Here is a 54,431-nt window from a genome sequence, read left to right as displayed (position 1 = left end):
GCGGTGTGGCGTAGCAGAGAGAGTCTCCGGCAAGGTTGGTGACTCGGCCGCCGGCCTGCTCGACCACGGCTTGGGCTGCACCGGTGTCCCACAGGCAGGTCGGGCCGAAGCGCGGGTAAGCATCGGCGGCGCCTTCGGCCACCAGGCAGGACTTGAGCGAGCTGCCGACGGGCTGAAGGGTGTGGGGGCCGAGCGTTTCCAGCCAGCCGGCGAGGGCCGGGCTGGCATGGGAGCGGCTGCCCACCACCCGCCAAGTGCTACCGGGCGCGGGCTTGCCGGCTACCCGGATGGGCAGGCGCTCGCCACTCCTGCCTTTTCCCCACTCGACCTTGAAGGCGCCCACGCCTTCGGCGGCCAGATACGACACCTCCAGCGCCGGTGCCACCACCACGCCCAGCACGGGTCTGCCGTTCTCGATCAGTGCGATATTGACGGTGAACTCGCCGTTGCGCTTGATGAACTCCTTGGTCCCGTCCAGGGGGTCCACCAGCCAGTAGCGGCCTTCGGCATCGGGGCCGGCAAAGCCCGCCACGTCCTCCTCGGAGAGGATGGGGAGGCGCTGGGGCAGGGCGGCAAGGCCGGCCATGATCAGCCGATGGGCGGCCTGGTCGGCTTCCGTCAGGGGGCTCTTGTCCGCCTTCTCCTCCACCGAGAAGCCGCGGGCATAGATGGCCATGATGGCTGCGGCAGCCTCCTGGGCGATGCGTTCGGCGGCAGTGAGCAGGTCGGTAAGGTTTGGTGTCATCGTGGGTGCCTGAAGGTCGGAGAGTTCTTGTACCCGATATTCGCCTGCGTATCGAACTGCTCGACACCGACCCGCTGGTCTGGCGCCTGGTGGTGGTGCCTGAGCAGATCAATCTGCACCGTTTCCATCCAGAATCCGCAGGGTACCCACACCGAACAAGGTGTGAGGGGGAATGCGGTGTGAGCCGCTTGCAAGCCTCTTTGCCACTGCTAGTATGTGGATATATACAGTCATGGAGCGGTCTTGATGAAGCGCCAGCTCGGTTTGAAGTATCGCCTTGACCCGACGCCCCAGCAGGCGGCGCGGCTGCGCGTACTGGCCGGACATGCACGCTTCGTCTGGAATCACGCCTTGGCCGAATGCCTCGCCGCCCGGGAGCGGGGCGAACGGGTGCCGCGCTATGCCACCATGGCCGGCTGGGTCACCACCTGGAAACGCCAGGAGGCCACGGCCTTTCTCACCGAGGCCTATACCGACAACCTCGTACTCGCCGATATCGAGCTCAGGCGTCGTGCCCGCGTACAGCAGAAGCTCCGTGACCTCGACACGGCCTGGCAGCGGCATTTCACGCCGGGCTTGGCCGCCGACGCGCCCCGTTTCAAGAAGAAAGGCAAGTCGCGGGACGCCATCCGCTTCGTCAATTTCCCCAAATACTGCCGGCTCGATCATCGCCGCGTGAAGCTGACCGCCGGCCTGGGCTGGGTGCGTTTTCGCCAGTCGCGTCCGGTGGAAGGTAGGATCACCAGCTGCACCGTGGGCCTCGATGGCGGCCACTGGCACATCAGCTTCCAGGTCGAGGTGGAACTGGCGACGCCGCCCCGCCATCCGGCCACCGCCGCGGTGGGCCTGGACATGGGCGTGGCGCACTTCGCCGTGGATTCCCACGGCACGCCCCATGCCGGGCGCAACAGCTTCCGGCAACTGGAACCGCGTATCGCCACGACGCAGCGCCGACTCACGCACAAGACCCGGTTCTCCCGGAACTGGAAGAAGCAGAAAGCGCGCATCGCCCGACTACACCAGAAAGCCGCCAACGTCCGTCGCGACACCCTCCACAAGCTCTCGACCACCCTTTGCCAAAACCACGCCATGGTGGCCATCGAGGATCTGCGGGTGCGCAATATGACGACCTCTGCCAAGGGGTCCCTGGCGGCACCGGGCAATCGGGTGAAACAGAAGTCTGGATTGAACAAGGCCATTCTCGACCAGGGCTGGTTCGAGTTCCGGCGCCAGCTCACCTACAAGCAGGCGTGGCGGGGCGGCCTGCTGGTCGCCGTGCCGCCTCACCACACCAGCCAGACGTGCCCCGAGTGCGGGCATGTTGAGCCAGCCAACCGCCTCAGCCGAGCGCGCTTTCATTGCCAGGCCTGTGGGCATGCCGACCATGCCGATGTCGTCGGCGCCCGGAACATCCTGGCGAAAGCGCATGAGCACCTTTCAGGGCAGGTCCTGCCCGTAGCGCCTGTGAAGTGACCGGTGCGGTAAGGCCGTCAGCAGCAGGAACCGGCCACCCGAGCGATCGGGTTGGCACCCGACAGGGAATCCTCTTCCTGCGTCGCGTCAGCGCGAAGGGAGGGGAGGAGGTCAAGAGATCAGCTTCCAGATAGGTCACACCGGAGTGCCGGAAGAGATCGAGATCCAGGGCGAAGGTCTCGTCATCGGCATCCAGGTGCAGCTCGAAAGGCTGGCCGTCAATCTGGCCGGAGATGTGGCCTGTTTCTGCATATGCTGCAGCAGGGGAGATGGCCGCGAGTCCGAGAGCGCTGAAGGTGAAAGGAAGGAATCTGCGCATGAGGACGTTTTCAAGGTTGGAGGTAATAGCAGGCCGAGTAGAGGGGAACCATCAAAAAAGCTCACCCGTGCAGTGGAAGTCGTCACATTAACACTATGTTTGTTGTCCATTCTCATGGCGGGACGCGCTTCTGCTGTGTGCATGGTACTTCTCGATCACGATAGTGTTTACCATAGCAGGTAAATGTTTCTTCGCCCCCTCCTGCCCGGCACCTATACAGTGAACTCGGTCTGGATAGTCGTGCAGGGTCAGGAACAGCGTACAGCGTGTAAGATATTTGCCATTGCCCATAGCGCCCGCCTGGATAAGAATACGGTGCTTTTTTGCTCGACACAGGGAAGTGGCGGCCATGCTGAGGCGTGTATTCGGAAAGAAAACTGTGCGCTGCTGGGTCATCAAGCAGCTGGATACCCAGATGCTTCATCTCTGCTTGCTGGGACGTCCCGACTCACGGCTGAAGCCTGAGCCACTCAAGGAGGCATTGCGACAGCAGCGGTTCAGTGGTGGTATTTCCATGGGGGAGAGTGGACTGCTGCTGAACGCCAGGCTGTTTGACGCCCTGGTGCCGGAAGAGGATCTCGAACTTGCCCATGATGGGTTGGCGCATTGGCGAGGACGATTCTGGGTGGTGTCTCAGGTGCCACAGAAGTGCTGGACCTGGGAGGGAAGGCTGGTTGCCGAGCGTAACCATCTGAATGATCAGCCTCTCTTGGTCAGCCGAGAAGATGTGAGCGCAATAAGTCGGCGAGCAGAGCGCGCCTCTGGCCTGACCGACAAGGCGGTCTTTCGCTCGCAAGATGCACTGGAGGATCCCGACAAGGATATCCGGTACGCCATTGAGCGGGGCCTGAAATCTCGCGCTGAGTTTGCTCACCGCTACGAGCAGGACCTGGCCTTCGCGATGAGACGTTCGAATGAGCGCGATGAACCGGTTAGCGACGGCCATCTTGAATGCGAAACCTCTTCGCGGGTGGAGTCTCCATAGGAAGTCGTTGTCTCCGAAGGCGGAGATGGTTGTCGGTGCGACTCCACTGTCTTACCCGGGTGGGCGCTGACCACTGGCCAGACGCGCAATGGTGTCGGCAATTTTCCTGGAATCCCTTTCCCCTCGCCGAAAACTGCATATGACCGGTGTGGAAATCGCTCTGTCGGCCAGCGGGGCATACAGGATGCCCGAGCGCTGAATATTCTTGACCTGCTCCGGCACCAGGGTGATGCCTAGTCCCGATGCAACCAGGCCAAGTGCCGTCTGGAGTTCATTGGTCTCCTGTACAACGCTGATGGTCAACCCTCTTTGGTAGAACAGGCCCTGGATCATATCCGCCAGGCTGGGACGGGGGTGAGAGGGGAAGAGAATCAGTGGATAAGCTGCAAGCGCCTCCAGCGTTGGGGTAGTGCCGGCCAGGGGGTGATGTTCCGGTAGTGCGGCCAGCAGCGGCTCATCGAACAGCACCTCCTGTTCCACCTCCGGGTCATCGATCCGGAGCCTTCCGAACCCGATGTCGATGCGCCCCGTCTTGAGGGCGTGGACCTGCTGCACCGTGGTCAGCTCGATCAGGGTGAGCTCAATGTCATCTTTTTCGCGCAGCTCCCTTGCCAGCAACGGCAGCTGGTCGTGAAAGACCGAAGGGACGAAGCCTATCCCCAGCCTGGCGCGCTGGCGTTGCTCCATGCGCCGGATGGCCGTTGCCGTGGTCTCCACCTTATCCAGAAGCTGGCGAGCCTGCTCGTGAAGGAAGCGGCCGGTGGCGGTCAGGGCAAGCCCTTGGGGGCTCCTGACGAACAGACGAGAGCCGAGCTCCTCCTCCAGGGCCTTGATCTTGCGGGAGAGCGGCGGCTGGGTCATATGCAGCCGCTCAGCCGCCCGGGTCAGGTTGAGTTCCTCGGCGACGATACAGAAAGTGCGTAGCTGACGCAGCTCCATTATACCCTCCAGGGTATGGCAAGGTGCTCAAACAATATTGGTTTCGTCATCGCGGGGCAATCACACTGCTCGTCATTCCCGATATTTCCCTGGACCGAGCCTTTCCTATGACGACCGTGATTGACGCCATCGAGACGCTGCTGGTCGACCTGCCGACCATCCGTCCCCACAAGCTCTCCATGACCACTATGGCCTGCCAGACCCTGGTGATCGTGCGGATGCGCCACAGCGATGGCATCGAGGGCCTGGGGGAGGGCACCACCATCGGTGGATTGGCCTACGGCCCCGAGAGCCCCGAGAGCATCAAGTGCAACATCGACGCCTACCTGGCGCCGCTGCTGATCGGCCAGCCCTCCGGCAACGTCAACGCCCTGCGCGCCCTGCTCAACCGCCACGCCCGCGGCAACATGATCGCCAAGTCGGCGCTGGAGACCGCGCTGCTCGACGCCCAGGGCAAGCGCCTGGGCCTCTCCGTGGCCGAGCTCTTGGGCGGCGCCCGCCAGACCCACCTGCCGGTGCTCTGGACCCTGGCCAGCGGTGATACCGCCAAGGATATCGAGGAGGCGCAGCTGCGTCTCGAGCAGCGCCGCCACTGCGACTTCAAGCTGAAGATCGGCGCCAACCCGGTGAAGCACGACGTGCGCCACGTGGCCGCCATCAAGGAGGCCCTGGGCGATCGCGCCAGCGTGCGCGTCGACGTCAACCAGGCCTGGGACGAGTCCACCGCCGTCTACGGCATCCAGGCCCTGCAGGACGCCGGCATCGAGCTGATCGAGCAGGCGATTCCGGCCCGTGAGCATGCCGGCCTGATCCGCCTGGCCGACCGCTTCAACGTGCCGATGCTGGCCGACGAGGCGGTGCAGGACGCCCGCGACGGCCTCGACCTGGTGCGTGGCGGCTTCAGCGGCGCCTTCGCCCTCAAGATCGCCAAGTCCGGCGGCCTGCAGGGGGTGCTGGAGCTGGCCCACGTGGCCCAGGCCGCGGGCATCGGCCTCTACGGCGGCACCCTGCTGGAGGGCACCATCGGCACTGCCGCCTCCCTGCACGCCTGGGCGACCCTGCCCGAGATGGCCTGGGGCACCGAGATGTTCGGCCCGCTGCTGCTCAAGGACGACATCGTCGTCGAGCCGCTTCGCTACCGCGAGTTCGGCGTCGACCTGCCGGCCGGCCCGGGCCTCGGCATCACCCTCGACGAAGACAAGCTGGCGCACTACGCGCGCAAGTAAGAAACGATACGCAAACCGGAGAATCGAGCCATGCTGTTTCAGGTGGAAATGACCGTCAAGCTGCCCCCGTCCATGCCGGCCGAGCAGGCCGCCGAGATCAAGGCCACCGAGAAGGCCTACGCCCAGGAGCTGCAGCGCTCCGGCAAGTGGCGCCACCTGTGGCGGGTGGCCGGCAGCTACGCCAACGTCAGCATCTTCGACGTCGAGGACAACGCCGAGCTGCAGGAGATCATCTCCAACCTGCCCCTCTTCCCCTACATGGAGATCAGCGTCAAGCCGCTGTGCCGGCATCCCTCCTCGATTCGCGACGACGACAGCTGATCGCCGCCGCTGTCTGATAGCCGATATTCAGACGACTAGGCCCGCCAGTTGGCGGGCCTTGTCATGTCGGCGAGCGGCGCCTTCAGGCGCTGCTACATCATTCCCCGCTTCTTCAGCCGGTAGTCCAAGGCGGCCCGGCTCATGCCCAGGCGCCTGGCCGCTGCCGAGACGTTATGTCCAGCCTCCCTGTAGGCCTTCTCCAGCAAGGCCTGCTCCAGGGCGTCCAGCGACACCTCCGCCTCGAGTACCTGATCGCACAGTGAGTTCAGAAGGTCGTCGCTGCCTGTCTCGCTGGCCTGGCCGATATGACCGCTCTCGCTCAGCGTCTGGCCCGCCTTATGGCCAGGGTGCTGACCAAACAGGGCCTGTTCGCTGACGGAGTTGCCGTCACCGGCGAGGATCACGCCCCGTTCGATCAGGTTCTGCAGTTCGCGGATATTGCCCGGCCAGCGATGAGTGCGCAGCAGGGCCATGGCCTGATCGCTGAAGCCCAGCGTCTTGACGTGGTAGTGGCACTCGAAGCGTTCCAGGAAGTGCTCGGCCAGTAGAGGAATATCGTCGCGGCGATCGCGAAGGGGAGGGATCACCACCGGGTAGGCGTTGAGTCGATAGAAGAGGTCGGCCCGGAAGCGACCGTCCTGTACGCGCTCCATCAGATCGCCATGGGTAGCGGCGACAATACGTACATCAATGGTGTAGCTCCGCTGGCCGCCAACCCTTTCTATCTGCTTTTCCTGGAGGGCTCTGAGCAGCGCGGCTTGGGCACGCGGTGAGAGCTCGGCCAGCTCGTCCAGAAAGAGGGTACCGCCGTCCGCCCGTTCGAAGCGCCCGGCCCGCGACTGCACCGCACCGGTGTAGGCGCCCTTCTCGACGCCGAACAGCTCCGACTCGATCAGATCCGGAGGGATGGCCGCGCAGTTGACCGCAACGAAGGGCCCCTCGGCCCGGTCGCTCTGCTGATGAGCCCGGTGAGCGAGGATCTCCTTGCCGGTACCGGTCTCGCCCAGCAGCAGGATCGGTACCTCCGAGCGGGCGGCGCGGTCGATCAGGTCCAGCGCCCCCAGGAAGGCGGGCGACTGGCCGATGGGGCGGTAGTGCTCATCGCCCTTGTGGCGGGCGATATCGTCTTCCAGGTAGGCGATGCGCGACTGCAATTCATAGAGCTCGTCGATCAGCGGGTCTTCGCGGAAATGCTCGGCGAAGGTCGCATGATCCTCCCACTCATGGGCTGGCTTGCCGATGATTCTGCATCGTTCGTCGCCTCGCCCCCGGCACTCCACTTCCCGATACTGAATCTCCTGGCCAAGGAACTGGCTCGAGTAGGCGCAGGCGTAACCCAGCTGCATCCAGCATACGGGTTCGCCCAGAGAGGACTCCAGCTGCTCGCTGATCGCCACCTCATAGGAGTCTTGCCACTCGAATTCGCCGTAGAAGTGCCCTCGGCTCGGATCGATCTCCAGGGCCAGGGGAATCACCTTGACCAGGCCTCTCAAGGAGTGAAGCTGGGGGCCGGTCAGGAAGCCATCTTCCACCGACATCTCCTGGCCGCGTACGGCACGGGCCAGTTCTGCGTCCTTCAGGCCCGAATGGTAGCCCAGCCGCAGGAAGAAGCTCTTGGCACGCTTCAGGCCCAGAGTGCGAATGATTTCATGGCGGAAGGTAGCCATGGTCTGCAGCTGCATCAGCAGCATGCGCTGCTCTCCCAGCCATATCTGGCCCTCCCCGGGTAGAAAACGAAGTTTGTTGAGGATGTCGCGGCTGTCAGGGTAGCGCGGGGTCACCTCATGGCTAGGCATGCTCATGGTCATGGCGTCACAGGGTAGTTGTTAGTGTTGTGTATTATACTTTTGTCGGATTTTTTCGTGTGATTTGGGCTTTCCGACCCGAACAGCATAAGGCGCCATTGCCTCAGGTTTCCAGTCCATGTTCTCGAAGGGTTTCTCGCCTCCTGCGGTTTTCATGAAATGGCCAAGCTGCTGCGCAGCAATTCATGGTTTCCTTGATTCGAAGAGAGTGTCATGAAGCCTTTTTTCACCGGGCATTCCTTTTAGGTTATTGTTTCTTTTGTGTTTTTTTGGGTTTTTCGCCGGCCTGGCACAGGCCTTGTAACGGTAGTGGGGAACTCAACTGGAGTGGAAACCATGTCCCAGTCGGCTATCCCCCATGCTCTGAAGCGCTACGTAAGAGTGCGTGAGCGTGGCGAGCGATTCATCGAATTCGACTTCGCCATCGAGAACCCGGAGCTGTTCGTTGAGCTGATCATGCCGCCCATGGCCTTCGAAGAGTTCTGTGACAGAAACAACGTGACATTTATGAGCGATGAGCAGGCCAAGGCCGTCGATATTCAGATGGAGAAGTGGCGCTATAGCGTCAGCCACTGACGCCTGTATTAGACGGTAGACATCGCACAACAATAAATGAGGAATCCCCTATGAGTGTCGAGATCAAAACAGCGGAGATCACGCCGGTTCGCCAGACCTATGGTCATACCAAGCGCCGCTTCGGTGACAAGCCGGCGACGCGCTACCAGGAAGCCAGCTTCGATATCCAGCCGACTGCCAACTTCCATTACCGGCCGATGTTTGATGAGCACCATGAGCTCTATGACACCGGCTATACCGTGCTGAAGATGGAAGACTGGTACGCCTTCAGCGACCCCCGCCAGTTCTATTATGGCGCCTGGGTGGCGGCCCGCGCCAAGCTCCAGGAGAACACCGAGTCCAGCTTCGCCTTCTTCGAGAAGCGCGGCATGGGCGGCCGCCTGAGCGACGACGTTCGCCGCCTGGTGACCCGCTGCCTGCTGCCCCTGCGTCACGCCGAGATGGGCGCCAACATGAATAACGTAGGCATCGCTGCCAATGCCTACGGCACTACGTTGAGCCAGGCCCATATGTACCACGGCATGGATCGCCTGGCCGTTGCCCAGTACCTCTCTCGCATCGGTCTGCTGATCGACGACACGCCCGGGCTGCTGCTGGCCGAGGCCAAGACGCTGTGGATGGACGACCCCGCCTGGCAGGAAGTGCGCCGCTATGTGGAGGACTCCCTGGTGGTGGAGGACTGGGCGGAACTCTCCCTGGCCCAGAACCTGATCTTCGACGGCCTGCTCTATCCCTTCCTGCTGGAGTCCCTGGATGCGCGGCTGCTCGACATGGGGGGCGGCGATATCGCCATCCTTACCGACTTCATGGGTGACTGGTTCAAGGATGGCAGCCGCTTCATCGATGCCCTGTTCAAGACGCTGGCCGGCGAGAGCGAGGCCAACCGGGCACAGCTGGCCCGCTGGGTCGCCCACTGGCGCTGCCGTGCCATCGCGGCGCTGACCCCGGTGGCCATCGACGCCGATATCGAGCTCGACGACGCCCTGGCGGTACTGGACAAGCGTCTCATCAAGCTCGGCCTGCTCGAGACCCACTGAGCCCCTTACCCAGAATTCGGAGTCTGCCCCATGTCACGCGTCTTTATCGCCCTGCAGGACAACGAGAATGCCCGCTTTATCGTCGAGGCCATCAGCGAGGACAACCCTGCGGCCGAGGTCAAGCACAGCCCGGCCATGATCCGGGTCGAGGCCGACGACCGCCTGACCATTCGCCGCGAGACGGTGGAGGAGAAGCTGGGCCGCGACTGGGATACCCAGGAGCTCCAGGTGGACATGATCAGCATCGGCGGCAACGTCGACGAGGATGACGAGAGCTTCACCCTCTACTGGAACACCTGAGTCCCGACGACGCCATCACACGCCAGCCAACAATAATGGCGCAGGAGAGTTAGCCATGAATGCCAAGACCAGCAAGCGACTCAATATGAAGGAGCGCTACCGGATCATGACCCGGGACCTGGGCTGGGAGCCCAGCTACCAGCGCTACGAGGATATCTTCCCCCAGGAGAGCTTCGAGGGCATCAAGATCGTCGACTGGGATCAGTGGGAGGACCCCTTCCGGCTGACCATGGACAACTACTGGAAATTCCAGGCGGAGAAAGAGCGCAAGCTGTATGCGATCTTCGACGCGGTATCCCAGAACAACGGCCAGATGAAGATCTCCGATCCGCGCTACCTGAACGCGGTCAAGCTGTTCATCACCGCGGTGACGCCGCTGGAGTACAACGCCTACAAGGGGTATGCCCGGGTGGGCCGCCAGTTCGGCGGGGTGGGCGCGCGCATCGCCTGTCAGATGCAGTCCATCGACGAGCTGCGCCACACCCAGACCCAGATTCATGCCATGAGCCACTACAACAAGTACTTCGGTGGCATGCATGACTTCCCGCACATGTTCGATCGGGTCTGGTACCTGTCGGTGCCCAAGTCCTTCTTCGAGGATGCCTCGACCGCCGGTCCCTTCGAGTTCCTGACCGCGATCTCCTTCTCCTTCGAGTATGTGCTGACCAACCTGCTGTTCCTGCCCTTCATGTCCGGGGCCGCCTACAACGGCGATATGAACACCGTGACCTTCGGCTTCTCGGCCCAGTCCGACGAGGCGCGGCACATGACCCTGGGACTCGAGATCATCAAGTTCATCCTCGAGCAGCACGAGGACAACGTGCCCATCGTCCAGCAGTGGCTCGACAAGTGGCTGTGGCGCGGTTACCGGCTGCTGTCGATCGTCGGCATGATGATGGACTACATGCTGCCCAACAAGGTGATGTCCTGGTCCGAGGCCTGGACCCTGTACTACGAGGAGGCCGGCGGCGCCCTGTTCAAGGAGCTGGAGCGTTACGGCATTCGCCCGCCCAAGTATGCCGACCAGACCGTGATCGGCAAGGATCACGTCAGCCACCAGGCGTGGTTCATCTTCTACCAGTACGGTCACGCCACCGCCTTCAACACCTGGGTGCCCACCGCCAAGGAGATGGACTGGCTCTCCGAGAAGTACCCGGACACCTTCGACCGCCTCTACCGGCCGCGCTTCGAGCTGCTGGCCGAGAAGGCGGCCAAGGGCGAGCGCTTCTACAACAACACCCTGCCGCAGCTCTGCCAGGTGTGCCAGATCCCGCTGGCGATCACCGAGCCGGACGATGACACCCTGATCAGCCACCGCGACACCGTGCACGACGGCGAGCGCTACCACTTCTGCTCCGACGGCTGTCGCGACATCTTCCATCACGAGCCGGAGAAGTACGTCCAGGCCTGGCTGCCGGTGCACCAGATCCTGCAGGGCAACTGCGGCGGCGCCGACATGGAGAAGGTGATCGGCGACTACTACCGCATCGAAATGGGCGAAGACAACCTCGACTTCGAGGGCTCCGCCGAACAGCGCCGCTGGGCGGCGTGGAAACAGGCCGTTTAAGGAGGGGAGACCATGAGCGTTAGAGCCAACTATGCCAACTACCAGGGCCCGGTGCGCGACCGCGTCGAGAACTTCCACGGCAGCCAGCTGGTGTATGTGATGTGGGAGCGTCATCTGCTGTTCTGCGCGCCGCTCACCTTCCTCGCCGACCCGGCGATGTCCTTCGACGCCTTCCTGACCGAGGTGCTGACGCCGGCCCTGGCCCCCCATCCGGAGAGCGAGCTGCTCGACTTCGCCGAGGCCGAGTGGCGCCTCGACGGCGAGGCCTTCGAGCCCAGGGTTGACGCCACACTGGCCGACAACGGCATCGGTCACAAGTCACAGCTGCGGCTGATCACCCCGCGGCTGTCTGACCTCGCCGACGCCGCCATCTGAGGGGAGGGCAGCCACATGAGTTATGCAGTGACCATCGAACCCACCGGCGAGATCGTCGAGGTGGAGGAGGGCCAGACCCTGCTGGATGCGGCCCTGCGCCAGGGCGTCTGGCTGCCCTTTGCCTGCGGTCACGGCACCTGTGGCACCTGCAAGGTGCAGGTGCTGGAGGGCGAGACCGAGGTGGGCGACGCCTCGCCCTTCGCGCTGCTCGATATGGAGCGCGATGAGGGCTACCGGCTGGCCTGCTGTTGCCACCCGGAGAGCGACCTGGTGATCGAGGCGGACGTGGATGAGGACCCCGACTTCGCCGGTCATCCGGTGCAGGACTGGCAGGCCACCGTCAGCGCCATTACCGAGCTGACCCCGACCATCCGCGAGATTCGCCTGAGACTCGATGGCGAGGGCATGGCCTTCCAGGCAGGCCAGTATATCAACCTGCAGGTGCCCGGCGTGGAGGGCACCCGGGCCTTCTCCATCGCCTCGCCCCCGGCCGAGTCCGGCGAGCTGGCCCTGCATGTCCGCAAGGTCGAGGGCGGAGCGGCCACCACCTGGCTTCATGAGCAGCTCGAGGTGGGGCAACGCCTGGCGCTGAGCGGCCCTTACGGTCAGTTCTTCGTGCGCAGGTCCGATCCCAAGGACGTGATCTTTATCGCCGGAGGCTCAGGGCTCTCCAGCCCCGAGTCGATGATCCTCGACCTGCTGGCCGACCCCGAGGATAGCCGGCGCATCACCCTCTTCCAGGGGGCGCGCAACCTGGCAGAGCTCTACCACCGGGAGCGCTTCGAGCGTCTCGCCGCCGAGCATGAGCGCTTCACCTATGTGCCGGCGCTCAATGCGCCCCTGGACGACGACGCCTGGGACGGCTTCGTGGGCTTCGTGCACGACGCCGCCATCGCCCACTTCAAGGGCCGCTTCAGCGAGCACAAGGCCTACCTGTGCGGACCGCCGCCGATGATCGATGCGGCCATCACCGCCCTGATGCAGGGGCGACTCTTCGAGCGCGACATCCATATGGAGCGCTTCCTGACCGCCGCCGATGGCGCCGAGGGCGGCCAGCGCTCGGCGCTCTTCAAGCGGATCTAATGCCACCCATTGGCCGTTTCACCACAAGAATCACAAGGAGCAAGACGCCATGACCGTGAAGATTTTCGATACCCCCGAGGTGCAGGACTTCCTCAAGACCGTTGCCGGCTTCGATCAGGAGGGCGGCAGTGACCGCGCCAAGCAGATCGTCCATCGCCTGCTCTCCGACCTCTATAGGCTGATCGATGACTTCGACGTCACCCCGGAGGAGTTCTGGGCCACGGTGAGTCTGATGAACGAGCTCGGCAAAGCCTCCCAGTTCGGCCTGCTCTCTCCCGGGCTTGGCTTTGACCACTACCTGGACATGCGCATGGATGCGGTCGACGCCGAGGCCGAGCGCACCGGCGGCACGCCGCGTACCATCGAGGGGCCTCTCTACGTGGCCGGCGCCCCTGAGGCCGAGGGCTTTGCCCGCATGGACGACGGCAGCGATGCCGACAGCGAGGTGATGTGGCTGACCGGCCAGGTGCGCAACCTGGATGGCGAGCCGGTGCCCGGCGCCAGGGTGGAAATCTGGCACGCCAACGCCAAGGGCGGCTACTCCCACTTCGACCCGTCCCAGTCCGAGTACAACCTGCGTCGTACCATCATCGCCGATGACGAGGGGCGTTACCGGGCCCGCAGCATCATCCCCTCCGGCTACGGGGTGCCGGCAGGCAGCCCCACCGATCAGGTGCTCAAGGCCCTGGGGCGCCATGGCCAGCGTCCGGCACACATCCACTACTTCATCTCGGCCCCGGGTCACCAGCACCTGACCACTCAGATCAATCTAGCCGGCGATCCCTACACCTGGGACGACTTCGCCTTCGCCACCCGCGAGGAGCTGCTGGTAGATGGTCGGGCCGTCAACGATTCTGCCGAGGCCGAAGCGCGCGGCCTGGAGGGCCCCTTCACCGAGGTGGTCTTCGATATCACCCTGGCCAGGACCGCGGCCCCGGAGCTGCAGACGCGGCACAAGCGCCCCCGCGCCCTGGAAGAGGCCGCCGGTTAAGGCGTCCCTGCGAAAGATAGCCGGCGCCCCTGAGGCGCCGGTTCTCCCTCCAATGACGACAACAAGGAATTTCCCATGCGATACCACACCGGCTGACCCTGGGCGGCCGATTGTCCTTGCTGCGTGGGGCGTAGTCTGCTGCTTTTGTTGTAAGCCCTGGCTTACGCCTAGTGTCGGCGATTTGCCTGCTTCGCGGCAGTGAAGCCTGACTTTCTTGCTGATACAATTTGCTCTTAATTATTCTGATACTTCTCCTTCCTCAAGGATGAGAGGCCTCGCCCTGTGCTGATGAAATTTCTCCACCCCCTGTTCCGACTGCCGAGGCCCCACAAGCGAGCGATCCAGCTGCTGGCCGATGCCGGGCTGATCACGCTGAGCTTCCTGCTGGCCATGCTGCTGCGCCTTGACAGCTGGGCCTTCGTTGCCGAGTCGAGGGTCTGGTGGGTGCTGCCGGTGGTGATCCCGGTGAGCCTGGCCATCTTCATGCGCCTGGGCTTCTACCGCGCGGTGATTCGCTATATGAGCATGAAGGCGGTCCAGGCGGTGGCGGCCGGGGTAGGGGCGTCGGCGCTGGCGCTGCTGGTGGTCAACTACCTGTTCCAGCTGCCGGTACCGCGCTCGGTGCCCTTCATCTATGCCATGTTGGCGCTGCTGACCATCGGCGGAGTGCGCTTCGCGCTGCGCGCCCTCTACCTGCGCAACCAGCTGCGCTACAAGACGCGGGTGGTGATCTACGGTGCCGGCGCGGCGGGCCGCCAGCTGGTGGTGTCGCTGCGCCACGGCCAGGAGTACGAGCCGGTAGGCTTCGTGGACGACGCGGCTAACCTCGAGGGGGCCTTCATCCAGGGGCTGAAGGTCTATTCACCAGCGGAGCTCGGTCGCCTGATCAGGGATTATGGCGTCGAGAAGGTGCTGCTGGCGATCCCCAGCGCCTCACGGGCTCGGCGGCGGGCGATCCTCGAGCGACTGGAGACTCTGGACGTGCCGGTACAGACCATTCCCGGCATGGCCGATGTGGTGGCCGGCCGGGCGGAGATCAACGACCTGCGCGATGTGGCGGTGGAGGACCTGCTCGGTCGCGACCCCGTACCGCCGGAGTCCGGGCTGATGGGGGCCAATATCACCGGCAAGGTGGTCATGGTGACCGGGGCGGGGGGCTCCATCGGCAGCGAGCTGTGCCGCCAGATCCTGCGCCAGGCCCCGTCCCAGCTGCTGCTGCTGGAGCTCTCCGAATACAGCCTCTACCGCGTCGAGCAGGAGCTCCTGCAGATCGCCCGGGAAGAGGGCATCGACTGCCCGGTCAAGGCGCTGCTGGGCTCGGTACAGCACCGCAACCGAGTTCAGAAAATTCTCTCGACCTTCCAGGTCCAGACGATCTATCACGCCGCCGCCTACAAGCATGTGCCGATGGTGGAGCACAACGTGGTGGAGGGGCTGCGTAATAACGTGATGGGCACCCTGGAAACCGCACGGGCAGCGGTTGAGGCCGGGGTGGAGAGCTTTGTGCTCGTCTCAACCGACAAGGCGGTAAGACCCACCAATGTGATGGGGGCGAGCAAGCGTCTCGCCGAGCTGGTGTGCCAGGCGATGGCGCGGGCCCAGAACGGTACGCGCTTCAGCATGGTGCGCTTCGGCAATGTTCTCGGCTCCAGCGGCTCCGTGGTGCCGCTGTTCCGCCGCCAGATTGCCGCCGGCGGGCCGGTAACCGTGACCCACCCCGAGATCACTCGCTACTTCATGACCATTCCCGAGGCGGCCCAGCTGGTGATCCAGGCCGGCGCCATGGCCCGCGGCGGTGATGTCTTCGTTCTCGACATGGGCGAGCCGGTGAAGATCGCCGAGCTGGCCGGGCACCTGATCCGCCTCTCGGGCCTCGAGCCCTGCTACCCGGGAACCGACGACGGCGATCAGAGCCGTGGCGACATCGAGATCCGCTACTCAGGCCTGCGCCCTGGCGAGAAGCTCTACGAGGAGCTCCTGATCGGCGAAAACGTCAGCGAGACGCGCCACCCGCGGATCATGACCGCCAGTGAGATCTCCCTGGAGTGGGGCGAGATGGAGGGGCTGCTCGAGACGCTGTTCGACGCCTGCCTGATGTTCGATGCCCCGCGCATCCGTGAGCTGCTGGTCCAGGCGCCGCTGGGCTATCAGCCCCAGAGCGAGCTCGCTGACCTGGTGTGGGAGGAGCAGTTCCCGCGGCAGGCGGAGGAGCGCCCGCGGCAGGAGAAGGAGAGTGGCCCGGCTAGCCGTAGGCAGAAGATCGTGGCGCTGAGACCCAAGTCGACCTCGGAGGCGAGCTGAGCCGCGCCTCGCGTGTGACAACCGGCGCTGAACATCAAGTGCCAGGGTCCCGGATAATTCACTCTTTGGCGAGGTTGGGGGCAACCCGAACAAAGTACCAGTTAAGGCCGTCCTGAAGGTGGTAGACCGGGCTGTTGGTGCAGCCTCCATGGTCGTTGAGGAATCTGTCCAGGTCCTGATAGGCATAGCGCCTGACCATGTCGAGATCATTGACCTCCTGTAGCCAGGCCATGTTGGACTGGCTGTTGTCAAGGGCCACCTCTATGGTTTTCAGGGTGACGGCAATGATCATGAGGGCGTCTAGCGTGCCTTTTGCCAAGCCTGCGAACGCCGATGGCTCCCAGCCACAACGGTTGATCATCCTGTTGGATAAGTGTGAGGCGTAAAGGGCATTGATCAACCGGCTATCCCGGCTTTGTTGGTAGGCTCTGTCTTGACGATTATAGATATCCTCCATGATAAAGGGGTTTCGGAACCGATTGTTATTGAAGTAGCTAGGCGGTTCGGGCTCAGGTTCGGTTGGCCTGATATCAGTCGAGCCGTTGCTCCCGGCATGGGTGGGTTCAACGTTTTCCTTTTGGTAGCCAACAAAGACGAAGAAGAGAAAGATAGAGAGTGACACGCCCGCGATGATCCAGATGTCGGCTCTTTTTTTGCTCGGAGGCCTGCCCTCGCTCTGGTTCCTGTCGATCTCTCCGTGCTGCGGGCTGCCCTCCTGTGGCCTAGGCGGGGATTGCCCCTCTGCGGAGCGGGTTGCGCTCTGGTGAGGCTCGTTGATACTGTCTTTGCCTCGGGTGATGATCGCCAGCTTCCGATGGTACTCCTCCTCGCTAATCTCGCCATTCTCCCATTGCTCCCTCAGCAACTCTTTTATCGTTTTCATCACGCCTCTCCCATCAACCTTTGGCGCATCTGCTGATACTCCTTGTCATTGATGGCTCCAGACTGGCGAAGTGCTTCCAGCTTGTCGATTTCCTCCATCAGCGCCTTGACTTCCCGTGCCTGCGCGGATTTTTTCACCTGCTCCTCGGAGGGGAGGCAGGCAAACACCAGGAGGAGTATCGACGATATGATCGCAATGATGACAATGAAGCCGGAAAATATCAGTGTGCCCGACGGTATGGCGTGATGAGGAATTCCGCCAAGGAAGAGGTCGGTCAAGAGCATCATGGCGCCACTTCCATAGGCGATGTAGGCAAGAGTCGGCCCTCTTCCGGTATCATTGAGCCTGCGGATCGCAACTGCGAGACCAGGCCACAGGTGCGCAAGGGTCCAGAGCAGTGTCAGGATCTTGAAGAGAGTTGATAGTGGTGAGCCAAGTGTGGTGAAGGCAATTTCCAGCAATGACAGGGGGAGGGATACTGCGAAGACGACGAGAAAAAAGTACCAGAACTCCGGTCGCCCTGATTTTCCCTTGAAATCATTGCGGCGTTTGATGGCAGTGATGTAGTTGTCTGTTATTGTTTTCATGATGATGCTCCATTGCTTGATGACTCATTGTGGAGCTTGATTGATCGAGCAGCTGGCGTTTCTTGAGAGCTGTTATGAGATAGAATTTCCCATAAGTATAGGGATGGAGTGTTGTGGCAGCTACAGTAGATGATTAATGGCGCTGGCATGGTGGGCATGACCCCCGATGGACTATATCTACAGCCTTACTTATATGCGAAAACACAGTATCGGCCAGCCACGTCCGCTGACTTTCGGGGGCTTCGCCTATCGCCCCAAGAGCGTGATGATCGAGGCCTGGCAGCTCCTGGCGGACTAGTCGCAACCACGTTGACACCCTGGCAGGCGACCTTCAGAGTCAAACATTCACTCGCTGGCCTGCGCTGGCTGGAGGGCAGCTCGAGCCCTTCGCCACAGGAGGATGGCAGCATCATCTGGCACGGCCATATCCGGGAAATCACCGAGTTCAAGCAACAGGAGCGGGAGTTGGAGTTCATCGCCCACTATCACCTGCTGGCCGGCATCCCCAGCTGCATGGAGCCATATCATGCTTGATGAACTGGCGCTGATGGAGGCCCAGCAGGTCGTCCATGAACGGATCGCCCAGCAGCTTCCGCTGGAAGAGACCTTCGATGCCATCTCGCGTTGGATCGAGGTGATGCTGCCGGATGCCGTCGTGGCCTTCATGGGCTTCGATGCCAAGCAGCAGACGCTCAGCCTGATCCCGAGCCAGCGCTTCTCACCGGCCTATCAGGCCCGCCTTCAGGCCGTCCCCGTCGGGCCGGATGCCGCCTCCTTCGGCGCTGCGGCCTTCTGCCGTCAGCAGGTGGTCACCGAGGATATCCGCACGGACCCCCGCTGGGCGGCGTTTCGCGATGCTGCAGAACGCGAGGGCCTGCGCGCCTGCTGGTCGAACCCGGTGCTGGCGCCGGATGGCGAGCTGCTGGGCACCTTCGGTACCTACTTTCGCAAGTCCCGTCACCCCACCGAGACGAGCCGGCGCCGCCTGAGGCAGGCAGCGGCGCTGGTGGCGCTGGCGATCCTGCGTGACCGCGATGCCTCCAGTCACCGGGCGCTCTTTGAGTGGCACCGTTCGCTGTTCGTGAACCATCCCGACGGCGTCTATGTGTTCGACCTGGAGGGCCGCTTCCAGCGTGGCAATGCGGCGCTGTCGCGGATCACGGGGTATCCCGAGGCCGACCTGATCGGCCGGCACTTCAACGAGTTCATCGAGCCTGACTACTGGGAGCTGACCCAGGCGGGCTTCGATGCCGCCCGAGCGGGGGGCTCACGCCAGTACGAGACCCTGGGGACCCATCGCGAAGGGCATGCCTATCGGCTGGAGATCCTGAACTTCCCGGTTTCCGTGGACGGCGAGATCGTCGGGGTCTACGGCATCTGTCGCGATATCACCGAGCGCAAGCGGGTGGAGGAGGCCCGGCGGCTGCTGGAGCGCGGCGTTCAGGCCAGCCCCAACGGGGTGGTCATGGCCGATGCCCGCCGCGCCGACATGCCGCTGGTGTATGCCAACGATGCCTTCTATGCGCTCACCGGCTATGGGCCAGATGAGGTGCTGGGCCACAACTGCCGATTCCTGCAGGGGGCAGATACCGACCCCGAAGCGGTGAGCGTGATTCGCCGGGCCATCGCCGAGCGGCAGTCCACGGATGTCACTCTGCTCAACTATCGCAAGGACGGCACGCCCTTCTGGAACCACCTGTCGCTGAGCCCGGTGCTCGATGAGGCGGGCAGCTGCAGTCACTATATCGGCATTCAGCAGGATATGACCCGGCAGCACGAGCAGGAGGCCCAGCTGGCCCACCAGGCGTCCCATGATCCGCTGACCGGCCTGCCCAACCGTACCGCCTTCGATGAGCAGCTGAAAGCCGCCTTTGCCCGAGCACTGCGGGCCGGGCACCGCCTGGTGGTGATGCACCTTGGCCTGGATGGCTTCAAGGCGGTGAATGACGGGCTGGGCTACCACATCGGCAATCAGCTGCTGGTGGCGGTCAGCGAGCGACTGCACCAGGTGGTGGGCCCGGATAATGTCCTGGCACGCCTGACCGGTGACGAGTTCGCGCTCCTGCTCCCTGACCTTGACGGCTGCCAGGCCGGCAGCAAATGGATCGAGGGGATCCTGGACATCCTCTCCCAGCCGTTCATCATCGAGCAGAGGCCGCTGCTTATTAGTGCCAGCATCGGTGTCGCCTGCAATGATGAAGGCGTGGCACATGCCTACGAGCTGATGCAGCGCGCCGACCTGGCCATGGCCGATGCCAAGCGAAAGGGCCGCAACACCTGGTGCTGGTACCAGGGCGACCAGCAGCGGATCACCGAGGAGGCGGTGCTGCTGCGCCACGACCTGCATAAGGCACTCCTTGAGGAGCAGTTCGAGCTCTACTACCAGCCCATCGTCGAGGCGGTGAGCGGGCGAGTCCGCGGGCTGGAGGCGCTGATTCGCTGGCATCACCCCGAACGCGGCATGATCTCCCCCGGGGTGTTTATCCCGCTGGCCGAGCAGACCGGGCAGATCATCCACCTGGGGCGCTGGATCCTGCGTCGCGCCTGTCAGGACGCCGCCGCCCTGCGCGCAGAGGGCGAGCGGGTGGTGCCGGTGGCTGTCAACATCTCCTCCCTGCAGTTTCTGCGCGACGGCTTCCTGGCGGATCTTCAGGCGGCGCTGGAGGATGCCGGCCTGCCTCCCGGGCTGCTGGAGCTGGAGGTCACCGAAAGCGTGCTGCTCGACGGGGTCGACCAGGCCATCGAGCTGATCAATGGCCTCAAGGCGATAGGCGTCCGCGTCGCCCTGGACGATTTCGGCACCGGTTTCTCCAGCCTCAGCTATCTGCGCGACCTGCCGATCCACAAGGTCAAGCTCGACCGCGCCTTCATTCAGGATATCGTGACCAACCGCAGCAATGCCGCCATCGTGCAGGGCATCATCACCATGGCGCACCACCTGGACCTGGTGGTGGTGGCCGAGGGAATCGAGGAGAGCGAGCAGCAGCAGGACCTCATTCGCCGCGGCTGTGACCTGCTCCAGGGTTTCTACTTTGCCAGGCCCATGCCGCGGCAGGCGTTGCAGGCGCTGCCGGATCGGCTGCCCGTGCCCCCCGGCTAGACACTCGCCGGGCGCTGATGGCAACGGACACGGCCAGGCACTCTCGAGCAGTAGGCTCGGTGTAGGATATGACTTACACAGAGGATGGTGTTTCTCGGCTATTCTTGGACTAGCGAGCTAGTTAATCTGGCTTAGTACTCCAGGGAGGGGCGTCATGATACCCATCAGCCTTGAACGTGACCCGGTGGGCACCTTCATCATGCGGTGCCAGTGTGGGAGCGTGGAGATCGGGCGAGGCGAAACGCGCTGGCAGGCGTTCGTGATCGAGCCTGAGCCCAACGGCTTTGCGCTGGTAACCTGCCGGCAGTGCCACGCCCAGGCTCGCCTTGACGAGCCACGCCCGGCGGTGATGGAGAAGTAAATCGGAATCGATCAGACATCAGGGCCCTTCGGGGCCCTGTTTGCTCGCCCGAGCGACGCCTTATCCTCCGGAGGGGATAATCCCCAGATATCCTCTCCGGAGGATAATCTTCGAGTCATCCCTCCCGCGGCGCCAGCCCCGCCGCGGCCACCAGGGCCCGGGTGTAGTCGCTGCTCGGGTTCTCGAGCACCGCGAGGCAGTCGCCGCTCTCCACCACCTCACCCTCCTTGAGCACCATGACCCGGTGCGCCATGGCGCGCACCACGGCGAGGTCGTGGCTGATGAACAGATAGCTCAGGCCGCGGCGGGCCTGGAGGTCGCGCAAGAGCGCCACCAGCTGCTTCTGGACGGTGCGGTCCAGCGCCGAGGTGGGCTCGTCGAGCACCAGCAGCTCGGGCTCGAGGATGATCGCCCGGGCCACGGCGATGCGCTGGCGCTGGCCGCCGGAGAACTCGTGGGGGTAGCGGTCGGCGCAGTCCGCGGGCAGCCCCACCTCGGTAAGCGTGGCGGCCACGCGGCGGGCGACCTCGTCTGCCGAGAGCTCGGGGCGGTGGAAGCGCAGCCCCTCGCTGACGATCTCGGAGACCGGAAGGCGAGGGGAGAGCGAGCCGAAGGGATCCTGGAAGACGATCTGGAAGCGCTGGCGCATGCGGCGCAGATCACCGCCGGAGAGGGTATCCAGGCGGCTGTCGCCGAGGCGGATCTCGCCGCGGCTCTGGGTCAGGCGCAGCAGCGCCAGGGCCAGGGTGGTCTTGCCGGAGCCCGACTCGCCGACGATGCCGAGGGTCTCCCCCGGCGCCAGGGTGAGCGCCAGCGGCCTGACCGCTTCGAAGGCCGGCGGGCGCTTCATGAAGAGCTTCTTGGGGCGCTGGAAGCTGACCCCGAGGCCGGAGGCGCTGATCAAGGGGGCACCCCGTGGCACCGGCCCCGGGCGCCCCTCCGGCTCGGCATCTAGCAGGGTGCGGGTGTAGGCGCTGGCAGGCGCCTCGAAGACCCGAGCCACCGGCCCCGTCTCCTGCTCGCGGCCCCGGTAGAGCACGCAGACCCGGTCGGCGTGGCGGCGCACCAGGTTGAGGTCGTGGGTGATGAAGAGCATGCCCATGCCGCGGCGGTCGCGCAGCTCGGCGAGCAGCGCCAGGATCTCCTGCTGGACGGTGACGTCGAGCGCCGTGGTGGGCTCGTCGGCGATCAGCAGCTCCGGGTCGTTGGCGATCGCCATGGCGATCATCACCCGCTGGCGCTGGCCGCCGGAGAGCTGGTGGGGCCAGGCGTCGATCAGCTCCTCGGGGCGGGGCAGCTTCACCTGACCGAGCAGCTCGATGATGCGAGCGCGGGCGGCCCGCCCGGTGAGCCCCTGGTGCAGGCGCAGGGTCTCACCGATCTGCTTGCCCACGGTGTGCAGCGGGTTGAGCGAGGTCATCGGCTCCTGGAAGACGAAGCCGACCCGGCTGCCGCGGATGCCCTGCCAGTCGCGGCGCTTCAGGCGGCCGAGGTCGGTGTCGCCCAGCCGGCGGGTGCCGCTGACGGCGGCGTTGCCCGGCAGCAGGTCCATGGCGCCCAGCGCCGAGACCGACTTGCCGGAGCCGGACTCGCCCACCAGGGCCAGGGTCTCGCCGCGGTTCACGGTGAGTGAGAGGCGGTCCACCACGGTCACCCCGTCGAAGGCGACGGAAAAGTCCTCGAGGCGCAGCAGCGGGGAGCGGGAGGGGGCATCAGGCATCGGTCTGGCTCCGGGCGGTTGCGGTGGAGGAATCGGCCGCCGGCACCGGGGTGGCGGCGTGGCGCACGTGACGGGGATCGAAGGCGTCGCGCAGCCCCTCGCCGATGAAGACCAGCAGGGAGAGCATCAGCGAGAGGCTGACGAAGGCGGTGATGCCGAGCCAGGGGGCATGCAGGTTGTTCTTGCCCTGGGCCACCAGCTCGCCCAACGACGGCGAGCCCGGGGGCAGGCCGAAGCCCAGGAAGTCCAGCGCCGTGAGGGTGGTGATGGCGCCGGTGAAGAGGAAGGGCACGAAGGTGAGGGTGGCCACCATGGCGTTGGGCAGCACGTGGCGCCACATGATCAGCCGCGGCGGCAGCCCCATGGCCTTGGCGGCGCGCACGTACTCCAGGTTGCGGGCGCGCAGGAACTCGGCGCGCACCACGTCAACGAGGCCCAGCCAGGAGAAGAGCAGCATGATGCCGAGCAGCCACCAGAAGCCTGGCTGCACGAAGCTTGCCAGGATGATCAGCAGGAAGAGCACCGGCAGCCCCGACCAGATCTCGGTGAAACGCTGGCCGATCAGGTCGGTCCTGCCGCCGAAGTAGCCCTGGATGCCGCCCACCAGCACCCCCATCACCAGCGAACCGGCGGTGAGCACCAGGGCGAAGGCCACCGAGAGGCGGAAGCCGTAGATCACCCGGGCGAGCACGTCGCGCCCCTGGTCGTCGGTGCCCAGCCAGTGGCGCCCGTCGGGCGGCGCGGGCGACGGGCGCATCATCTGCATGTCCAGGGTCTGGTAGGAGAAGGGAACCGGCGGCCAGAGCGCCCAGCCGTGCTCGGCGATCTGGGCCTGGACGAAGGGGTCGTGGTAGTCGGCGGTGGTGGGCAAAAAGCCGCCGAACTCGGTCTCCGGGTAGTCCACCAGCAGCGGCACGTACCACTGGCCGTCGTAGCGCATCACCAGCGGCTTGTCGTTGGCGATCAGCTCGGCGCCGAGGCTGACCACGAAGAGCGCCAGGAACACCCAGAGCGAGACCCGGGCGCGGCGGTTGGCCTTGAACACCGCCAGGCGGCGGCGGGTGATGGGGGAGAAGCGCTCCGCCCGGAACAGGCTCTTGAAGAAAGCGGCCATCGGCTCAGGACTCCCGTGTCTCGAAGTCGATGCGCGGGTCCACCCACACATAGGTCAGATCGGAGACCAGCTTCAGCAGCAGGCCGATCAGCGTGTACAGGTACAGGGTGCCGAAGATCACCGGGTAGTCGCGCTGCATCACCGCCTCGAAGCCGAGCAGCCCGAGTCCCTCCAGGGAGAAGATCACCTCGATCAACAGCGACCCGGTGAAGAAGATGGCGATCAGGGCGCCGGGCAGGCCGGCGATGATGATCAGCATGGCGTTGCGGAAGACGTGGCCGTAGAGCACGCCGCCGTCGCTTGCCCCCTTGGCCCGGGCGGTGAGCACGTACTGCTTGTGGATCTCGTCGAGGAAGCTGTTCTTGGTCAGCATGGTGAGGGTGGCGAAGCTGCCGATGGTCATGGCCACCACCGGCAGGGTGATGTGCCAGAGGTAGTCCTTCACCTTGCCCCAGGTGGAGAGCTCGTGGAAGTCCGGCGAGGTGAGCCCGCGCAGGGGGAAGAGGTCCCAGTAGCTGCCCCCGGCGAAGAGCACGATCAGCAGTATCGCGAAGAGGAACCCCGGGATGGCGTAGCCGACGATCACCAGCCCCGAGGTCCAGACGTCGAAGCGCGAGCCGTGGTGGAGCGCCTTGCGGATGCCGAGCGGGATCGAGATCAGGTAGACCAGCAGGGTGGTCCAGAGCCCCAGTGAGATCGACACCGGCAGCCGCTCGATCATCAGCTCCACCACCGGCCGGTCGCGAAAGAAGCTGTTGCCGAAGTCGAAGGTGGCATAGTCGCGCATCATGCCGAGGAAGCGCACATGGGCGGGCTGGTCGAAGCCGAACTGCGCCTCGAGCTGCTCGATGAAGCGCGGGTCGATGCCCCGCGCCCCGCGGGACTCGTCGCGCACCATCACCTCGCCGCCGGCCTCGAGGCGCGTGCTGGCCATGGCGTCGGCGCCCTCGAAGCGGGCCAGCATCTGGTCGATGGGCCCGCCCGGAGCGGCCTGGACGATGATGAAGTTGAGCAGCATGATCCCGATCAGAGTCGGGATCATCAGCAGCAGGCGGCGCAGGATATAGCGGCTCACGATGGGGCGTCCTTTTGCATATCAGGCTCTGGCATACCGGGTTCCGGCATCTCGGGCTTGGCGACATCGCCAGCCGCGTCAGCGGCGACGCAGGCGCTGGTTGATCTCGGCTTCCCGTTCGGCGTCCACCCACCAGGCCGCGAGGTCCATGCCGTACTCGGGGAAGGGTTCGGGCCAGGCGAACTTGTCCCAGATGGCGATGCGGGTCTCACCGGAGTGGTAGTGGGGAATCATCGGGAAGCGCCACAGCAGCACCCGGTCCAGGGCGCGGGCGGTGACGTTGAGCGCCTCGCGGCTGTCGGCGCGAATCAGCCGGTCCACCAGGTCGTCCACCACCGGGTCGGCCAGCCCCATCAGGTTGCGGCTCTGGGGCACCTCGGCGGCGGCGCTGGTCCAGAAGTCGCGCTGCTCGTTGCCGGGGTTGTTCGACTGTGGAAACTGGCCTACGGTCATGTCGAAGTCGAAGCGGCGCAACCGGTTGAGGTACTGGTTGATATCGACGATGCGGATGCTGCCCTGGATGCCCAGGCGCGCCATGTTGCGCAGCATGGGCTGGGTGACCCGCTCCATGCCGGTGTCGAAGAGCAGCACCTCCACCGTCAGCGGCTGGCCGGTCTCGCCGTGAACCAGGCGATCGCCCTGGACCTCGTAGCCCGCCTCGCGCAGCAGGTCCAGGGCCAGGCGCAGTCGCTCGCGCAACTCTAGCGGGTGCTCGTGGGGCACCGGCTCCTGGAATAATCGCTCGGGCAGCTGGTCCCGCCAGGGCTCGAGCAGGGCCAGCTCGTCGCCCTCGGGGAGCCCGCTTGCCGCCATCTCGGAGTTCTGGAAGTAGCTCTCGGTGCGCCGGTAGGCGTCGTAGAAGAGGTTGGCGTTGAGCCAGGGGAAGTCGAAGGTGAGCGAGAGCGCCTCGCGCACCCGGGGGTCCGCGAACTTGTCGCGGCGCAGGTTGAAGACGAAGGCCTGCATGCGGGCCGGCTGGCCGTCCGGTACCGCCAGGCGGCGCACCAGGCCGTCGCGGTAGGCGGGGAAGTCGTAGCCGATGGCCCAGGTGGCGGCGCGGGCGTCGATGCGGTAGTCCAGCACCCCGGCCTTGAAGGCCTCCCAGGCGATGTCGCGGTCGCGATAGTAGTCGTAGACCAGCCGGTCGATGTTGTGGCGCCCGCGCTTCACCGCAAGGTCGCGGCCCCAGTAGTCGGGGTCGCGCTCATAGACGATGCGCCGGCCCGGGTCCACCTCGGCGATGCGGTAGGGGCCGGAGCCCGGGTGGGCGGCCAGCGTCGGCGCGGTGAAGTCGCGCGCTTCCCAGTAGTGCCTGGGCAGCACCGGCAGCTGGCCGACGATCAGCGGCAGCTCCCGGGAGTGCACCTCGGCGAAGTCGAAGCGCACGGTGCGCTCGTCCAGGGCGGTGACGCTCTCCACGTCGGCGTAGTAGGCGCCGTAGAAGGGGTTGCCCTGCTCGGTGAGCAGCTCGAAGCTGTAGACGACATCATGGGCGGTGACCGGTTCGCCGTCCTGGAAGCGTGCCTCGGGGCGCAGGTCGAACTCGATCCAGGTGCGCTCGGGGTCCAGGCGCATGCCCTCGGCGAGCAGGCCGTAGACCGAGAAGGGCTCGCCCGGGTTGCCCTCCACCAGGGTGTCGTAGATCTCGAAGAGCCCCGCCGCCGGGGTGCCGCGAATGATGAAGGGGTTGGTGGAATCGAAGCTGCCGCCCACCGCCGCCTGGGTCAGGGTGCCGCCGCTGGGCGCCTCGGGGTTGACGTGGGGGAAGTGGCTAAAGTCCGCCGGCAGCTCGGGCGCGTCATAGAGCGCCAGACCATGGACGGTGGGCACGGCCTCGGAGTGAGGCGCCGCGGGGTCGGCGGCGACCGGCGCGAAGGGCAGCAGCCAGGCCAGGTTGGCGCAGGCGGCTAGCGTCAGGCGGCGCAGGGCATGGGGCATCGGCGACATCCTTGGTCGGTGGCAGCCGGCCCTCAGCGGGGCCGGCAACGGTCGGCCAATAAGGTGTCAGGCCCCGGGCGGCTTGGCAAGCCTCCCGATGCCGTCGCCGCCCGACTTAACGGGAGGCGAGGCTCTGGCCCGGGAGGTCGAGCACCTGGCCGGGCTGGATGACGTCGCCGTTGAGGCCGTTGGCCTGGCGGATCTGGGCCACGCTCACGCCCTGACGGGAGGCGATGGCCGAGAGGCTGTCGCCCTGGCGAACCACGTAGCTGCCTCGGCTGGCGGTGGCCGGCGTGCTCGGCGAGTCGAGGCGCGCCATCAGGGTGTCGGCGCGGTCGACGGGCACCAGCAGCACCTGGGCCTGGTTGGGGTTGGCGGTGCCGCCGGTCAGCGCCGGGTTGAGCTCGGCGAGCTCGCCGCGGGTGACGCCGGAGAGGCGGGCGGCCTCGTCCAGGGCCAGGGGGCGCTCCACGGGGATCTTGGCGAAGGCCGGAGCGTCCTCGATCTCGGGGAGGGCGACCTGGTATTTGTCAGGATCGTTGATGATGGCGGCGATGGCCTTGAGCTTGGGGACGTAGTTCATGGTCTCCCGGGGCAGGGAGAGGCTCCAGTAGTCCCCGGACTCGCCCTGGGCGAGGGCGTTGCGGCGGGCCCGGTTCACGGTGCCGGCACCGGCGTTGTAGGCGGCCAGCGACAGCTCCAAGTCGCCCTCGTACCACTGGTCGGCCTGCAGCTCGATGTAGTCCAGGGCGGCGCGGGTGGAAGCGACCACGTCCAGGCGGCCGTCGTAGCCGCGGACGCGGCGCAGGCCCAGGGCGTCGCCGGTGCCGGGCATGAACTGCCAGAGGCCGGCGGCGCCGCGGTGGCTTCGGGCAGTGGGGTCGAAGGAGCTCTCCACGAAGGGGATCAGGGCGATCTCGCCGGGCAGGCCGCGCTCCTCCACCTGCTCGACGATCCAGGCGAGCCAGGGGCGGGCGCGTTCGGTGATCTCGACGATGTTATGGGGGCTCTGGCGGTAGTGGTCGATCCACTGCTGCACCCGGGGCTCGTGGTTCCCGTCCTGCCACTGCAGGCTGGCGCGCAGGCGGCTCCAGGCGTCCTGGGGCTCGAGGGCCAGGGCGTCCCAGAAGTGGCGGTCGCTGGGCAGGGCGGGAGCGGCGGGGGCAGAGGCCTGTCGGGCCTGGGCGTTCAGGCGCTGCTCGGTGCTCAAGCTTGCCGCCTGGCTGTAGGCGCCGGCCAGCATCAGGGAGCCCATCAGGGCCGTGGCGCTGGCCAGGCCGATCAGCTTGTGTCGCTTGGTGTGGTAGGTCATTCGACAATCGTCCTCGTGGTCGTGTGCGGTCCCGCCGACAGCGGGGCAAACCGCATGACGTCCAATCGGGGCAGTATCAAAAGCTGTCTTTCCAGGCGCGCAGCGTGGCGAAGGTGGCCTGGTCGCTGTCGGTGGCGCCGTGGTCGGTGGCGGCCTGACGCACGCCGGCATCGGTCACGCGCAGGAAAGGATTGATGCGCTTCTCTCGGCCCAGGGTGCTCGGCAGCGTGGGGCGGTCGAGCTCCCGGGCGCGCTGGCACTCCTCCATGGCCCGGGCCACATCCGGGTTGTGGGGGTCCGCAGCCAACGCGAAGCGCAGGTTGGCCAGGGTATATTCGTGGGCGGCGAACACCAGGGTGTCGTCGGGCAGCGCCGCCAGCCGATTCAGCGAGGCGTGCATCTGCTCCGGGGTGCCCTCGAACAGGCGGCCGCAGCCGGCGCTGAACAGGGCGTCGCCGCAGAACAGCAGCGGGGGAATGCCGGCGGTGAAGAAGGCGATATGATCCAGGGTGTGCCCCGGCACCTCGAACACCTCGAAACGGCGTCCCATCACGCGGAACTCGTCGCCGCTGGCGACCCGCTCCTGGATGCCGGCAATCTTCGGGTTGTCGGGGCCGATCACCCGGGGCGCATAGCGCTCGACCAGCTCCGGCAGGCCGCCGGTATGATCCGCGTGGTGGTGGGTGATCAGCACCGTGGAGAGGCTCAGCCCCTCGCGCTCGATCAGCTCGATCACCGGGGCGGCATCGCCCGGGTCGACCACGCAGATCTCGGAACTCGTGTCCTGGCGCAGCAGCCAGATATAGTTGTCGCCAAACGCGGGAATCGGTGTCACGCTCAACATGGGCATGGCGTCCTGAATGGGCATGAACGGGTCGCAAAATCCGCCCAGAATGGAGGAACCTGCTGTCAATGTCAATTTCTCACCCAGGATCTTCTCTGCCCGCCCTGGTGCGCGATGGCCGCCGCTTCTGGGCCACGCCGCAGGGACAGGCCCTGCATCACGCCGAGCGCGCCTGCCTGGGCCCGGTGTGCGAGGGGGTGTTCGGCGTTCACAGCCTGGAGCTCGGCATGGGGGACCCCCTGGCCGACATGTGCCCAGTGCGCCACCCCATGCGCTGGTCGCCGACCCGCGAACTCGCCCAGGGGCCCAGCACCCTGGTCTGCACGCCGGATGCCCTGCCGCTGCCCGACGGCTGCCTGAGCCTGGTGATCGTCCATCACCTCCTCGAGGTGGTGCCGGACCCCCACCATCTGCTGCAGGAGGCGGCGCGGGTCACCCGGGACGATGGGCGCCTGATCCTCTTCGGCTGGATGCCGCTGTCGGCGGGGGCCCTGCCGCGGGTATGGCCGACTCGGCGGCGCCGGCTGCCCTGGTGCGGCCACTGGCGCACGCCGGGGCGGCTGCGCGACTGGTTGGCGTTTGTGGACTTCCGGATCGAGCGGGTAGACTACTGCGGCTTTCACCTGCCTGGCGGCATGCCCCGTAATGCGGCCCTGGAGACCCTGGGGCGGCGCTACAACCTGCCGCTGGGCGACAGCTACATGATCCAGGCGAGCCGGCGGTCGCAGCTGGCCCAGACCCAGGGGGGGCGGCTCCAGTTCGGGCGGCCCTTCGGGGGCTCGGCGCTGGGCGCTACCCGGGTCGGGCAGCCCCGCCTCTCGCCCCCACAGGAAAGGATGACCGAGGTTGACTGAGACCTTGACTGAGACAGGGGCCGATGCCCTGCCCGAGGTGACCATCTATACCGATGGCGCCTGCCGCGGCAACCCGGGCCCCGGCGGCTGGGGAGCGCTGCTCCTGAGCGGCTCCCACGAGAAGGCCCTCAACGGCCATGAGTCCCGCACCACCAATAACCGGATGGAGCTGATGGCGGCGATCATGGCGCTGCGGGAACTCAAGCGGCCCTGTCGCGTCCAGCTCTGGACCGATTCGGAGTACCTGCGTCGCGGCATCACCGAGTGGATCCATAACTGGGTCAAGCGCGGCTGGAAGACCGCCAGCAAGCAGCCGGTAAAGAATGCCGAGCTGTGGCGGGAACTGCTCGAGGAGACCCATCGCCACACCATCGAGTGGCACTGGGTCAAGGGGCATAGCGGCCACCCGGGCAACGAGCGGGCCGATGCGCTTGCCAACGAGGCCATCGACGCCGCCCGCCAGGGCGCCTGAGCCTCCAGGCGTTTTTCCAGTTTCCGTACGCCTCAAACAGAGGGACCCCATGCGTCAGATCATTCTCGACACCGAGACCACCGGCATCGACCCCCGGGAAGGCCATCGCCTGATCGAGATCGGGGCGGTGGAGATGGTCAACCGCCGCCTGACCGGCAACACCTATCACCAGTACATCAACCCCGAGCGCGAGATCGAGGCCGAAGCGATCGGCGTCCACGGCATCACCAACGAGCGGGTGGCCGACGAGCCGCGCTTTGCCGAGATCGCCGATGCGTTCTGGGCCTTTATCGAAGGGGCCGAACTGGTGATCCACAACGCCCCCTTCGACGTGGGCTTCATGGACCACGAGTTCGCCATGCTCAACCGGGCCCGGGGCGAGCCGCGCCTGGGGCCGGTGGCCGAGCACTGCCGGATCCTCGATACCCTGCAGCTGGCCCGGGACAAGCACCCGGGCCAGCGCAACAACCTCGACGCCCTGTGCAAGCGCTACGAGATCGACAACGGTCACCGGGTGCTCCACGGCGCCCTGCTGGACGCCGAGATCCTGGCCGACGTCTATCTGGCAATGACCGGGGGGCAGACGGCGCTGCTGCTGGATGCCAGCGCCGGGGGAGAGGGGAGCGCCGGTGCCGGCGGCGGCCTGGCCATTCGCCGTTTGGCCCTGGCGCCCGGCAGCCTGGCGGTAACGCGCCCGAGCGACGCCGAGCTGGCCGCCCATCGGGCCAAGCTGTCGGCGATTCGCGAGGCGTCGGGGGAGTGCGGCTGGGACCGCCTGGGTGATGGAGTGCCCCACTGATGCTGCGTCGTGAGCTGCCGCTGGAGGCCGCGGCGGGCCATGTGATCCGCATCGCCGAGGGGCGCATTGCCCCGGGCCCCGACGGCGACCTGCTGCAGCCGGTACAGGCCTGGACGCCGGCGATGCAGCCGCTCTGCTACTGGCACGATGAGCCGGTGGCGCTCTCCCTGGAGCAAGCCCCACAGGCTGACTGGCCGGATGGGCGCGGCTGGCTGGCGGCGCTGCCGGAGTCGCGCTTTGCGCTGCTCTCCACGGCGCTGCAGGTGGGCGCCTGGCTCAGGGACCACCGTTTCTGCGGTCGCTGCGGGGCGCCCGCCGAGCGCCTCGACGCCGAGTTTGCCATGCACTGCCGCGGCTGCGGCCACCGCAACTACCCGCGCATCTCGCCCTGTATCATCACCCTGGTGACTCACGGCGACGCCCTGCTGCTGGCGCGCAGCCCGCGCTTCCCACCGGGGCGCTACTCCACCCTGGCGGGCTTTATCGAGCCGGGGGAATCCGCCGAGGAGGCGGTGCGCCGGGAGATCTTCGAGGAGGTGGGACTGCAGGTAGGGCGCATTCGCTACTTCCGCAGCCAGGCCTGGCCCTTCCCGCACTCCCTGATGCTGGGGTTCTTCGCCGAGGCGGCCAGCCGGCGGATCCAGATCGACGGGGTGGAGATTGCCGATGCCGCCTGGTTCTCGCCGCGCCGCCTGCCGCAGCTGCCGCCGCTCTACTCCATCTCTCGGGCCTTGATCGAGACCCACCTGGGCGAGGTGGCGGCCCGCTAGAACGGCGTCGGGCCGCTCGAGGGCGGCCCGACCATGGCATACAACCGTCGCTTCACCCCTTGGGGAAGAGACTGGTCAGCTTGGTGGCCAGCATGACGTTTCCGGTGGCCTTGAGCTTGCCGGTCATGAAGGCGGTCATACCGTTGACCTCGCCGTTCATCAGGCCCTTGAGGGTCTCGGTGGTCATGCTGAGACTGACCGAGGGATCGTCGTGCTCGCCCTCCTGAATATCCAGGCTGCCGTCCTTGACCACCAGGTAGTGGCTGCCGGCATCGCTGAAGTGGAACTGGAAGATATCGTCCATGCCCTGAGCGGCCTGGGCGTCGAAACGGGACTGCAGCTTGTCGAGGGTAGAGAGGCTCATCGGGACTCCTGGTAGGGGTGGGCCATCGCCATCCAGATTATTTCAAACGATCGTTTCATTCAAGTGCCTTGTGGCCGGGCTACCAAGGACCCTATGTTGCCCCGCAGTGCTACAGAGCCCACTTGCCACGAGGCCCCAGGAGAAGTGTGGGCTCTCCCCGTCCTACCCGGAGCTCAGGCCATGTCGATGTCCTGTCGCATCGGCATAGTGACGGGTCTGTAGGGGCAGCAGCGCTTTGCGCAGTGGTGCCGTGGTGTCGCTCAGGCCCCAACGCTTGCTGGGGGAGTATCGTCCCAGAGGGGGAGCGTTGTCGTTCCCCATAAGCTGCTGATGAAAAAGCCGGGTCAGCTGTTGCAGGTGCCGTGCGACGTCTTGGCGACACACCGGGTACTGGCTCAGGAGCTCGAGCACACAAAGTGTCCGCTGGAACGCCTCTTGGGGCATCACGTCGCGGAGCTCCTCCAATTCCGCCTGTGTTGGTCGATAGCCCCGGTACCAGACGGCTTCGGCAAGCTGCTTCACGTCATCGACGACATACTCGAGCGGGCGTGAGCCGACGCGATAGAGTCGTTTGTGTGTGACGGATACCGTCATGCCTAGGCCTCGCTACGGTTAAAGTCGTCAAGCACCACGTTCAAATTCCCCAAAATACGAGTTTCGTCGCCAACGTAATAGCTGATTGCCTCTCGAGCGAGCCGTTCAAACTTATCGATATCAACATGAGGCAGCTTGAGCAGTGATTGAATATCGTGCTGATCCCGGTCGCCAAAGCGGCCTAGCTTGGAGATTGCCACGTCGATTGCACTGGCGACGTAGACCTCTACGTTGGGTATCTCGCTTGCCGTCATCAGCCGAATGACACGATCCTCGTAGTCTTCATGCAGCGGGGCGAGTGTCGTATTGAAACTGCCGTCAAGCTCCAGCATTTGCGTCACGCCTTCTTCATCCGTGAACACATAGGCATCTTCCCCCAGAAGGGCAATGATCTGGGATTTTTCTGCATAGCCATGTGACGCCACCTCGGCATCAACATCCGCGCTCCCGCGTGCCTGTGTGTGGATATGCACGGCGCAGCCACCGAATATTATGACTTGGAAGACGCCCCTTTCACCACTGGCATACACTGGTTCCAGCACATCAAAAAATTCCACTAGGGCGCGTCCTAGTGCTGTATCGGGCTTGATGGTCGGATACATTCCAGGCTCGATGGGCATTGGCACTCTCCATGCTGGTGATGTGCTGTGCGACAACTCACGATACCATGCCACTGTCCGTATCGAGAGTGGAGAGCACCATGAATGACTGGCTGGCCGACCTCGGCCTGTTCCTGGCTCAGCTGCTGAGCCTGGTGGTGATCATCGGCCTGATCGTGGCCGTGGTGGCCAGAGCGCGGGCTGGCGCCATGGATCGCACGCGCCTGCGGATCGAGGAGCTCAACGACGCTCGGGACTATCGCCGCCGCCGCCTGACCCTGGCGGCCAGCGAGCCCGGCACCCGCAAGCGGCTGCTCAAGCGCTTTCGCCGCGAGGACAAGGTGCGCGAGAAGCAGGAGCGCAAGGCGGAAAAGGCGCGCGAGCCCATCGCCTGGGTGATCGACTTCCACGGCGACATTCGCGCCAGCAGCACCGGTCGGCTGGCCGAGGAGGTCTCGGCGCTGATCGATGCCGCCGAGGCGGGGGACGAGGTGATCGTGCGCCTGGAGTCCGCCGGCGGGCTGGTCCACGCCTATGGCCTGGCGGCGGCGGAGCTCGACCGGCTGCGCGAGGCGGGCCTGAGGACCACGGTGTGCGTCGACAAGGTGGCCGCCAGCGGCGGCTACCTGATGGCCTGCGGCGCCGACCAGCTGCGCGCCGCCCCCCTGGCGGTGGTGGGCTCCATCGGCGTGGTGGCCCAGGTGCCCAACGTGCACCGCCTGCTCAAGCGCCACGATATCGACGTGGAGGTGCTGACCGCCGGGCGCTACAAGCGCACCCTGACGGTGTTCGGCGAGAACAGCGAGGAGGGGCGCGAGAAGTTTCTCGAGGACCTTGAGACCGTGCATGAGCTCTTCAAGCGCCATGTGAGCGAGCGCCGGCCGGCGCTGGCGATCGAGGCGGTGGCCACGGGGGAGACCTGGTACGGACGCGACGCCTTGGAGCGGGGGCTGGTGGATGCCCTGGGCACCAGCGAGGCCTACCTGATGGAGCGCATGCAGGAGGTACGCGTGCTCCATCTGCGCCTGGAGCCGCGCCGTCGCCTCTCCGAGCGGCTGGGGGCCGCCGTCTCCCTGGGGGTGGAGCGGGCGCTGGAGAAGGGGCTCGAGGTGCTGGAGCAGAGCCCCCAGCGGCGCCGCTAGTCGGCCAGGCCGAGCCGGCCCAGGGTCTCGATGATGGTGCTGGCGCTCTCGCCGTTCAGCGAATAGTAGATGGTCTGGGAGGCGCGCCGGGTGGAGACCAGGTTCTCCCGGCGCAGGATCGCCAGATGCTGGCTGAGCGCCGACTGGCTGAGCGTCAGCTGGCGGTTGAGCTCGGTGACCGACAGTTCCTGCCCCTCCAGCAGGCAGAGGATGCGCAGGCGGTTATCGTTGGCCATGGCCTTGAGCAGCGCCGTGGCCCGATCGATGGTGGCGTTGCCTCCGGCCAGTAGCCGGGAGGCGGTGCTGCTGGAATTACCCATGGGGAAAACCTCCGCGCCAGATGGCGCTGAAACGGGTCATTGATGCCGACTGCTGCCCAGCCTGACAGGCGTCTCTGCAGATGAACATGGTTTTCTCATTTAGCGCTACTGAAAGCATAGACCAGTCGCGACCGGCCGGGGAGGGTGGTCGCGTCCCCTGCGGGACGGCCGTCGGTGCTGTTGTTGACAATGCAGCGTGAAAATTCTTCATCTTTTGTCGAAAGTTAGCCTAACGTCGGAGGCCGTGTAGGAATCTGTCCTTTACAGTGTCAACAATGTTTCCGTTGCCACTGACCTGAAACCACAGGACGATCATGAGTACCTACGCCAACGAGTTCCGCCGCTCCATCGAGCAGCCCGAGGCATTCTGGGGCGAGCAGGCCCGCCGTATTCCCTGGTTCAAGGCGCCCACCCAGATCCTCCACTACGACGAGGCCAACCACGCGCGCTGGTTCGCGGACGGTGAGCTCAATATCTGCCATGCCGCCCTGGATCACCATGTGGAGCAGGGGCGTGGCGACCAGCCGGCGATCCACTGGGATTCCCCGGTGACCGACAGCAAGCGCACCCTGACCTACCGCGAGATGCGCGACCAGGTGGCGACCTTCGCCGGTGCCCTCAAGGGGCTCGGGGTGGAGAAGGGCGACCGCGTCGTCATCTACATGCCCATGGTGCCCGAGGCGCTGGTCGCCATGTACGCCTGCGCGCGCCTGGGCGCGGTCCACTCCGTGGTCTTCGGCGGCTTCGCGCCCCACGAGCTGGCCGTGCGCATCGAGGATGCCGAGCCCAAGGTGGTGGTGGCCGCCTCCTGCGGCGTCGAGGTGACCAAGGTGCTGCCCTACAAGGGCATCATCGACTCGGCCATCGAGCAGAGCAGCCACAAGCCCGAGGCCTGCGTGATCTTCCAGCGCGAGCAGCACACCGCCGAGCTTGGCGAGCGTGACCATGACTGGGCCGACCTGATGGCCAAGGCCGAGCCGGCCGACTGCGTGCCGGTGAAGGGCACCGACCCCCTCTACGTGCTCTATACCTCCGGCACCACCGGCAAGCCCAAGGGCGTCATTCGCGACACCGGCGGCTATGCCGTGGCTCTCGCCTACTCCATGGAGGCCATCTACGACGTCGCCCCCGGCGAGGTCTTCTTCTCTGCCTCCGACGTGGGCTGGGTGGTCGGCCACTCCTACATCGTCTATGCGCCGCTGTTGCGCGGGGCCACCAGCGTGGTCTACGAGGGCAAGCCGGTGAAGACCCCGGATGCCGGTGCCTTCTGGCGGCTGATCGAGGAGTATCGGGTCAAGAGCTTCTTCACTGCCCCCACCGCCTTCCGCGCCATCAAGAAGGAGGATCCGGACGGCAAGTTCCTGGAGCAGTACGACATCTCCTGCCTGAAGGCGCTGTTCCTGGCCGGCGAGCGCCTGGATCCGCCCACCTTCCACTGGCTGGACGACCTGCTCGACGTGCCGGTGATCGACCACTGGTGGCAGACCGAGACCGGCTGGCCCATCGCCGCCAACCTCCACGGCCTGGAGCCCATGCCCACCAAGGCGGGCAGTGCCACCGTGCCGGTGCCCGGTTTCGACGTCCAGATCCTGGACCGCGAGGGCGAGCGCATGGGCGCCATGGAGCAGGGCAGCGTGGTGATCAAGCAGCCGATGCCGCCGGGCTGCCTGGTCGGCGTCTGGGGTGACCCCCAGCGCTTCCACTCCGCCTATATGGCGGCCTTCCCGGGCTTCTACCTGACCGGCGACGGCGGCTACGTGGACGAGGACGGCTATCTCTTCATCATGGGCCGCACCGACGACGTCATCAACGTGGCGGGCCACCGTCTCTCCACCGGTGAGATGGAAGAGGTGGTGGGCGCCCACCCGGCGGTGGCCGAGTGCGCCGTGATCGGCATCCACGACGCTCTCAAGGGGCAGCTGCCGGTGGGCCTGGTGATTCCCAAGGACGGCTTCCAGGGCCGCGAGGAGGATCTGGAGAAGGAGCTGGTGGCCCTGGTGCGCGAGAAGATCGGCCCCATCGCCTGCTTCAAGGAGGTGCTGGTGGTGGATCGCCTGCCCAAGACCCGCTCCGGCAAGATCCTGCGCAAGCTGCTGCGCAATATCGCCGATGGCAAGGAGTTCGGCGTGCCCTCCACCATCGACGATCCGGCCAGCCTGCAGGACGTCCACGAGGCCATGAAGGCGCGCTCCGTGGGCGCCTCCGGGGAGGCCCGCCAGGTCTGACGCCCGCTCGCTTTCGATCGTGCAACGGCGCCGCCCCTTCGGGCGGCGCCGCCCCTTCGGGCGGCGCCGTTCGTTCATGGGGCGTCGATCCTGCTTGGTGCCGAGGCTTGTCATCTGAACAGCCTTGAGCCCTGCCTTGGCGTCGGCAGCCATGGCCAGACGCCTGCCTGGTGCGTATAATCCGCGCCGCCTGCTGCTTCGTCAGCCCCGTTCCCGAGGGTTCCCTCACCCCTCCACCAAAAAAAGGATACGTCGATGTTCGCACTTTCCGACCGCCAGCGGCGCCAGCTGCTGGCGCTGATGATCACCTTCCATATCCTGGTGATCGCCGCCAGCAACTACCTGGTGCAGCTGCCCTTCACCCTGTTCGGCTTTCATACCACCTGGGGCGCCTTCAGCTTCCCCTTCATCTTCCTGGCCACCGACCTCACCGTGCGGCTGTTCGGCAAGGAGCCCGCCCGGGCCATCGTGATGCGGGTGATGCTGCCGGCGCTCCTGATCTCCTATGTGGTCTCGGTGGTCTTCCCCCGGGGGGGCTTCGCCGGGCTCGAGGCGCTGGGGGAGTGGAACCTCTTCGTGGCGCGCATCGCCGTGGCCAGCTTCATGGCCTACCTGCTGGGCCAGCTGCTCGACGTGCACGTCTTCGACCGCCTGCGCGGCCTTCGTGCCTGGTGGGTGGCGCCGGCGATCTCCACGGTGCTCGGCAACCTGGCCGACACCTTCGCCTTCTTCTCGATCGCCTTCTACCAGAGTCCCGACCCCTTCATGGCGGCCAACTGGCTGGAGATCGCCTGGGTCGACTATGTGATCAAGCTCGGGATCAGCCTGTTGTTCTTCCTGCCCCTCTATGGTGTGCTGCTGGCGACCCTGAGCCGTCGCCTGCTCTCGGCCACCGCGGCAGAGGAGGGCGCTTCCCCCCAGGAGCCGGCGCGCAGTCGCGCCTGATAACCGCAAAGGACAAGGAGAGAGTGCCATGCCCGTGACGCTGAACTATCTGGATACCGGTGGCGAGGGGGTACCCCTGGTGGTGGTCCACGGCCTGTTCGGCAGCGCCGATAACTGGCGGTCCCACGTCAAGGCGTGGCAGCAGACGCGGCGGGTGATCGCCGTGGACCTGCGCAACCACGGCCGCTCCCCCCACGCCGAGGGGATGGGCTATGACGCCATGGCCGAGGATGTGATCGCCCTGCTCGATCGCCTCGAGGTGCCCCGGGCCCACCTGCTCGGCCACTCCATGGGGGGCAAGGTGGTGATCTCCCTGGCGCGGCTGGCGCCCGAGCGGGTGGCCTCGCTGATCGTGGCCGATATCGCGCCCCGGGGCTATGGCCATGACCACGACACCGTCTTTGCCGGCCTGCGCCATCTGGAGGCGGGCGAGCCCGCCAACCGCCGCGAGGCCGACGACCTGCTCGGCGAGCACGTCAAGGAGCGGGCGGTGCGTCTCTTCCTGGCCACCAACCTGGAGCGGGCCGAGGCGGGCGGGCTCAGGCTGCGCCTGGGGCTCGACCCGATCCAGTCCGACTACGAGACCATCATGGGCCCGCCGGCGGGCGAGGGGAGCTATGGCGGCCCGACCCTGGTGCTACGGGGCGCACGCTCCCACTATGTGACCGACGAGATGCTGCCCGCCCTGCGTGAGGTGCTGCCCGAGGCCGAGATCGAGACGCTGGACGCCGGCCACTGGCTGCATGCCGAGCAGCCCGAGGCCTTCCGGGAGGCGGTGGAGCGCTTTCTGGCCGGCCTGGCCGAGTGATCAGCCCCCCGCCGGGCGGGGCAGGGAGACCAGGGTGAGCCCCGCGGCGTCCGGGTCGTCCAGGAAGCGGCGGAGAATACGGTAGATATCGCGGTCGAAGCGCCCGACGGTTCCGACCATGTCGGCGACTGCCTCCAGCGAGCCGGCGCTGCCCAGATGGCACCAGTGGGCGACCAGGTGCCAGGCCTGCTCGCCGTTGGATCCCCGCTCACCGATGGCCAGGGGGCCTTCCCAGGGCCAGTGCCGGATCTGCAGCCGCGATAGCGCCTCCCTGGCGCGCGCGCTGTGCTCGTCCACCGCTTCATCCCCCCGACAGACCCCGCGGCAGCGCCCCAGCTGGCTGCCGAAGCAGGCGCCACGGCCGCTCTCCAGGCCCAGCTGGCGCAGGCAGAGCTGCCGGTCCGCGGCGATCTGGCGCAGCGCCTGCCTGGCCTCCCGGGCATTGCGAAAGAGCCCCATCAGCGCTTCTGCCTCGCGGCCGCTCAGCTCGCCGACGCTAACCAGCTCCGGCCGGTTGGCGTCGGCCGGCCAGTGCCATGCCACCAGGCGGCCGGCACGCCTGAGCTGGCGGTTGAGGATCGGCTGGCGCTCCTTGACCAGGCGCGCCTCCAGCAGCTGGGCGCCGAGGTCGCCGGCGGTCTCCTGCCACGCCAGGCGACGCACCTGCTGGGCCAGGCGCATCTCGCGATCACTGCGGTGGTCGGCCTGGAAGTGGCCCATCACCCTCGCCCTGAGATTCACGCTCTTGCCGATATAGAGCGGCAGGTCGTTCTCGCCATACATCAGGTAGACGCCGGGGGAGGCGGGCATGGCCTGAATCTCGCCGGGGTCCAGGTGGGCGGGCAGGCTGGGCAGTCGTCGCTGGTGCTGGAGGGCTTCCAGGAGCCGCTCGGCGGAGTGCTCGCGCTGCCAGTGCCGCCAGAGGGCGAGCAGCGCCTCGGCGTCGGCCATGGCGCGGTGGCGAGTGCCGGCCTCGATGCCGTGGCGGGCCAGCAGGGCGGCCAGGTTGTGCTCGCGATGCTCGGGCGCCAGGCGGCGCGACAGGCGCAGGGTGCAGATCACCTCGGCGCCGTAGTCGCGGCCGGCACGCTGGAAGGCGTTGCGCAGGAAGCCATAGTCGAAGCGGGCGTTGTGGGCGACCAGGACGCCATCGCCCAGCCAGGCCAGCAGGTCGTCGGCGATCTCGGCAAAGGTCGGGGCCTCGGCCACCATGGCGTCATCGATGCCGGTCAGGGCGCTGATCGGGGCGGGGATGCGTACCTCCGGCTGAATCAGCCGATGCCAGCGGGCCGTGACCCTGTCCCCCTCCAGGCGCAGGGCGGCGATCTCGGTGATGCGATCCCGGGTGGTACGCATGCCCGTGGTCTCGAGATCGATGAAGAGCAGGGGGGCGTCCTTCATCACGGCGCCCCCAGGTCCAGCGCCAGCTTCTCTGCCGGGGTGGGGTGCTCCGCCAGCCCCTGGGCCACCAGGTACTCCTCGAAGCGCTGGTAGTTGCCGAGGTCCAGTGCCGCCGGGCGGGCGCTCAGGCGCAGCAGCATGGGCAGCCAGGCGTCGCGGTTGGCCGGCGTGTCCAGCGCCGGCTCCTGCTCCTGGAGCAGCTGCCAGGCGGCATCGGGCTCCTCCAGCAGCCAGGCGGTGGCCTCGGTGAGGGCCTCGAGCACCCGGCGCAGCGTCTCCCTCTGGCCGCCGATGCGGTCGCGGTTGGCCAGCAGAATCAGCCCCTCATGGGGGGGAACGCCGTGCTCTTCCAGACGCAGCAGCCGGGTCCCGACGCCTTCGTCGCCCAGCTGGCGGGGAAGGGTCAGCCGCTGCGGCGTCATGATGGCATCCAGGGACTGCTCGACCACCTCGTTGACCGCGCCGAAGTTGATATCGACCAGCTCCAGTTCGTGGACGCCGACCCCATGGGGCCTGAGCAGCGTCGGAAGCAGCAGCTCCCGTGCCTCCTCGGTGGAGTAGCCGATGCGCTTGCCGGCCAGGGAGAAGGGCGCCCCGGTGTCGCCGCCATTGCGCACCAGCAGGCCCCCCAGGGGTAGGTCCACCAGGGTGCCGACGCGCACCAGGGGCAGGCCACGCCCGGCCAGCAGGTGGAGCAGCGGCTGGCGACTCACCGCCAGCTCGATGCGGCCCGCCGCCAGCAGGCGCGCGGGCAGGGCGGGGTCGGCGGGCGTCGAGAGCGTGACCTCCAGGCCCAGTCGCCGGTAGATGCCCTTGTGATAGGCCACCAGCAGGGCGGCATGCTGGGGTCCGGGGTACCAGTCCAGCATGATCTCCACGGGCTTGAGCGGGGGGGGCTCGAGAGGCTCCGGCGGGGTGACGGCGATGGTCGGAATCTCCTCAACGGGTGCCTGAGGCGGTTCCCGGGCATCGGGAGTGGCGTCGCTTGTGGGAAGCAGGCGGGGCACCATGACGCTTGTGCCAAGGTCGCCATGACCGGTCTCGACCGCCGATGACTCGGAGGAGGGAGGGGCGTCCAGCGGCTCCGCCGGAGCCTCCCCGGGCAGGAGGGTCAGCAGCAGGGCAAGCAGGCAGGCTTGGACAGGAAAGCGCAGGGGCCTGGCAGGGTCGGGCATCGGATTGCTCCAGCAGGGGGCGCGCAAGGGATGGCAGAGCCGTCGGCGACTGCAGAGTGTATCCGCTGCGCGGAAGTGCTGGCCAGTCTTGAAGAAACTGCCGGACAACGTCGGGAAGCATTGCGATATACTGGTCGCCCCGACCCGCCGAGGATGCCATGGACACCATCAATACCCTGTTCATACTCAGCGGCTTTCTGATCGCGCTCAGCGTATTGGCGAGTCGTCTCTCTTCCCTGGTCGGCCTGCCGCTGCTGTTGATCTTCCTCGGCCTCGGCATGCTGGCGGGCGAGCAGGGGGTGCTCGGCATCGTCTTCGACGACTATTCGCTGGCCTTTACCATCGGCCATCTGGCGCTGGCGATGATCCTGCTCGACGGCGGCCTGCGAACCCGGCTCAAGACCTTCCGGGTGGGCTTTCGCCCGGCGCTCACCCTGGCCACCCTGGGCGTCTTCATCACCAGCGGCCTGATCGGCCTGCTGGCCATGTGGATCTTCGATCTGACCCTGATTCAGGGGCTGCTGGTGGGGGCGATCGTCGGCTCCACCGACGCGGCGGCGGTGTTCTCGATGCTCAGCGGCCGAGGGGTCAACCTCAACGAGCGGGTAGGGGCAACCCTGGAGATCGAGTCCGGTACCAACGATCCCATGGCGATCTTCCTGACCCTGGTCCTGGTGGAGATGCTGATCGGCGAGCTCAGCGGCGGCCTGGACACCCTACTGCTGCTGGTGCAGCAGTTCGGCCTGGGGCTCACCATCGGCGTGGGGGCCGGCTGGCTCAGCGGCAAGCTGCTGCGCTGGGTGGACCTGGCCCCTGGCCTCTACTCCCTGCTGGCGCTGGCGCTGGGCTTCTGCATCTTCGGGGTGACCAGCTTCCTCGGCGGCAGCGGCTTTCTGGCGATCTACCTGGCGGGGCTGATGATCGGCAACCAGCCTGGCCGACATATCAACTTCATTCTTCCCGTGCATGACGGCCTGGCCTGGCTCAGCCAGATCGGCCTCTTCCTGGTGCTGGGGCTGCTGGTGAATCCCAGCGAAATGCTCGAACTGGCGCTCCCGGCCGCCCTGGTGGCGCTGGCGCTGATCTTCGTGGCGCGTCCGATCGCCGTGCTGATCAGCATCAAGCCCTTCTTCAAGTTTCGCTGGCGAGAGATCGGCTTCATCTCCTGGGTGGGGCTGCGCGGGGCCGTGCCGATCGTGCTGGCGATCTTCCCGGTGATCGGCGGCGTCGAGAATGCCTCGCTCTATTTCAACGTGGCCTTCGCGGTGGTGCTGCTCTCGCTGCTGATCCAGGGAGGTAGCCTCGGCTGGATGGCGCGCTGGATGAAGGTGGAGGTACCCACCAGCGTGACCCCCAACCGGCGCGGCCCCCTCGGCATCCTGCCGGAGAACGACTTCGAGATGTTCGTCTACGAGGTGGAGAACTCCGACCTGGAGGACGTGCCGATTCGCCTGCTGCGCTTTCCCTCCGGCGCCCTGATCTCGGCGCTCTTCCGCGACCATGTGATGCTCCACCCCAAGGGGAGCACGCGCCTGCAGCTCGGTGACGTGATCTGCGTGATCGGCCGCAGCGAAGACCTGCCGGCGCTCAACCGCCTCTTCAACGGCGACGCCAAGCTCAAGCAGGAGCGCGCCTTCTTCGGCACCTTCACCTTCGACGGCGAGGCGCATATGCGCGATATCGCCAGCGCCTACGGCCTGACGCTGAGCCAGGCGGAGCGGGAAATGACCCTGGCGGAATTCATTTCGCTGCGAGTGGGGGGGCACCCGGTGGTGGGGGATGACGTGGATTGGCACGGCATCCACTGGGTGGTCAGCGAAATGGACGGTAACCGGGTGACCAAGGTGGGCCTGCGCCTCTACTGAACGAGGCGCTACCCCTGGCGGGTTTCGGGGGTGATCTCCACGGCCGCCTCGCCGTCGGCCAGCAAGATGGCGCCATCTTGAATGGTGACATTGAGATCCATGCCGCGAGCCGCCAGCTGACCCAGGGCCGCCATGCTCTCCGGCGAGATGTCGTAGACGGTGAGGTTGTCGAGTCGCGCGAGCTTGCTGCCGAGCTGCTCCCACCAGATACGGGCGCCCTGGCCGCTGTAGGTGTAGAGCACCACGTCGCGTGCACGGCCGCAGGCGCGGCGTATCTCGCGCTCATCGGGCTGGCCAAGCTGAACCCAGAGCTCGATCTCGCCGGTCAGGCTGCGAATCCACAGGTCTGGCTCATCGTCGGTGCTGACCCCGCGGCCGAAGGCCAGATCTTCGTGGGCGTGGCGGGCGAAGGCCAGCACGCGCAGCATCATGCGCTCGTCGGTCTCGGACGGATGGCGGGCGAGCGTGAGCGAGTGTTCGCCGTAATAGTGGCGATCCAGATCGGCAATCTGCAGGCGCGCCTTGTAGATAGTGGACTTCAGCGCCATGGCGCCCTCCTGGGAGATGTCGGGTAGGTGGGCCAGAAACAAAAAAACCAGCCGTAAGTGGCTGGTTTTCTTGATGTAGTGGCGGAGGGACAGGGATTCGAACCCTGGAAAGGCTTTCACCTTTGCCGGTTTTCAAGACCGGTGCATTCAACCGCTCTGCCATCCCTCCGGCTTACGGCGGTGAATATTACCAGCTTTCTCCAGCGGGTCAAGAGGGCCACTGGATCAAGGCGTTAGCCAGAGGGCCGGCAGGGTGGCACACTGGCTCTCGAAACCTGAGGAGAGCACCATGCCCCCATCATCACCTGCCGTAATCGCCTTTCCTGCCGCCGCGGTTTCCTGCGCGGTGGTGAGAGAAGGGCGCCTGCTGATGGTGCGGCGGCGCAATCCCCCCAACGCCGGCCGGCTGGCGCTGCCCGGCGGCCGGGTGGAGGCGGGCGAGCCCCTCGCGGTGGCGGCGGAGCGTGAGCTGCTGGAGGAGACTGGGGTCCAGGGCATCTCCGTGGGGCCTTTCACCGCTATCGATGTGATCGACCGCGATGAGGCGGGGCGACTGCGCTTTCACTATGTGCTGGTGGTGATGGAGATGCGCTGGTCGAGCGGCGAACCCGTCGCCGCCGACGATGCCCTCGACGCCTGCTGGATGGACCTGGCAGCGCTGCGGGCGGCTCGGGAGGAGGTCTGCAGCACGGCGCTGGCGGTGGCCTGCCGACTGCTGGGCGCAGGGAATCAACGTTGATGAGTGGCAGGACAAGGGCTTGCGCGGGGAACCCGGAGGCGGCATTCTAGGTCCACTGCCAAGACCAACCAAACACAGGGAGCACTGGATTCATGGCATACCAAGACACCCAGCTTACTCGCCAGCAGAGCCAGGCGGTCAGCACCAACAAGGTGCTGCGCAACACCTATGGCCTGCTCGCCATGACGCTGATGTTCTCGGCGGTTACCGCCGGTGCCGCCATGGCCATGGGCGTCGAGCGTCTCAACATCTTCGTGTTCTTCATCGGCGCCTACGGCCTGATGTTCCTGGTGCACAAGACCGCCAACTCGGCCATGGGGCTGCTGGCGACCTTCGCCTTTACCGGTTTCATGGGCTTTACCCTCGGCCCGATCCTCAACGCTTACCTGGCGCTGCCCAACGGTGCGGCCCTGGTGATGAACGCCCTGGCCATGACCGGCCTGACCTTCATCGGCCTCTCCGCCGTGGCGCTGGTCTCCAAGAAGGACTTCAGCTTCCTGGGCAATTTCCTGATGGCCGGTGCCATCGTGCTGATCCTGGCCATGGTGGCGGGCCTGATCTTCCAGATCCCGACCCTGATGCTGATGGTCTCTGCCGGCTTCGTGCTCTTCGCCTCGGCGGCGATCCTCTACCAGACCAGCGAGATCGTGCATCGGGCCGGCGAGACCAACTATATCCTCGCCACCATCACCCTCTATGTGTCGATCTACAACCTCTTCGTCAGCCTGCTGACGCTGCTCGGCATCATGAGCAGCGACTGACCCTGACGGGCAACGCTGTTTCAGGCTGGCCCCGCCATGGCGGGGCCAGCCTGTTTGTGGAGATCCAGAATGCGCTACGGGATTCTGCTCATGGGGGCACCCTACAGCAGCCAGGCCTCGCACTCCGCGCTGTGCTTCGCAAAGGCGGTGGTGGCCAGGGGCCATGCCCTGGAGGGGGTCTTCTTCTACCATGACGGGGTGCAGAACGCCGCCCGGCTGGCGGCCCCTCCCCAGGATGAGCCTCACCTGGTCGATGCCTGGGCCGAACTGGCCGCTGAGCACGGCGTGCCGCTGCAGGTCTGCATCGCGGCGGCCCTGCGGCGAGGGCTTCTCGACGAGCGGGAAGCCGCCCGGCACGGCAAGCAGGGGCACAGCGTGGAGGCCCCCTTCGAGCTCACGGGTCTGGGTCAGCTGGTTGACCTCGGCCTGCGCTGCGACCGCCTGATCACCTTCGCCCCCTAGGAGAGCGCCATGTCGAACGAGCAAGGAGATCTGCTGGTGATTCTGCGCCATGGGCCCCATGGCACCAGCTGGCTTCGAGAAGGGCTCGATGCCGCCCTGGTGGCCGCCGCCTTTGGTCGCCGGGTGACACTGCTCTTCATGGGGGAGGGCGTCACGGCGCTGCTGCCGGGCCAGGGGAGCGGCCCCCTGGGGCAGAAGGGCACGGCGCCCACCCTGGAGATGCTCGAGATGTACGATATCGAGACGCTGCTGGTGGAGGCCGAGGCGCTGGCACGCTACGGCCTCGACGCCGGCTCGCTGATGCTGCCGGTGGCAAGCGTAGGGCAGGGCCGCATTGCCGAGCTCACGGCGTCACACCCGCTGGTCCTGACCTTCTGAGGGCGTAAGGCCCCAAGGAGATGGTAAGATGCTGCTGCATATTCTCAATCGATCGCCGGCCACCAGCGAGGTCTACCGTCAGGCCCTGGCGGCCATGGGCCCGGAGGATCGCCTGCTGCTGATCGAGGATGGCGTCCAGGGCGCCATGTCGACGCTGGTCGGGCACTTCGCCGAGGTGACGGGGCGCCTGTATGCGCTTCGCGATGACCTCGAGGCCCGGGGCCTCATCGCTCACTGCGATACGACCGTTGCGGTGACAGACATGGCGGGGTTCGTGACCCTGACCGAAGACGCCGACCGCACCCTGAGCTGGTTCTGATGGCAACCACAGAAATATACCGTTATCTTTCTTTGTCTGGCAAAAAGATTCCGATCGATTCGGAAGGCTATCTAGTCAATCAGGCCGACTGGGATTGGGAGGTTGCCGAAGCCCTGGCCCTGGAGGAGGGCATCCCCCTGGGCGACGAGCACTGGGAGATCATCGAGGTGCTGCGCGACTTCTATGCTCGCTTCGAGCAGGCCCCGGCCATGCGTCCGCTGGTCAAGGCGGTGAGCCGAGCGCTGGGGGAAGAGAAGGGACGCTCCATCCACCTGATGCGTCTCTTCCCGGGTAGCCCCCCCAAGGTGGCGGCGCGCATCGCCGGCCTTCCCAAGCCCACCAACTGCCTGTGAGCCGAGCGTGAACTTCCTGGCCCACGCCTGGCTGGCCCGGGGCGGCAGCGATGACTTCCTCTGGGGCAACCTGATCGCCGACGGCGTCAAGGGCAGCGACCTCGCCGACTGGCCGGAGGAGGTGGCCCGGGGAATCCGCCACCATCGCCGGGTCGATGCCTTCGTGGATGCCCACCCGGTGGTGAGCGAACTCCAGCGCTCGGCGCCTGGCGCCCAGCGGCGCTATGTGGGGATCGCCCTGGACCTGGTCTGGGACCATTTCGTGGCCCGGGAGCTCGGCCTTGCCGCCTGCCCCTCGCCGCTGGTGCGACGCACCTACCGCGTGCTGGCGACGCGCAGGGCGCCGGCGCGGCTGGCCGTCATGGTGCCGGTGCTGGTGGAGCAGGACTGGCTCTGCGGCTACGCCGACTTCGACTTCACATGCCGGGCCATCGCCGGCATCGGGCGTCGCCTGAGCGGCCCCAACCGCCTGGCGGAGCTGGTGCCCTGGCTCGAGCGCGAGCACGAGAGCCTCGACCAGGCCTTCCAGCGGCTGTGGCCGGAGGTGTGCGGAGCCCTGGAGGTGCCGGTACAGGGAGACGTCACGCGCCCCTGAGCCAGAGGCAGTTCACGCTGTCGCCCGGGGCTACCTCCCGGTTCGGGGGAATGACCGCCAGGGCATCGGCGGCGATACAGGAGCTGAGTACCCCGGAGTTCTGGTCGCGGAAGGCGTGGGCGGTGATACCCTCCGGGCCGAACTCGAGGCGAACCCGCATGTAGTGAGCGCGGGGGCCGGTGCGGGTGGCAAAGTCGGCCCGGGCGGCAAGCCCGGGCAGCTCGGCGAGGGAGGGCGCCCCCAGCAGGGCACCCATCAGCGGCCTGAGAAAGAGCCAGGCGCCGACGAAGCCCGATACCGGGTTTCCCGGCAGCCCCACGAAACGCGCTTCCCGCTCGCCGTCCGGCAACCGCCCCAGGGCCAGAGGCTTGCCCGGGCGGATCGCCAACCGCCAGAGATCCAGCTCTCCCAGCGCCTCCACTGCGGCCCTGACGTGATCCTCCTCGCCGACGCTGACACCGCCGGTGGTGACCACCACATCGGTCTCCCGAGCCGCTGTGGCCAGGGCCAGGCGGGTGCCCTCGGCATCATCGGGTATCGCTGCGACGCGCACCACCTCGGCGCCGAACTGCTCCAGCAGGCGCTTGAGCATGGGGCGATTGGAGTTGTAGATCTGGCCGGGGCCCAGGGGGTGGCCGGGATCCACGATTTCATCTCCGGTGGAGAGCAGCGCTACCCGGGGGCGGCGGCGCACCGTCACCTCGGTGATGCCCTGACCGGCCAGGTGGCCCAGGGCCGCGGCTTCCAGCGGCTCGCCGGACGGCAACAGCTCGCTCCCGGCGGCGACATCCCGGCCTCGGCGGCGGATATTGTCGCCGGCAGGAATCCCCGCCGGCACACGTACCCGGTCGCCGTCGATCTCGACGCTCTCCTGCATGACCACGCAGTCGGCGCCCGCTGGAATGGCGCCGCCGGTGAAGATGCGCGCACAGCTGTCGGCGGCCAGGGGCTCACCGGTAGCGCCCGCGGCGATACGCTGGCTGACCCGCAGCCAGCGGCCTGCGTCCTTGTGGTTCAGGGCATAGCCATCCATGGCGCTGTTGTCGAAGGGGGGCACGTCGAGAGACGCCGCCACGGGCTCGGCCAGGATCCGGCCGGCGGCCCGGTCGCAGGGGAGCCGCTCGCTGCCCAGCGGCTGCACGCCCTCGAGCAGGGCAGCGAGTGCCGCCTCCACGGGCTTGAGGTCAGCCATGCTGGCCTCGCTCGGGGATGACGAGATTTGCCTGAACTTGCAAGGAGCTACATGGCTTGTGCCGGGAAATATTGGCGTCAGACATGCTGGCCTCGTTCCGGGATGACGAGATTCGCGAAGTTACATGGCTTGTGTCGGCTATCGAGCTGCTCGGCCAGGATGCCATTCCAGGCGGTACGGCAGGCGCCGGTGGAGCCGGGCAGGCAGAAGATGACGGTGGCGTTGGCCAGGCCGCCCAGGCAGCGGCTCTGTACCGTGGAGCTGCCGATCTCCTGCCAGCTCAGCTGACGGAACAGCTCGCCGAAGCCCTCGATCTCCTTATCGAAGAGCACGCCGACCGCCTCCGGCGTCGAGTCGCGGCCGGTAAAGCCGGTGCCGCCGGTGGTCAGCACCACCTGGATGGCCGGGTCGGCGATCCATTCTGCGACCACAGCGCGGATGCGGTAGATATCGTCCGGGACGATGCGCTTGTCGGCCAGGCGGTGGCCGGCGTCGGCCAGGCAGCCCACCAGGGCCTGGCCGCTGCGGTCGGTCTCCTCGGTGCGGGTGTCGGAGATGGTGAGTACCGCAATGGAGAGGGGCAGCATCGGCTCGCTCATCACGCCTTCCCCTGCTTCTTGGCCTGGCGCGCCTGGAAGGCGGCCTGCTGCTCGGGGGTCGCCTCCTTCTGGTACTTCTCCTTCCACTCCGCGTAGGGCATGCCATAGACGTGCTCCCGGGCGCGCTCGTAGTCGAGCTCGGCACCCCGCTCCTCGGCGGCGCTGACCAGCCACTTGGAGAGGCAGTTGCGGCAGAAGTCGGCCAGTATCATCAGGTCGATGTTCTGCACGTCCTTGTTGTCGTCGAGGTGCTTGAGCAGGCGGCGGAAGGCGGCGGCCTCGAGCTCCGTGCGGGTGGCGTCGTCGAGATGATCCATGGCGCTTATTGTCTCCCTGGTGAGTTGGATCAAGATGGGCCCAGCATAACAAAAGACACCGCCCATGGGCGGTGTCGTAGGGTGAGCGGGTCAACGCGGTTCATCCTGGGCGGGAGGCCGTCTCGCTGCGCTCGTCGCCGGGGCGACTGTCGCCGCCGATTGCCTCCTCGGGCACCGCCTGGTCCTTGACCTCCTCGTACCAGAGGTTGTGGTGGTCCTTCGCCCAGGTCTCGTCCACGTAGCCGGTGGTCATGGCCTCCAGCGACCCCTCCGAGCCGAGGGTGCCGATATAGATATGGCCCAACGCCACGGCGGTGAGCCCCAGGGCGCCGACGCCGTGGATCAGGTTGGCCCACTGCATGGTGTCGCGGCTCTGGCCGTAGTTGGGGAAGTCCAGCACGAAGCCGCTGGCCACCACGGCCAGGCCGGCGGTGGCCAGGAGCCAGAACCAGAGCTTCTCGCCGCCGTTGGCGAAGCCGGCATCGGGATGCCCCTTGCCCACCAGGCCGCCACCCTGGCGGAACCACTCGAGATCGTGGCGCTTCGGCCAGTTGTGCCTGAGCACCCGGGCCAGCAGGACCACCAGCAGGATGCCGAAGAGCGGCCCCAGATAGTTGTGGGCGAGCTTGGAGGCGGAGATCATCCAGGCCCAGAAGGCATCGCCGAACAGCGGCCGGAACACGAACTTGCCGTAGAGCAGGTTCAGGCCGGTGAGCGCCAGGACGATGAAGAGCGTGGCCACCGTCCAGTGCAGGGAGCGCACGAACAGGGGCCAGCGCAGCAGCTTGCGCCCGGTTCTCGGTTCGCTCAGCTCCTTGCGTCCGACGATCACGTAGAAGAGCGCGATCGCCAGGATCATGCCGCCGACGGCGATCAGGCCGAAGGGAGAGACCCAGCGGTTGCGCAGCTGCCGCCAGCGCTCCCCGCTGGCGTTGATCAGGTTGTAGTTGGAGTCGAAGCGGGTGTCGCGGAAGTTGGCGTCCACCTCGCCGCTGCGCACCTGACGCCAGACGTCGGGGCTGACGCCGGCCACCGCGGTGGCCGCCTCGCGTTCGGTCTCCGCCTGGGCCAGGGCGGGTGGGGCGAGCAGGGCGGTCAGGACCAGCATCACCGCCAGCAGCAGCCCCCCCAGGGGCCCGTATCGGCAAAGGCTCATGGCATCACCTCCTAACCCTGGCGGGTGGCGTCGTAGGACAGATCGTCGACGCCGGTCAGGTCGGCACCCGCCCGGGTACGCTCCTGATCGCGGCGCTGGTTGCCCGACCAGCCGCCATCGCGATGGCCGCGATGGACGACCCGCTGACGGAAGATATCGGCGACGGTCTGGGCATCGCCGGCGAGCAGGGCCTTGGTGGAGCACATCTCGGCACATAGCGGCAGCTTGCCCTCGGCAATGCGGTTGGCGCCGTACTTCTCGTACTCCTCTTCCTTGCTGTCCGCCGGACCGCCGGAGCAGAAGGTGCACTTGTCCATCTTGCCGCGCTCGCCGAAGGCGTTCTGCTTCGGGAACTGTGGGGCCCCGAAGGGGCAGGCGTAGAGGCAGTAGCCGCAGCCGATGCAGAGGTCCTTGTCGTGCAGGACGATGCCGTCGTCGGTCTTGTAGAAGCAGTCCGTGGGGCAGACCGCCATGCAGGGGGCGTCATCGCAGTGCATGCAGGCCACCGAGATCGAGACCTCGTCGGCCTGGCCGTCGTTGAGGGTCACCACCCGCCGGCGCTGGATGCCCCAGGGGACATCGTTGGCGTTCTTGCAGGCGGTGACGCAGCCGTTGCAGTCGATGCAGCGCTCGGCGTCGCACATGAATTTCATCTGTGCCATGTCTTGTTCTCCTGGTCGCTGTCGATCGCTCAGGCGCGCTCGATCCGGCAGATGGTGCACTTGGTTTCCTGCATCAGGGTCACAGGGTCATAGCCGTAGGTGGTCGCGGTGTTGGCCGCCTCGCCCAACACGTAGGGCGCCGCCCCCTCCGGATAGCGGTCATGCAGGTTCTCGCCCTGGAAGATGCCGCCAAAGTGGAAGGGCATGAAGGCAACCCCGCGTCCGACCCGCGGCGTGACCAGGGCCTTGACCCTGACCCGGCCACCCTCGGCGCCCTCGACCCAGACGGTGTCGCCGTCGCGGATGCCGATATCGTTGGCGTCGGCCGGATTCACCTCGACGAACATCTCCTGCTGCAGCTCGGCGAGCCAGGACATGGAGCGGGTCTCCTCCCCGCCGCCCTCGTACTCCACCAGGCGCCCCGAGGTGAGGATGATCGGGTAGCGGTCGGAGTTGTCGTTCTCCTGAATGCTGCGGTAGAGGGTGGGCAGCCGGAACAGCGAGCGGAAGTCGTCCCAGGTGGGGAACTGCTCGACGAGATCGCGGCGGGTGGTGTAGAGCGGCTCACGGTGCTTGGGCACCTGGTCCGGGAAGGTCCACACCACGGCTCGGGCCTTGGCGTTGCCGTAGGGGGCGCAGCCGTGCTCGATGGCCACCCGCTGGATGCCGCCCAGCAGATCGGTCTTCCAGTTCTGGCCTTCGGCGGCGACCTTCTCCTCCTCGGTGAGGTCGTCCCACCAGCCCAGGTCCTTGAGCATCTGGTCGGTGAACTCGGGGTAGCCGTCGTCGAGCTCCCCCTGCACCGGTGCCGAGCCCTCGGCCAGCAGGTTGACGCCGTTGCGCTCGATGCCGAAGCGCGCCCGGAAGCCCATGCCGCCCTCCTTCACCGGCACGCTGGGATCGTAGAGGTTGGGGGAGCCGGGGTGGGCGAACTCCGGTGTGCCCCAGCAGGGCCAGGGGAGGCCGTAGTAGTCGCCGTCGGCGGGGCCGCCCTGGGCGCGCAGGTTCTCGAAGCTGAAGGTGTGCCAGTTCTGCTGGTGCGCCTTGAGTCGCTCCGGGCTCTGGCCGGTGTAGCCGATGGTCCAGGTGCCGCGGTTGATTTCGCGCAGGATGTCCTCGATCGAGGGTTCCTTGCCGTTGACCTGGATATGGCGGGTCAGCTCATCGGCGAAGCCGAACTTCTCGGCCAGCAGGTACATGATCTCGTGGTCGGGCTTGGACTCGAACAGCGGCTCGATCACCTTGTCGCGCCACTGCAGCGAGCGGTTGGTGGCGGTCACGCTGCCGGTGGTCTCGAACTGGGTGCAGGCGGGCAGCAGGTAGACGCCGTCGGTGCGGTCGTGCATGACCGCGGCCACCGTGGGGTAGGGGTCGACGATCACCATCATCTCGAGCTTCTGCATGGCGCGGCGCATCTCGGGACCGCGGGTCTGGGAGTTGACCGCATGGCCCCAGTAGAACATCGCCTTGAGCGCGGTGCGCTGGGAGATCGCCTCGTCCTCCTCGAGCACCCCGTCGACCCAGCGCGAGACCGTGATGCCGCTGCTGTTCATGGGCAGGCCGTCGTGGTACTCGGTCTGGTCGAAGCGCCCCTTGAGCCACTCGTAGTCGACGTCCCAGACCCGCGCCCAGTGCTGCCAGGCCCCCTCGGCCAGGCCGTAGTAGGCCGGCAGGGAGCTGGAGTCGAGGCCCAGGTCGGTGGCGCCCTGGACGTTGTCGTGGCCGCGCAGGATATTGGCGCCGCCGCCGGACTTGCCGATGTTGCCCAGCGCCAGCTCCAGGATGCAGTAGGCACGGGTGTTGTTGTTGCCGGTGGTGTGCTGGGTGCCCCCCATGCACCAGACGATGCTGCCGGGCTTCCGGGTGGCCAGGCGCTGGGCCACGTCATACATGACCTGCTCGGGCACGCCGGTGACGTCCTCCACCACCCGCGGGGTGAAGGTGGCCACCTCGGCGCGCACCTCGTCCAGGCCGTAGACCCGCTGCTGGATATACTCGCGATCCTCCCAGCCGTTCTCGAAGATGTGCCACAAGAGCCCCCAGATGAAGGCGACATCCGAGCCGGGGCGAATGCGTACATGGGTATCGGCCTTGGCCGCGGTACGGGTGAAGCGGGGGTCGGCGACGATGATGTCGCAGTTGTTGCGCTCCTTGGCGATCAGGAAGTGCTGCATCGCCACCGGGTGGGCCTGGGCGGGGTTCGAGCCGATGAAGAGGATGGAGCGACAGTTGTGCATGTCGTTGAGCGAGTTGGTCATCGCCCCGTAGCCCCAGGTGTTGGCGACCCCCGCCACAGTGGTGGAGTGGCAGATGCGCGCCTGGTGGTCGGTGTTGTTGGTGCCCCAGAGGCTAGCGAACTTGCGCAGCAGGTAGGCCTGCTCGTTGTTGAACTTGGCCGAACCCAGCCAGAAGACGCTGTCGGGGCCGTGGGCCGCGCGCAGCTCCAGTACCTTGTTGCCGATCTCCTCGATGGCGTCATCCCAGCTCATGCGCTGCCACTGGCCGTCCACCAGCTTCATGGGGTACTTGAGGCGACGGCTGGAGTGGCCGTGCTGCCGGAGCGACGCCCCCTTGGCGCAGTGGGCGCCGCGGTTGATGGGATGGTCGAAGGCCGGCTCCTGGCGAGTCCAGATGCCCTCCTGGACCTCGGCGTAGGTGCCGCACCCCACCGAGCAGTGGGAGCAGATGGTCCGCTTGACCTCCACCGGCGAGTCGAGGACCGGGGTCTTGCCGCTGGCCTCCACCGGGCGCAGCATGCCGTGCCCCATGAAGCCGGCGGCCGCCAGTCCGCCGGTGGCGGCACCGCCGCGCTTGAGAAACTGCCGCCGGGAGATGCCGAGGCCCGCGGCGACCGGGGTTGCCTGCTTGGGTGTCAGACGCATGGTCACTTACCTCCGAAGATGAGAGACGCTCAGTCGCGCAGGGTGGCGTAGTAAGCGCGAACGTGGTCGGTTTCGCGGTAGTGCCGCTGGCTATCGTCGGCGGTCGAGTCGGTCCGGGGGGCATCGGCCTGGGTCAGGCCGACATGGCCTACCACGGC

Annotated in this window: 55 protein-coding genes and 1 tRNA gene (2 of these 56 only partly in view); 30 read left to right on the top strand and 26 right to left on the bottom strand. The window is 66.3% G+C overall.

The genetic code is table 11. The features are described from left to right. Positions 1–745, bottom strand: the 5' portion of a protein-coding gene (gene cysQ, locus ACRYRV_RS16815) for a 3'(2'),5'-bisphosphate nucleotidase CysQ (RefSeq protein ID WP_445005908.1). The gene continues 47 nt to the left of window position 1, outside the view; 745 of the gene's 792 nt are visible here — the first part of the coding sequence; it begins with the start codon at positions 743–745; the stop codon falls past the left edge of the window. Between the two features lie 246 nt (positions 746–991). Here cysQ and ACRYRV_RS16810 point away from each other — a divergent pair, with 246 nt between their 5' ends. Both ACRYRV_RS16810 and ACRYRV_RS16805 read left to right on the top strand, forming a co-directional pair. Then, positions 992–2,218, top strand: a complete 1,227-nt coding sequence (locus ACRYRV_RS16810) for an RNA-guided endonuclease InsQ/TnpB family protein (RefSeq protein ID WP_444984403.1) — start codon at positions 992–994, stop codon at positions 2,216–2,218. Between the two features lie 668 nt (positions 2,219–2,886). Then, positions 2,887–3,522 carry a hypothetical protein gene (locus tag ACRYRV_RS16805; RefSeq protein ID WP_444984404.1) on the top strand — a complete coding sequence of 212 codons (636 nt, stop codon included), beginning with the start codon at positions 2,887–2,889 and terminating at the stop codon, positions 3,520–3,522. A 51-nt stretch (positions 3,523–3,573) separates the two neighbouring features. On the opposite strand, the gene ACRYRV_RS16800 is transcribed toward ACRYRV_RS16805, so the two are convergent. Further along, complete coding sequence (locus tag ACRYRV_RS16800) at positions 3,574–4,461, bottom strand: LysR family transcriptional regulator (protein ID WP_444984405.1); 888 nt, start codon at positions 4,459–4,461, stop codon at positions 3,574–3,576. Between the two features lie 107 nt (positions 4,462–4,568). On the opposite strand from ACRYRV_RS16800, the gene ACRYRV_RS16795 reads away from it, so the two are divergent. Then, positions 4,569–5,687, top strand: a complete 1,119-nt coding sequence (locus ACRYRV_RS16795; RefSeq protein ID WP_444984406.1) for a muconate/chloromuconate family cycloisomerase — start codon at positions 4,569–4,571, stop codon at positions 5,685–5,687. Positions 5,688–5,717: 30 nt separating this feature from the next. After that, complete coding sequence (catC, locus tag ACRYRV_RS16790) at positions 5,718–6,008, top strand: muconolactone Delta-isomerase (RefSeq protein WP_253451673.1); 291 nt, start codon at positions 5,718–5,720, stop codon at positions 6,006–6,008. Between the two features lie 92 nt (positions 6,009–6,100). On the opposite strand, the gene ACRYRV_RS16785 is transcribed toward catC, so the two are convergent. Next, positions 6,101–7,804: a sigma 54-interacting transcriptional regulator gene (locus tag ACRYRV_RS16785; protein ID WP_444984407.1), complete on the bottom strand. Its 1,704-nt coding sequence runs from the start codon at positions 7,802–7,804 to the stop codon at positions 6,101–6,103. A 345-nt stretch (positions 7,805–8,149) separates the two neighbouring features. On the opposite strand from ACRYRV_RS16785, the gene ACRYRV_RS16780 reads away from it, so the two are divergent. The 8 genes from ACRYRV_RS16780 to ACRYRV_RS16745 all read left to right on the top strand — a co-directional run bounded on the left by ACRYRV_RS16780 (position 8,150) and on the right by ACRYRV_RS16745 (position 16,043). Then, complete coding sequence (locus ACRYRV_RS16780; RefSeq protein WP_309636276.1) at positions 8,150–8,389, top strand: phenol hydroxylase subunit; 240 nt, start codon at positions 8,150–8,152, stop codon at positions 8,387–8,389. Positions 8,390–8,439: 50 nt separating this feature from the next. Next, positions 8,440–9,426: an aromatic/alkene monooxygenase hydroxylase subunit beta gene (locus ACRYRV_RS16775; protein WP_299311055.1), complete on the top strand. Its 987-nt coding sequence runs from the start codon at positions 8,440–8,442 to the stop codon at positions 9,424–9,426. Between the two features lie 30 nt (positions 9,427–9,456). Further along, entirely contained in the window at positions 9,457–9,726 is a 270-nt protein-coding gene (locus ACRYRV_RS16770; protein ID WP_299311056.1) for an MmoB/DmpM family protein, read from the top strand. 55 nt (positions 9,727–9,781) lie between these two features. Beyond that, positions 9,782–11,293, top strand: coding sequence for an aromatic/alkene/methane monooxygenase hydroxylase/oxygenase subunit alpha (locus ACRYRV_RS16765; protein WP_253451683.1), 1,512 nt, complete (start codon positions 9,782–9,784; stop codon positions 11,291–11,293). A gap of 12 nt (positions 11,294–11,305) precedes the next feature. After that, positions 11,306–11,668, top strand: a complete 363-nt coding sequence (locus ACRYRV_RS16760) for a phenol hydroxylase subunit P4 (RefSeq protein ID WP_444984408.1) — start codon at positions 11,306–11,308, stop codon at positions 11,666–11,668. A gap of 15 nt (positions 11,669–11,683) precedes the next feature. Then, a complete protein-coding gene (locus ACRYRV_RS16755; RefSeq protein WP_444984409.1) occupies positions 11,684–12,751 on the top strand; it encodes an NADH:ubiquinone reductase (Na(+)-transporting) subunit F in 1,068 nt (355 codons plus the stop codon). Between the two features lie 49 nt (positions 12,752–12,800). Further along, complete coding sequence (gene catA, locus ACRYRV_RS16750; protein WP_253451689.1) at positions 12,801–13,742, top strand: catechol 1,2-dioxygenase; 942 nt, start codon at positions 12,801–12,803, stop codon at positions 13,740–13,742. Between the two features lie 288 nt (positions 13,743–14,030). Then, positions 14,031–16,043 (top strand): polysaccharide biosynthesis protein, encoded by a 2,013-nt coding sequence (locus ACRYRV_RS16745; protein WP_309636434.1) that lies wholly within the window; start codon positions 14,031–14,033, stop codon positions 16,041–16,043. Between the two features lie 58 nt (positions 16,044–16,101). Here ACRYRV_RS16745 and ACRYRV_RS16740 read toward each other — a convergent pair whose 3' ends face one another. Together ACRYRV_RS16740 and ACRYRV_RS16735 are read right to left on the bottom strand one after the other, a co-directional pair. Further along, positions 16,102–16,926 (bottom strand): hypothetical protein, encoded by an 825-nt coding sequence (locus ACRYRV_RS16740; protein WP_444984410.1) that lies wholly within the window; start codon positions 16,924–16,926, stop codon positions 16,102–16,104. Further along, on the bottom strand, positions 16,926–17,513 hold the full coding sequence (locus ACRYRV_RS16735; protein ID WP_444984411.1) for a DUF805 domain-containing protein: 588 nt from the start codon (positions 17,511–17,513) through the stop codon (positions 16,926–16,928). Before ACRYRV_RS16735 ends, ACRYRV_RS16740 begins: the two co-directional genes overlap by 1 nt. Before the next feature lie 526 nt (positions 17,514–18,039). Between ACRYRV_RS16735 and ACRYRV_RS16730 the strand changes: the two genes are divergently transcribed. Continuing rightward, the gene (locus ACRYRV_RS16730) at positions 18,040–20,613 is read left to right on the top strand and encodes a sensor domain-containing phosphodiesterase (RefSeq protein WP_309636282.1); all 2,574 of its coding nucleotides are present in this window, start codon (positions 18,040–18,042) and stop codon (positions 20,611–20,613) included. A 154-nt stretch (positions 20,614–20,767) separates the two neighbouring features. After that, positions 20,768–20,974, top strand: coding sequence for a hypothetical protein (locus ACRYRV_RS16725; protein ID WP_309636283.1), 207 nt, complete (start codon positions 20,768–20,770; stop codon positions 20,972–20,974). A 115-nt stretch (positions 20,975–21,089) separates the two neighbouring features. On the opposite strand, the gene ACRYRV_RS16720 is transcribed toward ACRYRV_RS16725, so the two are convergent. The 6 genes from ACRYRV_RS16720 to gloB all read right to left on the bottom strand — a co-directional run bounded on the left by ACRYRV_RS16720 (position 21,090) and on the right by gloB (position 28,977). Then, positions 21,090–22,694, bottom strand: a complete 1,605-nt coding sequence (locus tag ACRYRV_RS16720) for an ABC transporter ATP-binding protein (protein ID WP_444984412.1) — start codon at positions 22,692–22,694, stop codon at positions 21,090–21,092. Continuing rightward, positions 22,687–23,808: an ABC transporter permease gene (locus ACRYRV_RS16715; protein WP_253451699.1), complete on the bottom strand. Its 1,122-nt coding sequence runs from the start codon at positions 23,806–23,808 to the stop codon at positions 22,687–22,689. The genes ACRYRV_RS16720 and ACRYRV_RS16715 overlap by 8 nt, the downstream gene beginning before the upstream one ends. Before the next feature lie 4 nt (positions 23,809–23,812). Beyond that, entirely contained in the window at positions 23,813–24,883 is a 1,071-nt protein-coding gene (locus tag ACRYRV_RS16710) for a microcin C ABC transporter permease YejB (RefSeq protein ID WP_253451701.1), read from the bottom strand. 78 nt (positions 24,884–24,961) lie between these two features. Further along, complete coding sequence (locus tag ACRYRV_RS16705) at positions 24,962–26,821, bottom strand: extracellular solute-binding protein (protein ID WP_444984413.1); 1,860 nt, start codon at positions 26,819–26,821, stop codon at positions 24,962–24,964. A gap of 115 nt (positions 26,822–26,936) precedes the next feature. Beyond that, complete coding sequence (locus ACRYRV_RS16700; protein ID WP_444984414.1) at positions 26,937–28,133, bottom strand: transglycosylase SLT domain-containing protein; 1,197 nt, start codon at positions 28,131–28,133, stop codon at positions 26,937–26,939. Positions 28,134–28,209: 76 nt separating this feature from the next. After that, on the bottom strand, positions 28,210–28,977 hold the full coding sequence (gloB, locus tag ACRYRV_RS16695) for a hydroxyacylglutathione hydrolase (RefSeq protein WP_309636289.1): 768 nt from the start codon (positions 28,975–28,977) through the stop codon (positions 28,210–28,212). Between the two features lie 68 nt (positions 28,978–29,045). Here gloB and ACRYRV_RS16690 point away from each other — a divergent pair, with 68 nt between their 5' ends. The 4 genes from ACRYRV_RS16690 to nudC are packed head-to-tail and all read left to right on the top strand — an operon-like array spanning position 29,046 to position 31,872. After that, positions 29,046–29,831: a class I SAM-dependent methyltransferase gene (locus tag ACRYRV_RS16690; RefSeq protein WP_444984415.1), complete on the top strand. Its 786-nt coding sequence runs from the start codon at positions 29,046–29,048 to the stop codon at positions 29,829–29,831. A gap of 4 nt (positions 29,832–29,835) precedes the next feature. Next, complete coding sequence (rnhA, locus tag ACRYRV_RS16685; RefSeq protein ID WP_253452111.1) at positions 29,836–30,303, top strand: ribonuclease HI; 468 nt, start codon at positions 29,836–29,838, stop codon at positions 30,301–30,303. Positions 30,304–30,352: 49 nt separating this feature from the next. Then, entirely contained in the window at positions 30,353–31,102 is a 750-nt protein-coding gene (gene dnaQ, locus ACRYRV_RS16680) for a DNA polymerase III subunit epsilon (protein WP_309636291.1), read from the top strand. Continuing rightward, the gene (gene nudC / locus ACRYRV_RS16675) at positions 31,102–31,872 is read left to right on the top strand and encodes an NAD(+) diphosphatase (protein WP_444984416.1); all 771 of its coding nucleotides are present in this window, start codon (positions 31,102–31,104) and stop codon (positions 31,870–31,872) included. The genes dnaQ and nudC overlap by 1 nt, the downstream gene beginning before the upstream one ends. A gap of 52 nt (positions 31,873–31,924) precedes the next feature. On the opposite strand, the gene ACRYRV_RS16670 is transcribed toward nudC, so the two are convergent. The 3 genes from ACRYRV_RS16670 to ACRYRV_RS16660 form a co-directional block, all read right to left on the bottom strand. After that, entirely contained in the window at positions 31,925–32,236 is a 312-nt protein-coding gene (locus tag ACRYRV_RS16670) for an SCP2 sterol-binding domain-containing protein (RefSeq protein ID WP_253451714.1), read from the bottom strand. A gap of 162 nt (positions 32,237–32,398) precedes the next feature. Beyond that, on the bottom strand, positions 32,399–32,830 hold the full coding sequence (locus tag ACRYRV_RS16665; RefSeq protein ID WP_444984417.1) for a hypothetical protein: 432 nt from the start codon (positions 32,828–32,830) through the stop codon (positions 32,399–32,401). 2 nt (positions 32,831–32,832) lie between these two features. Then, positions 32,833–33,450 carry a DUF6036 family nucleotidyltransferase gene (locus ACRYRV_RS16660; RefSeq protein WP_444984418.1) on the bottom strand — a complete coding sequence of 206 codons (618 nt, stop codon included), beginning with the start codon at positions 33,448–33,450 and terminating at the stop codon, positions 32,833–32,835. A gap of 80 nt (positions 33,451–33,530) precedes the next feature. Between ACRYRV_RS16660 and sohB the strand changes: the two genes are divergently transcribed. Continuing rightward, a complete protein-coding gene (gene sohB / locus ACRYRV_RS16655; protein WP_444984419.1) occupies positions 33,531–34,571 on the top strand; it encodes a protease SohB in 1,041 nt (346 codons plus the stop codon). Here the strand turns inward: sohB and ACRYRV_RS16650 are convergent. Then, positions 34,568–34,891 carry an ArsR/SmtB family transcription factor gene (locus tag ACRYRV_RS16650; RefSeq protein WP_309636294.1) on the bottom strand — a complete coding sequence of 108 codons (324 nt, stop codon included), beginning with the start codon at positions 34,889–34,891 and terminating at the stop codon, positions 34,568–34,570. The genes sohB and ACRYRV_RS16650 overlap by 4 nt on opposite strands. A gap of 314 nt (positions 34,892–35,205) precedes the next feature. On the opposite strand from ACRYRV_RS16650, the gene ACRYRV_RS16645 reads away from it, so the two are divergent. The 3 genes from ACRYRV_RS16645 to ACRYRV_RS16635 all read left to right on the top strand — a co-directional run bounded on the left by ACRYRV_RS16645 (position 35,206) and on the right by ACRYRV_RS16635 (position 38,869). Next, positions 35,206–37,116 carry a propionyl-CoA synthetase gene (locus tag ACRYRV_RS16645; RefSeq protein WP_444984420.1) on the top strand — a complete coding sequence of 637 codons (1,911 nt, stop codon included), beginning with the start codon at positions 35,206–35,208 and terminating at the stop codon, positions 37,114–37,116. A 255-nt stretch (positions 37,117–37,371) separates the two neighbouring features. Then, positions 37,372–38,061, top strand: coding sequence for a 7-cyano-7-deazaguanine/7-aminomethyl-7-deazaguanine transporter (locus tag ACRYRV_RS16640; RefSeq protein ID WP_444984421.1), 690 nt, complete (start codon positions 37,372–37,374; stop codon positions 38,059–38,061). Positions 38,062–38,089: 28 nt separating this feature from the next. Continuing rightward, the gene (locus ACRYRV_RS16635; RefSeq protein ID WP_444984422.1) at positions 38,090–38,869 is read left to right on the top strand and encodes an alpha/beta fold hydrolase; all 780 of its coding nucleotides are present in this window, start codon (positions 38,090–38,092) and stop codon (positions 38,867–38,869) included. Here ACRYRV_RS16635 and ACRYRV_RS16630 read toward each other — a convergent pair whose 3' ends face one another. After that, positions 38,870–40,270 (bottom strand): exonuclease domain-containing protein, encoded by a 1,401-nt coding sequence (locus tag ACRYRV_RS16630; protein WP_444984423.1) that lies wholly within the window; start codon positions 40,268–40,270, stop codon positions 38,870–38,872. It lies immediately after the preceding gene. After that, complete coding sequence (locus ACRYRV_RS16625) at positions 40,270–41,445, bottom strand: ABC transporter substrate-binding protein (protein WP_444984424.1); 1,176 nt, start codon at positions 41,443–41,445, stop codon at positions 40,270–40,272. The genes ACRYRV_RS16630 and ACRYRV_RS16625 overlap by 1 nt, the downstream gene beginning before the upstream one ends. Positions 41,446–41,603: 158 nt before the next feature. Here ACRYRV_RS16625 and ACRYRV_RS16620 point away from each other — a divergent pair, with 158 nt between their 5' ends. Beyond that, entirely contained in the window at positions 41,604–43,310 is a 1,707-nt protein-coding gene (locus tag ACRYRV_RS16620) for a potassium/proton antiporter (RefSeq protein WP_444984425.1), read from the top strand. Positions 43,311–43,318: 8 nt separating this feature from the next. On the opposite strand, the gene ACRYRV_RS16615 is transcribed toward ACRYRV_RS16620, so the two are convergent. Both ACRYRV_RS16615 and ACRYRV_RS16610 read right to left on the bottom strand, forming a co-directional pair. Further along, positions 43,319–43,858: a YaeQ family protein gene (locus tag ACRYRV_RS16615; RefSeq protein WP_444984426.1), complete on the bottom strand. Its 540-nt coding sequence runs from the start codon at positions 43,856–43,858 to the stop codon at positions 43,319–43,321. Between the two features lie 79 nt (positions 43,859–43,937). Beyond that, positions 43,938–44,027: transfer RNA gene (locus ACRYRV_RS16610), tRNA-Ser, on the bottom strand. 120 nt (positions 44,028–44,147) lie between these two features. Between ACRYRV_RS16610 and ACRYRV_RS16605 the strand changes: the two genes are divergently transcribed. From ACRYRV_RS16605 to ACRYRV_RS16575, 7 genes are all read left to right on the top strand, one after another. Then, entirely contained in the window at positions 44,148–44,597 is a 450-nt protein-coding gene (locus tag ACRYRV_RS16605; RefSeq protein WP_444984427.1) for an NUDIX hydrolase, read from the top strand. A gap of 92 nt (positions 44,598–44,689) precedes the next feature. Continuing rightward, the gene (locus ACRYRV_RS16600; RefSeq protein ID WP_309636305.1) at positions 44,690–45,358 is read left to right on the top strand and encodes a Bax inhibitor-1/YccA family protein; all 669 of its coding nucleotides are present in this window, start codon (positions 44,690–44,692) and stop codon (positions 45,356–45,358) included. A 69-nt stretch (positions 45,359–45,427) separates the two neighbouring features. After that, positions 45,428–45,820 (top strand): sulfurtransferase complex subunit TusD, encoded by a 393-nt coding sequence (gene tusD, locus ACRYRV_RS16595; RefSeq protein ID WP_444984428.1) that lies wholly within the window; start codon positions 45,428–45,430, stop codon positions 45,818–45,820. Positions 45,821–45,829: 9 nt separating this feature from the next. Then, a complete protein-coding gene (locus ACRYRV_RS16590; RefSeq protein ID WP_253451755.1) occupies positions 45,830–46,198 on the top strand; it encodes a DsrE family protein in 369 nt (122 codons plus the stop codon). A gap of 28 nt (positions 46,199–46,226) precedes the next feature. Next, positions 46,227–46,517: a sulfurtransferase complex subunit TusB gene (gene tusB / locus ACRYRV_RS16585; protein WP_253451759.1), complete on the top strand. Its 291-nt coding sequence runs from the start codon at positions 46,227–46,229 to the stop codon at positions 46,515–46,517. Beyond that, positions 46,517–46,870, top strand: coding sequence for a TusE/DsrC/DsvC family sulfur relay protein (locus ACRYRV_RS16580; RefSeq protein WP_444984429.1), 354 nt, complete (start codon positions 46,517–46,519; stop codon positions 46,868–46,870). Before tusB ends, ACRYRV_RS16580 begins: the two co-directional genes overlap by 1 nt. A gap of 7 nt (positions 46,871–46,877) precedes the next feature. Further along, positions 46,878–47,465, top strand: a complete 588-nt coding sequence (locus ACRYRV_RS16575; protein WP_253451765.1) for an acyl carrier protein phosphodiesterase — start codon at positions 46,878–46,880, stop codon at positions 47,463–47,465. Here ACRYRV_RS16575 and ACRYRV_RS16570 read toward each other — a convergent pair. The 7 genes from ACRYRV_RS16570 to ACRYRV_RS16540 form a co-directional block, all read right to left on the bottom strand. Next, positions 47,452–48,657 (bottom strand): molybdopterin molybdotransferase MoeA, encoded by a 1,206-nt coding sequence (locus ACRYRV_RS16570; protein ID WP_444984430.1) that lies wholly within the window; start codon positions 48,655–48,657, stop codon positions 47,452–47,454. The genes ACRYRV_RS16575 and ACRYRV_RS16570 overlap by 14 nt on opposite strands. Positions 48,658–48,734: 77 nt before the next feature. Next, the gene (gene moaB, locus ACRYRV_RS16565) at positions 48,735–49,256 is read right to left on the bottom strand and encodes a molybdenum cofactor biosynthesis protein B (protein ID WP_309636309.1); all 522 of its coding nucleotides are present in this window, start codon (positions 49,254–49,256) and stop codon (positions 48,735–48,737) included. Beyond that, on the bottom strand, positions 49,256–49,573 hold the full coding sequence (locus ACRYRV_RS16560) for a DUF1244 domain-containing protein (protein ID WP_309636310.1): 318 nt from the start codon (positions 49,571–49,573) through the stop codon (positions 49,256–49,258). Before ACRYRV_RS16560 ends, moaB begins: the two co-directional genes overlap by 1 nt. Positions 49,574–49,673: 100 nt before the next feature. After that, the gene (locus ACRYRV_RS16555) at positions 49,674–50,729 is read right to left on the bottom strand and encodes a formate dehydrogenase subunit gamma (protein WP_253451777.1); all 1,056 of its coding nucleotides are present in this window, start codon (positions 50,727–50,729) and stop codon (positions 49,674–49,676) included. Between the two features lie 11 nt (positions 50,730–50,740). After that, the gene (fdh3B, locus tag ACRYRV_RS16550; RefSeq protein WP_444984431.1) at positions 50,741–51,391 is read right to left on the bottom strand and encodes a formate dehydrogenase FDH3 subunit beta; all 651 of its coding nucleotides are present in this window, start codon (positions 51,389–51,391) and stop codon (positions 50,741–50,743) included. Positions 51,392–51,420: 29 nt separating this feature from the next. Next, positions 51,421–54,273 carry a formate dehydrogenase subunit alpha gene (locus ACRYRV_RS16545; protein WP_309636311.1) on the bottom strand — a complete coding sequence of 951 codons (2,853 nt, stop codon included), beginning with the start codon at positions 54,271–54,273 and terminating at the stop codon, positions 51,421–51,423. Between the two features lie 29 nt (positions 54,274–54,302). Further along, on the bottom strand, positions 54,303–54,431 hold the 3' portion of the coding sequence (locus ACRYRV_RS16540; RefSeq protein WP_444984432.1) for a twin-arginine translocation signal domain-containing protein. 78 nt of this gene lie beyond the right edge of the window; only the last 129 of its 207 coding nucleotides appear in the window; the start codon falls outside the window, past its right edge; its stop codon occupies positions 54,303–54,305.

Source organism: Halomonas mongoliensis (genome assembly GCF_052496345.1).
The sequence above is the reverse complement of the archived record's forward strand: the minus strand, read 5'-3'. Positions and strand labels throughout refer to the sequence as shown.

Excerpts from the sequence above, each read along its gene's own strand:
- ACRYRV_RS16810 (WP_444984403.1), top strand. The coding sequence starts at position 992 with ATGAAGCGCCAGCTCGGTTTGAAGTATCGCCTTGACCCGACGCCCCAG.
- ACRYRV_RS16805 (WP_444984404.1), top strand. The coding sequence starts at position 2,887 with ATGCTGAGGCGTGTATTCGGAAAGAAAACTGTGCGCTGCTGGGTCATC.
- ACRYRV_RS16800 (WP_444984405.1), bottom strand. The coding sequence starts at position 4,461 with ATGGAGCTGCGTCAGCTACGCACTTTCTGTATCGTCGCCGAGGAACTC.
- ACRYRV_RS16795 (WP_444984406.1), top strand. The coding sequence starts at position 4,569 with ATGACGACCGTGATTGACGCCATCGAGACGCTGCTGGTCGACCTGCCG.
- catC (WP_253451673.1), top strand. The coding sequence starts at position 5,718 with ATGCTGTTTCAGGTGGAAATGACCGTCAAGCTGCCCCCGTCCATGCCG.
- ACRYRV_RS16785 (WP_444984407.1), bottom strand. The coding sequence starts at position 7,804 with ATGCCTAGCCATGAGGTGACCCCGCGCTACCCTGACAGCCGCGACATC.
- ACRYRV_RS16780 (WP_309636276.1), top strand. The coding sequence starts at position 8,150 with ATGTCCCAGTCGGCTATCCCCCATGCTCTGAAGCGCTACGTAAGAGTG.
- ACRYRV_RS16775 (WP_299311055.1), top strand. The coding sequence starts at position 8,440 with ATGAGTGTCGAGATCAAAACAGCGGAGATCACGCCGGTTCGCCAGACC.
- ACRYRV_RS16770 (WP_299311056.1), top strand. The coding sequence starts at position 9,457 with ATGTCACGCGTCTTTATCGCCCTGCAGGACAACGAGAATGCCCGCTTT.
- ACRYRV_RS16765 (WP_253451683.1), top strand. The coding sequence starts at position 9,782 with ATGAATGCCAAGACCAGCAAGCGACTCAATATGAAGGAGCGCTACCGG.
- ACRYRV_RS16760 (WP_444984408.1), top strand. The coding sequence starts at position 11,306 with ATGAGCGTTAGAGCCAACTATGCCAACTACCAGGGCCCGGTGCGCGAC.
- ACRYRV_RS16755 (WP_444984409.1), top strand. The coding sequence starts at position 11,684 with ATGAGTTATGCAGTGACCATCGAACCCACCGGCGAGATCGTCGAGGTG.
- catA (WP_253451689.1), top strand. The coding sequence starts at position 12,801 with ATGACCGTGAAGATTTTCGATACCCCCGAGGTGCAGGACTTCCTCAAG.
- ACRYRV_RS16745 (WP_309636434.1), top strand. The coding sequence starts at position 14,031 with ATGAAATTTCTCCACCCCCTGTTCCGACTGCCGAGGCCCCACAAGCGA.
- ACRYRV_RS16740 (WP_444984410.1), bottom strand. The coding sequence starts at position 16,926 with ATGAAAACGATAAAAGAGTTGCTGAGGGAGCAATGGGAGAATGGCGAG.
- ACRYRV_RS16735 (WP_444984411.1), bottom strand. The coding sequence starts at position 17,513 with ATGAAAACAATAACAGACAACTACATCACTGCCATCAAACGCCGCAAT.
- ACRYRV_RS16730 (WP_309636282.1), top strand. The coding sequence starts at position 18,040 with ATGCTTGATGAACTGGCGCTGATGGAGGCCCAGCAGGTCGTCCATGAA.
- ACRYRV_RS16725 (WP_309636283.1), top strand. The coding sequence starts at position 20,768 with ATGATACCCATCAGCCTTGAACGTGACCCGGTGGGCACCTTCATCATG.
- ACRYRV_RS16720 (WP_444984412.1), bottom strand. The coding sequence starts at position 22,694 with ATGCCTGATGCCCCCTCCCGCTCCCCGCTGCTGCGCCTCGAGGACTTT.
- ACRYRV_RS16715 (WP_253451699.1), bottom strand. The coding sequence starts at position 23,808 with ATGGCCGCTTTCTTCAAGAGCCTGTTCCGGGCGGAGCGCTTCTCCCCC.
- ACRYRV_RS16705 (WP_444984413.1), bottom strand. The coding sequence starts at position 26,821 with ATGCCCCATGCCCTGCGCCGCCTGACGCTAGCCGCCTGCGCCAACCTG.
- ACRYRV_RS16700 (WP_444984414.1), bottom strand. The coding sequence starts at position 28,133 with ATGACCTACCACACCAAGCGACACAAGCTGATCGGCCTGGCCAGCGCC.
- gloB (WP_309636289.1), bottom strand. The coding sequence starts at position 28,977 with ATGTTGAGCGTGACACCGATTCCCGCGTTTGGCGACAACTATATCTGG.
- ACRYRV_RS16690 (WP_444984415.1), top strand. The coding sequence starts at position 29,046 with ATGTCAATTTCTCACCCAGGATCTTCTCTGCCCGCCCTGGTGCGCGAT.
- dnaQ (WP_309636291.1), top strand. The coding sequence starts at position 30,353 with ATGCGTCAGATCATTCTCGACACCGAGACCACCGGCATCGACCCCCGG.
- nudC (WP_444984416.1), top strand. The coding sequence starts at position 31,102 with ATGCTGCGTCGTGAGCTGCCGCTGGAGGCCGCGGCGGGCCATGTGATC.
- ACRYRV_RS16670 (WP_253451714.1), bottom strand. The coding sequence starts at position 32,236 with ATGAGCCTCTCTACCCTCGACAAGCTGCAGTCCCGTTTCGACGCCCAG.
- ACRYRV_RS16665 (WP_444984417.1), bottom strand. The coding sequence starts at position 32,830 with ATGACGGTATCCGTCACACACAAACGACTCTATCGCGTCGGCTCACGC.
- ACRYRV_RS16660 (WP_444984418.1), bottom strand. The coding sequence starts at position 33,450 with ATGCCCATCGAGCCTGGAATGTATCCGACCATCAAGCCCGATACAGCA.
- sohB (WP_444984419.1), top strand. The coding sequence starts at position 33,531 with ATGAATGACTGGCTGGCCGACCTCGGCCTGTTCCTGGCTCAGCTGCTG.
- ACRYRV_RS16650 (WP_309636294.1), bottom strand. The coding sequence starts at position 34,891 with ATGGGTAATTCCAGCAGCACCGCCTCCCGGCTACTGGCCGGAGGCAAC.
- ACRYRV_RS16645 (WP_444984420.1), top strand. The coding sequence starts at position 35,206 with ATGAGTACCTACGCCAACGAGTTCCGCCGCTCCATCGAGCAGCCCGAG.
- ACRYRV_RS16640 (WP_444984421.1), top strand. The coding sequence starts at position 37,372 with ATGTTCGCACTTTCCGACCGCCAGCGGCGCCAGCTGCTGGCGCTGATG.
- ACRYRV_RS16635 (WP_444984422.1), top strand. The coding sequence starts at position 38,090 with ATGCCCGTGACGCTGAACTATCTGGATACCGGTGGCGAGGGGGTACCC.
- ACRYRV_RS16630 (WP_444984423.1), bottom strand. The coding sequence starts at position 40,270 with ATGAAGGACGCCCCCCTGCTCTTCATCGATCTCGAGACCACGGGCATG.
- ACRYRV_RS16625 (WP_444984424.1), bottom strand. The coding sequence starts at position 41,445 with ATGCCCGACCCTGCCAGGCCCCTGCGCTTTCCTGTCCAAGCCTGCCTG.
- ACRYRV_RS16620 (WP_444984425.1), top strand. The coding sequence starts at position 41,604 with ATGGACACCATCAATACCCTGTTCATACTCAGCGGCTTTCTGATCGCG.
- ACRYRV_RS16615 (WP_444984426.1), bottom strand. The coding sequence starts at position 43,858 with ATGGCGCTGAAGTCCACTATCTACAAGGCGCGCCTGCAGATTGCCGAT.
- ACRYRV_RS16605 (WP_444984427.1), top strand. The coding sequence starts at position 44,148 with ATGCCCCCATCATCACCTGCCGTAATCGCCTTTCCTGCCGCCGCGGTT.
- ACRYRV_RS16600 (WP_309636305.1), top strand. The coding sequence starts at position 44,690 with ATGGCATACCAAGACACCCAGCTTACTCGCCAGCAGAGCCAGGCGGTC.
- tusD (WP_444984428.1), top strand. The coding sequence starts at position 45,428 with ATGCGCTACGGGATTCTGCTCATGGGGGCACCCTACAGCAGCCAGGCC.
- ACRYRV_RS16590 (WP_253451755.1), top strand. The coding sequence starts at position 45,830 with ATGTCGAACGAGCAAGGAGATCTGCTGGTGATTCTGCGCCATGGGCCC.
- tusB (WP_253451759.1), top strand. The coding sequence starts at position 46,227 with ATGCTGCTGCATATTCTCAATCGATCGCCGGCCACCAGCGAGGTCTAC.
- ACRYRV_RS16580 (WP_444984429.1), top strand. The coding sequence starts at position 46,517 with ATGGCAACCACAGAAATATACCGTTATCTTTCTTTGTCTGGCAAAAAG.
- ACRYRV_RS16570 (WP_444984430.1), bottom strand. The coding sequence starts at position 48,657 with ATGGCTGACCTCAAGCCCGTGGAGGCGGCACTCGCTGCCCTGCTCGAG.
- moaB (WP_309636309.1), bottom strand. The coding sequence starts at position 49,256 with ATGAGCGAGCCGATGCTGCCCCTCTCCATTGCGGTACTCACCATCTCC.
- ACRYRV_RS16560 (WP_309636310.1), bottom strand. The coding sequence starts at position 49,573 with ATGGATCATCTCGACGACGCCACCCGCACGGAGCTCGAGGCCGCCGCC.
- ACRYRV_RS16555 (WP_253451777.1), bottom strand. The coding sequence starts at position 50,729 with ATGAGCCTTTGCCGATACGGGCCCCTGGGGGGGCTGCTGCTGGCGGTG.
- fdh3B (WP_444984431.1), bottom strand. The coding sequence starts at position 51,391 with ATGGCACAGATGAAATTCATGTGCGACGCCGAGCGCTGCATCGACTGC.
- ACRYRV_RS16545 (WP_309636311.1), bottom strand. The coding sequence starts at position 54,273 with ATGCGTCTGACACCCAAGCAGGCAACCCCGGTCGCCGCGGGCCTCGGC.